The 56673-nt window shown below is 38.9% G+C and carries 63 protein-coding genes (2 of these 63 cut by a window edge); 34 read left to right on the forward strand and 29 right to left on the reverse strand.

All coding sequences use genetic code 11. The features are described 5' to 3' along the window. Positions 1–863, reverse strand: partial view of a UTP--glucose-1-phosphate uridylyltransferase gene (locus EHQ16_RS11970; RefSeq protein ID WP_135631947.1) — the 5' portion only. 550 nt of this gene lie to the left of the window's left edge; only the first 863 of its 1413 coding nucleotides appear in the window; its start codon is at positions 861–863; its stop codon lies off the left edge, out of view. Between the two features lies 1 nt (position 864). Continuing rightward, positions 865–1230, reverse strand: a complete 366-nt coding sequence (locus tag EHQ16_RS11975; RefSeq protein ID WP_135631946.1) for a hypothetical protein — start codon at positions 1228–1230, stop codon at positions 865–867. A gap of 112 nt (positions 1231–1342) precedes the next feature. Here EHQ16_RS11975 and EHQ16_RS11980 point away from each other — a divergent pair, with 112 nt between their 5' ends. After that, positions 1343–2191, forward strand: a complete 849-nt coding sequence (locus EHQ16_RS11980; RefSeq protein WP_135631945.1) for an esterase/lipase family protein — start codon at positions 1343–1345, stop codon at positions 2189–2191. Between the two features lie 105 nt (positions 2192–2296). Here EHQ16_RS11980 and EHQ16_RS11985 read toward each other — a convergent pair whose 3' ends face one another. The 3 genes from EHQ16_RS11985 to EHQ16_RS11995 form a co-directional block, all read right to left on the reverse strand. Further along, positions 2297–2743 carry a four-helix bundle copper-binding protein gene (locus EHQ16_RS11985; protein ID WP_135631944.1) on the reverse strand — a complete coding sequence of 149 codons (447 nt, stop codon included), beginning with the start codon at positions 2741–2743 and terminating at the stop codon, positions 2297–2299. A 78-nt stretch (positions 2744–2821) separates the two neighbouring features. Next, positions 2822–3193 (reverse strand): hypothetical protein, encoded by a 372-nt coding sequence (locus tag EHQ16_RS11990; protein WP_135631943.1) that lies wholly within the window; start codon positions 3191–3193, stop codon positions 2822–2824. Between the two features lie 40 nt (positions 3194–3233). After that, positions 3234–4457 (reverse strand): TraB/GumN family protein, encoded by a 1224-nt coding sequence (locus tag EHQ16_RS11995; protein ID WP_135631942.1) that lies wholly within the window; start codon positions 4455–4457, stop codon positions 3234–3236. A gap of 60 nt (positions 4458–4517) precedes the next feature. Here EHQ16_RS11995 and EHQ16_RS12000 point away from each other — a divergent pair, with 60 nt between their 5' ends. From EHQ16_RS12000 to EHQ16_RS12010, 3 genes are read left to right on the forward strand one after another with little or no spacing between them, the layout of a single operon-like run. Continuing rightward, positions 4518–5021 carry a chemotaxis protein CheD gene (locus EHQ16_RS12000; RefSeq protein ID WP_135631941.1) on the forward strand — a complete coding sequence of 168 codons (504 nt, stop codon included), beginning with the start codon at positions 4518–4520 and terminating at the stop codon, positions 5019–5021. A gap of 6 nt (positions 5022–5027) precedes the next feature. Beyond that, complete coding sequence (locus EHQ16_RS12005; RefSeq protein WP_135631940.1) at positions 5028–5882, forward strand: HDOD domain-containing protein; 855 nt, start codon at positions 5028–5030, stop codon at positions 5880–5882. 37 nt (positions 5883–5919) lie between these two features. Then, positions 5920–6456, forward strand: a complete 537-nt coding sequence (locus EHQ16_RS12010) for a shikimate kinase (protein ID WP_135631939.1) — start codon at positions 5920–5922, stop codon at positions 6454–6456. Between the two features lie 89 nt (positions 6457–6545). Here EHQ16_RS12010 and EHQ16_RS12015 read toward each other — a convergent pair whose 3' ends face one another. After that, positions 6546–7490 (reverse strand): TPM domain-containing protein, encoded by a 945-nt coding sequence (locus tag EHQ16_RS12015; RefSeq protein ID WP_244242060.1) that lies wholly within the window; start codon positions 7488–7490, stop codon positions 6546–6548. Positions 7491–7540: 50 nt separating this feature from the next. Between EHQ16_RS12015 and EHQ16_RS12020 the strand changes: the two genes are divergently transcribed. From EHQ16_RS12020 to EHQ16_RS12080, 13 genes are all read left to right on the forward strand, one after another. After that, positions 7541–8749: a hypothetical protein gene (locus tag EHQ16_RS12020; protein ID WP_135631937.1), complete on the forward strand. Its 1209-nt coding sequence runs from the start codon at positions 7541–7543 to the stop codon at positions 8747–8749. A 196-nt stretch (positions 8750–8945) separates the two neighbouring features. Next, positions 8946–13523, forward strand: a complete 4578-nt coding sequence (gene gltB / locus EHQ16_RS12025; protein ID WP_135631936.1) for a glutamate synthase large subunit — start codon at positions 8946–8948, stop codon at positions 13521–13523. Further along, positions 13516–14958, forward strand: a complete 1443-nt coding sequence (locus tag EHQ16_RS12030; RefSeq protein ID WP_135631935.1) for a glutamate synthase subunit beta — start codon at positions 13516–13518, stop codon at positions 14956–14958. The genes gltB and EHQ16_RS12030 overlap by 8 nt, the downstream gene beginning before the upstream one ends. 208 nt (positions 14959–15166) lie before the next feature. Continuing rightward, positions 15167–16138, forward strand: coding sequence for an LA_0442/LA_0875 N-terminal domain-containing protein (locus EHQ16_RS12035; RefSeq protein ID WP_135631934.1), 972 nt, complete (start codon positions 15167–15169; stop codon positions 16136–16138). Positions 16139–16328: 190 nt separating this feature from the next. Next, complete coding sequence (ccoN, locus tag EHQ16_RS12040) at positions 16329–17759, forward strand: cytochrome-c oxidase, cbb3-type subunit I (protein ID WP_135631933.1); 1431 nt, start codon at positions 16329–16331, stop codon at positions 17757–17759. Continuing rightward, complete coding sequence (ccoO, locus tag EHQ16_RS12045; protein ID WP_135631932.1) at positions 17759–18454, forward strand: cytochrome-c oxidase, cbb3-type subunit II; 696 nt, start codon at positions 17759–17761, stop codon at positions 18452–18454. Before ccoN ends, ccoO begins: the two co-directional genes overlap by 1 nt. A 4-nt stretch (positions 18455–18458) precedes the next feature. Next, positions 18459–18608 carry a cbb3-type cytochrome c oxidase subunit 3 gene (locus EHQ16_RS12050; RefSeq protein ID WP_135631931.1) on the forward strand — a complete coding sequence of 50 codons (150 nt, stop codon included), beginning with the start codon at positions 18459–18461 and terminating at the stop codon, positions 18606–18608. A gap of 5 nt (positions 18609–18613) precedes the next feature. Then, positions 18614–19144, forward strand: a complete 531-nt coding sequence (locus EHQ16_RS12055) for a c-type cytochrome (RefSeq protein ID WP_135631930.1) — start codon at positions 18614–18616, stop codon at positions 19142–19144. Positions 19145–19146: 2 nt separating this feature from the next. Further along, positions 19147–20466 (forward strand): cytochrome c oxidase accessory protein CcoG, encoded by a 1320-nt coding sequence (gene ccoG / locus EHQ16_RS12060; protein WP_135631929.1) that lies wholly within the window; start codon positions 19147–19149, stop codon positions 20464–20466. Then, positions 20466–20957 carry a FixH family protein gene (locus tag EHQ16_RS12065; protein WP_244242061.1) on the forward strand — a complete coding sequence of 164 codons (492 nt, stop codon included), beginning with the start codon at positions 20466–20468 and terminating at the stop codon, positions 20955–20957. The genes ccoG and EHQ16_RS12065 overlap by 1 nt, the downstream gene beginning before the upstream one ends. Next, entirely contained in the window at positions 20954–23416 is a 2463-nt protein-coding gene (locus EHQ16_RS12070) for a heavy metal translocating P-type ATPase (RefSeq protein WP_135631928.1), read from the forward strand. Before EHQ16_RS12065 ends, EHQ16_RS12070 begins: the two co-directional genes overlap by 4 nt. Continuing rightward, a complete protein-coding gene (locus EHQ16_RS12075; protein WP_135631927.1) occupies positions 23398–23598 on the forward strand; it encodes a cbb3-type cytochrome oxidase assembly protein in 201 nt (66 codons plus the stop codon). Before EHQ16_RS12070 ends, EHQ16_RS12075 begins: the two co-directional genes overlap by 19 nt. After that, a complete protein-coding gene (locus EHQ16_RS12080) occupies positions 23576–24262 on the forward strand; it encodes a sulfite exporter TauE/SafE family protein (protein ID WP_135631926.1) in 687 nt (228 codons plus the stop codon). The genes EHQ16_RS12075 and EHQ16_RS12080 overlap by 23 nt, the downstream gene beginning before the upstream one ends. Positions 24263–24310: 48 nt before the next feature. Here the strand turns inward: EHQ16_RS12080 and EHQ16_RS12085 are convergent, their stop codons facing one another. The 7 genes from EHQ16_RS12085 to EHQ16_RS12115 form a co-directional block, all read right to left on the reverse strand. Further along, positions 24311–24598, reverse strand: coding sequence for a hypothetical protein (locus EHQ16_RS12085; RefSeq protein WP_135632062.1), 288 nt, complete (start codon positions 24596–24598; stop codon positions 24311–24313). A 145-nt stretch (positions 24599–24743) separates the two neighbouring features. Further along, positions 24744–25007: a hypothetical protein gene (locus EHQ16_RS12090; protein ID WP_135631925.1), complete on the reverse strand. Its 264-nt coding sequence runs from the start codon at positions 25005–25007 to the stop codon at positions 24744–24746. After that, on the reverse strand, positions 24988–25512 hold the full coding sequence (locus EHQ16_RS12095) for an RNA polymerase sigma factor (protein WP_135631924.1): 525 nt from the start codon (positions 25510–25512) through the stop codon (positions 24988–24990). Before EHQ16_RS12095 ends, EHQ16_RS12090 begins: the two co-directional genes overlap by 20 nt. 3 nt (positions 25513–25515) lie before the next feature. After that, positions 25516–25968 carry a Spy/CpxP family protein refolding chaperone gene (locus tag EHQ16_RS12100; protein WP_135600999.1) on the reverse strand — a complete coding sequence of 151 codons (453 nt, stop codon included), beginning with the start codon at positions 25966–25968 and terminating at the stop codon, positions 25516–25518. 91 nt (positions 25969–26059) lie between these two features. After that, positions 26060–26440: a TIGR04452 family lipoprotein gene (locus tag EHQ16_RS12105; RefSeq protein WP_135631923.1), complete on the reverse strand. Its 381-nt coding sequence runs from the start codon at positions 26438–26440 to the stop codon at positions 26060–26062. 93 nt (positions 26441–26533) lie between these two features. Further along, positions 26534–27214 (reverse strand): SH3 domain-containing protein, encoded by a 681-nt coding sequence (locus EHQ16_RS12110; protein ID WP_135631922.1) that lies wholly within the window; start codon positions 27212–27214, stop codon positions 26534–26536. Positions 27215–27251: 37 nt separating this feature from the next. After that, complete coding sequence (locus EHQ16_RS12115; protein WP_208742293.1) at positions 27252–27608, reverse strand: hypothetical protein; 357 nt, start codon at positions 27606–27608, stop codon at positions 27252–27254. Positions 27609–27673: 65 nt separating this feature from the next. Between EHQ16_RS12115 and EHQ16_RS12120 the strand changes: the two genes are divergently transcribed. From EHQ16_RS12120 to EHQ16_RS12130, 3 genes are all read left to right on the forward strand, one after another. Continuing rightward, the gene (locus EHQ16_RS12120) at positions 27674–29077 is read left to right on the forward strand and encodes an aspartate ammonia-lyase (RefSeq protein WP_135631920.1); all 1404 of its coding nucleotides are present in this window, start codon (positions 27674–27676) and stop codon (positions 29075–29077) included. Between the two features lie 66 nt (positions 29078–29143). Further along, positions 29144–29527 (forward strand): response regulator, encoded by a 384-nt coding sequence (locus EHQ16_RS12125; protein ID WP_135631919.1) that lies wholly within the window; start codon positions 29144–29146, stop codon positions 29525–29527. Between the two features lie 51 nt (positions 29528–29578). Beyond that, a complete protein-coding gene (locus EHQ16_RS12130; RefSeq protein ID WP_135631918.1) occupies positions 29579–30214 on the forward strand; it encodes a lytic transglycosylase domain-containing protein in 636 nt (211 codons plus the stop codon). A 16-nt stretch (positions 30215–30230) separates the two neighbouring features. On the opposite strand, the gene EHQ16_RS12135 is transcribed toward EHQ16_RS12130, so the two are convergent. Continuing rightward, positions 30231–31562 (reverse strand): hypothetical protein, encoded by a 1332-nt coding sequence (locus tag EHQ16_RS12135; RefSeq protein ID WP_135631917.1) that lies wholly within the window; start codon positions 31560–31562, stop codon positions 30231–30233. A 101-nt stretch (positions 31563–31663) separates the two neighbouring features. On the opposite strand from EHQ16_RS12135, the gene EHQ16_RS12140 reads away from it, so the two are divergent. Next, complete coding sequence (locus EHQ16_RS12140) at positions 31664–33682, forward strand: protein meaA (protein WP_135631916.1); 2019 nt, start codon at positions 31664–31666, stop codon at positions 33680–33682. A 110-nt stretch (positions 33683–33792) separates the two neighbouring features. Further along, positions 33793–34782, forward strand: coding sequence for a P-loop NTPase family protein (locus EHQ16_RS12145; RefSeq protein WP_135631915.1), 990 nt, complete (start codon positions 33793–33795; stop codon positions 34780–34782). Here the strand turns inward: EHQ16_RS12145 and EHQ16_RS12150 are convergent. The 7 genes from EHQ16_RS12150 to EHQ16_RS12180 form a co-directional block, all read right to left on the reverse strand. Next, complete coding sequence (locus EHQ16_RS12150) at positions 34775–35197, reverse strand: acyl-CoA thioesterase (RefSeq protein ID WP_135631914.1); 423 nt, start codon at positions 35195–35197, stop codon at positions 34775–34777. The genes EHQ16_RS12145 and EHQ16_RS12150 overlap by 8 nt on opposite strands. Further along, the gene (locus tag EHQ16_RS12155; protein WP_135631913.1) at positions 35197–36837 is read right to left on the reverse strand and encodes a glycerol-3-phosphate dehydrogenase/oxidase; all 1641 of its coding nucleotides are present in this window, start codon (positions 36835–36837) and stop codon (positions 35197–35199) included. Before EHQ16_RS12155 ends, EHQ16_RS12150 begins: the two co-directional genes overlap by 1 nt. Before the next feature lie 4 nt (positions 36838–36841). Beyond that, the gene (locus tag EHQ16_RS12160) at positions 36842–37768 is read right to left on the reverse strand and encodes a diacylglycerol/lipid kinase family protein (RefSeq protein ID WP_135631912.1); all 927 of its coding nucleotides are present in this window, start codon (positions 37766–37768) and stop codon (positions 36842–36844) included. Then, complete coding sequence (locus EHQ16_RS12165; protein ID WP_135631911.1) at positions 37768–38406, reverse strand: TetR/AcrR family transcriptional regulator; 639 nt, start codon at positions 38404–38406, stop codon at positions 37768–37770. The genes EHQ16_RS12160 and EHQ16_RS12165 overlap by 1 nt, the downstream gene beginning before the upstream one ends. Next, positions 38406–40022, reverse strand: a complete 1617-nt coding sequence (locus tag EHQ16_RS12170) for an FAD-binding oxidoreductase (protein WP_135631910.1) — start codon at positions 40020–40022, stop codon at positions 38406–38408. Before EHQ16_RS12170 ends, EHQ16_RS12165 begins: the two co-directional genes overlap by 1 nt. An 87-nt stretch (positions 40023–40109) precedes the next feature. Then, the gene (locus EHQ16_RS12175) at positions 40110–40562 is read right to left on the reverse strand and encodes a VanZ family protein (RefSeq protein ID WP_135631909.1); all 453 of its coding nucleotides are present in this window, start codon (positions 40560–40562) and stop codon (positions 40110–40112) included. Positions 40563–40603: 41 nt separating this feature from the next. Beyond that, positions 40604–40909: an HU family DNA-binding protein gene (locus EHQ16_RS12180; RefSeq protein ID WP_002975595.1), complete on the reverse strand. Its 306-nt coding sequence runs from the start codon at positions 40907–40909 to the stop codon at positions 40604–40606. A gap of 177 nt (positions 40910–41086) precedes the next feature. Between EHQ16_RS12180 and EHQ16_RS12185 the strand changes: the two genes are divergently transcribed. Beyond that, on the forward strand, positions 41087–42364 hold the full coding sequence (locus tag EHQ16_RS12185; protein WP_135631908.1) for an STAS domain-containing protein: 1278 nt from the start codon (positions 41087–41089) through the stop codon (positions 42362–42364). Then, positions 42365–42913: a hypothetical protein gene (locus tag EHQ16_RS12190; RefSeq protein WP_135631907.1), complete on the forward strand. Its 549-nt coding sequence runs from the start codon at positions 42365–42367 to the stop codon at positions 42911–42913. On the opposite strand, the gene EHQ16_RS12195 is transcribed toward EHQ16_RS12190, so the two are convergent. After that, a complete protein-coding gene (locus EHQ16_RS12195; protein WP_135631906.1) occupies positions 42822–43349 on the reverse strand; it encodes a hypothetical protein in 528 nt (175 codons plus the stop codon). The two genes, EHQ16_RS12190 and EHQ16_RS12195, sit on opposite strands and share 92 nt — an antisense overlap. An 87-nt stretch (positions 43350–43436) precedes the next feature. Here EHQ16_RS12195 and EHQ16_RS12200 point away from each other — a divergent pair, with 87 nt between their 5' ends. Then, on the forward strand, positions 43437–44939 hold the full coding sequence (locus EHQ16_RS12200; protein ID WP_135631905.1) for an HDOD domain-containing protein: 1503 nt from the start codon (positions 43437–43439) through the stop codon (positions 44937–44939). Positions 44940–44941: 2 nt separating this feature from the next. After that, a complete protein-coding gene (locus EHQ16_RS12205; RefSeq protein WP_135631904.1) occupies positions 44942–45193 on the forward strand; it encodes a hypothetical protein in 252 nt (83 codons plus the stop codon). Here EHQ16_RS12205 and EHQ16_RS12210 read toward each other — a convergent pair whose 3' ends face one another. Then, positions 45194–45634 (reverse strand): Crp/Fnr family transcriptional regulator, encoded by a 441-nt coding sequence (locus EHQ16_RS12210; protein ID WP_135631903.1) that lies wholly within the window; start codon positions 45632–45634, stop codon positions 45194–45196. A gap of 109 nt (positions 45635–45743) precedes the next feature. Between EHQ16_RS12210 and EHQ16_RS12215 the strand changes: the two genes are divergently transcribed. Further along, complete coding sequence (locus tag EHQ16_RS12215) at positions 45744–46823, forward strand: acyltransferase (protein ID WP_135631902.1); 1080 nt, start codon at positions 45744–45746, stop codon at positions 46821–46823. Here the strand turns inward: EHQ16_RS12215 and EHQ16_RS12220 are convergent. From EHQ16_RS12220 to EHQ16_RS12235, 4 genes are read right to left on the reverse strand one after another with little or no spacing between them, the layout of a single operon-like run. Further along, positions 46765–47367 carry an NADPH-dependent FMN reductase gene (locus EHQ16_RS12220; protein WP_135631901.1) on the reverse strand — a complete coding sequence of 201 codons (603 nt, stop codon included), beginning with the start codon at positions 47365–47367 and terminating at the stop codon, positions 46765–46767. The two genes, EHQ16_RS12215 and EHQ16_RS12220, sit on opposite strands and share 59 nt — an antisense overlap. Beyond that, positions 47364–48008, reverse strand: a complete 645-nt coding sequence (locus EHQ16_RS12225; RefSeq protein WP_135631900.1) for a DUF1569 domain-containing protein — start codon at positions 48006–48008, stop codon at positions 47364–47366. The genes EHQ16_RS12220 and EHQ16_RS12225 overlap by 4 nt, the downstream gene beginning before the upstream one ends. Positions 48009–48015: 7 nt before the next feature. Continuing rightward, complete coding sequence (locus EHQ16_RS12230) at positions 48016–48726, reverse strand: ParB/RepB/Spo0J family partition protein (protein ID WP_135631899.1); 711 nt, start codon at positions 48724–48726, stop codon at positions 48016–48018. Further along, positions 48710–49636, reverse strand: coding sequence for a ParA family protein (locus EHQ16_RS12235; protein ID WP_135631898.1), 927 nt, complete (start codon positions 49634–49636; stop codon positions 48710–48712). Before EHQ16_RS12235 ends, EHQ16_RS12230 begins: the two co-directional genes overlap by 17 nt. 180 nt (positions 49637–49816) lie before the next feature. Between EHQ16_RS12235 and EHQ16_RS12240 the strand changes: the two genes are divergently transcribed. The 4 genes from EHQ16_RS12240 to EHQ16_RS12255 are packed head-to-tail and all read left to right on the forward strand — an operon-like array spanning position 49817 to position 53317. Continuing rightward, entirely contained in the window at positions 49817–50875 is a 1059-nt protein-coding gene (locus EHQ16_RS12240; protein WP_208742294.1) for a putative porin, read from the forward strand. A 16-nt stretch (positions 50876–50891) separates the two neighbouring features. Continuing rightward, positions 50892–51566 carry a M48 family metallopeptidase gene (locus EHQ16_RS12245; protein WP_135631896.1) on the forward strand — a complete coding sequence of 225 codons (675 nt, stop codon included), beginning with the start codon at positions 50892–50894 and terminating at the stop codon, positions 51564–51566. Beyond that, positions 51567–52040, forward strand: a complete 474-nt coding sequence (locus EHQ16_RS12250; protein WP_135631895.1) for a low molecular weight protein-tyrosine-phosphatase — start codon at positions 51567–51569, stop codon at positions 52038–52040. Between the two features lie 5 nt (positions 52041–52045). After that, entirely contained in the window at positions 52046–53317 is a 1272-nt protein-coding gene (locus EHQ16_RS12255) for an NAD(P)/FAD-dependent oxidoreductase (RefSeq protein ID WP_135631894.1), read from the forward strand. Here EHQ16_RS12255 and EHQ16_RS12260 read toward each other — a convergent pair. Beyond that, the gene (locus EHQ16_RS12260; RefSeq protein WP_135631893.1) at positions 53303–53557 is read right to left on the reverse strand and encodes a hypothetical protein; all 255 of its coding nucleotides are present in this window, start codon (positions 53555–53557) and stop codon (positions 53303–53305) included. The two genes, EHQ16_RS12255 and EHQ16_RS12260, sit on opposite strands and share 15 nt — an antisense overlap. Next, positions 53554–53982, reverse strand: coding sequence for a hypothetical protein (locus EHQ16_RS12265; protein ID WP_135631892.1), 429 nt, complete (start codon positions 53980–53982; stop codon positions 53554–53556). The genes EHQ16_RS12260 and EHQ16_RS12265 overlap by 4 nt, the downstream gene beginning before the upstream one ends. Positions 53983–54074: 92 nt before the next feature. On the opposite strand from EHQ16_RS12265, the gene EHQ16_RS12270 reads away from it, so the two are divergent. The 3 genes in view from EHQ16_RS12270 to EHQ16_RS12280 are tightly spaced (at most 16 nt apart) and all read left to right on the forward strand, a layout consistent with a single transcriptional unit that may run on beyond the window. Further along, on the forward strand, positions 54075–54914 hold the full coding sequence (locus tag EHQ16_RS12270; RefSeq protein WP_135631891.1) for an alpha/beta fold hydrolase: 840 nt from the start codon (positions 54075–54077) through the stop codon (positions 54912–54914). A 16-nt stretch (positions 54915–54930) separates the two neighbouring features. Then, positions 54931–55473 carry a PaaI family thioesterase gene (locus tag EHQ16_RS12275; RefSeq protein ID WP_135631890.1) on the forward strand — a complete coding sequence of 181 codons (543 nt, stop codon included), beginning with the start codon at positions 54931–54933 and terminating at the stop codon, positions 55471–55473. Next, positions 55470–56673, forward strand: the 5' portion of a protein-coding gene (locus EHQ16_RS12280) for an LIC20035 family adhesin (RefSeq protein ID WP_135631889.1). It continues 116 nt past the right edge of the window; the window shows 1204 of its 1320 coding nt (coding positions 1–1204); the start codon lies at positions 55470–55472; its stop codon lies beyond the right edge, outside the window. The genes EHQ16_RS12275 and EHQ16_RS12280 overlap by 4 nt, the downstream gene beginning before the upstream one ends.

Here is a 56673-nt window from a genome sequence, read left to right on the forward strand (position 1 = left end):
AATTTTCCGAGGCCGCTGAATTCATTCTCATGTTCTTTAGGAACTTGTGCAGTTTCTAAAAGTTCATACTTGATAAACTTACCACCAACCGTTTTACGATAAATAGCTCCGCCTTTTTTATCTGCGAGAGTTTTTGGAGTCATCTCCATTGCAAAATGAATATCTTCTTTTAAAAGATAACTCACAATATGTGGATCAACGGTGGCCCCTAAATTATCTCCATTCGATAGAAAAGCAATTTCAAATCCCGCAGAAAGTAATTCATCCAAAATCCCTTCTTGCACCATTGTAAAATAGATATCACCATGTCCCGGCGGGCACCAGTTTTCTTTGTCATTTTTATTTTGAATGGGCGCATAGGTTTTTGCATCTAACCTTGGAACCTTATTTTGTAAAAAACTAGTACGTTGTTTTTGTTTGAATCCATTCTTTTCCAATTCTTTTTGTGAATCTTCTTGTGTGTTATAAGAATCCATAAAAAGTAAAGGGACATCGATCCCATATTCGGAACGGATGATTTCTATTTGTTTTGCCATCACTGCGAGAAAGGACATCGAATCTTTGATGGGGATGAGGGACTTTGCTTTGTCGAGTCCCATACTAGTTCCAAGTCCTCCATTCAGTTTGATTACCACGAGTTTGGATAACAAACCCAGGTCAGTAGGATAAGCGGAGTGAATGGCCTCTAATGAAATTTCATCGGCTTTGGGATCTAAATCGCCAACTTCTTCCCAATTGACAATCCCTGTTTCACCATTTCTCACTGCATCTACTTTGGTAATAAAATCGGTGATGAATGCATCCGTAAGACCTGCGGCCTTCATAGTATCTCTGATGAGTTGGTCCGATTTCTGTTTGTCCATATTATTTCCCTTCGTGTGGTTCCCCGAGTTCAATCCGATGTGGTTCTTCCGATACCGCTGGATTCCATAAAAAAAATACGAGAATATTACGGCCGTCTTCCTTAGGAACCGCGACCGTCTCTTTCCTTTCGTATTTTGGCATAAAAACTTCAAAATTGTACATCCAATACTTCCCTTTTTTACGAGTCACTTGGCGAATTCCTTGTTTCAAAGGATCCTTTTTAGTGAGTTTTCCATAAGGAAGGGGGTATTTTGTTTCCCAAATTTGGGGCAAAAGCTTCGCTGCTGCATCATAATTCCCTGGTTCGGCAAAAAGAACCAAGGGAAAGAATCCCAAAAGTATAATGATTAAAAAACTATGACGCATACGATTCTAAAAGGCAATCCTATGTGGGTACGGTAATCGGTCAATTCAGGAATTCTGGCGCTGGAATTGATTTTCATAGACAAGAATCGAGTCAGACAGAATCATTTAATTCATGTTTCGATTCATAGAATATCTGGAACGTTTTTGGGCGTTATTGTCGTTTTATCTTCCAAGCCATTTGTTTGTGGAGAATAATAAGGATAAAAACATATTGATCGTTCCTGGATTTCTCGCCGGACGTTCCTACTATTCTAGACTCAAATCCAATTTGGACAACTTGGGATTCAAAGTGGGGATTCTTTCCACCTTACGTGATCCCGTTTCTTTGGAAGAAGCGGTTCAGTATCTTGCGAACCAAATCCTCACAGCACCTAACGAAGTCACTTTGATTGCTCACAACACCGGTGGCCTTCTCGTTTTGATTTTGCCAGATGAAGCCAGACGAAAGGTAAAAAGACTCATCACTCTTGGCACTCCTTTTCATGGTTCGGACAGGTTTACCAATACAAGGCAATCCTATTGGGGTTACGAATCAGACTGGGTCAAAACAAATTACAAAAATGCACTCTTCTTTCCCCTCTTCCAACCTCTCTCTGCCATTGAGGATTTTTCCTTTCCTCCGCAAGAGAGTACTGAGTTTGGTCAAGGTCGTGACCTATGGTTTGATATACCAGGAAACTATAACTTAGTCAGAAGGAATGAAAACATTCGGACTTTACGAGAATTTTTAGGAACACCAAAAGATAGCATTGCAATTCATTCTTCGCCGAAAGCAAACCCGGAGTTTGCCGTTCCCAAAAAGATTGAAGTGGATTTTTCTAAGTATGAACCTTCCGTTTATAAGAAGAACCAAAAACAATTGGCGGTGAAAAAGAAATCTGCGGTTAAAAAAGCCAAGCCGGCACAAAAATCAAAACCTGTCGCAAAACCAAAAGCCAAAAAAAAGGCGAAAAAACGTTAGATATTTTAACTTTTAACAAACAACTGCCCGCCAAACAGCGGACAGTTGCAAAAGTTTCAATCTTCTCACTTCAACTTATTGAAAGTTTTTAGTGAGATTGGATACTTAAACTTTCTTTAACTCTTTGACACAAGCAAGGCAACTATCGCGACACTCTTTACAGACAGTGTGATGAGCTGCATGTTTATCACATTCCTTAGCACAAGCTTCACAAACCTCAATACAAAGGTTTGCTAACTTTTTAGTATAAACCGAAGACTGACTTGCTAGCTTCACAAAGGATTCACACAAACTGATGACTTCCCGAGTACTTGTCGCACAAGCAGCAAGCGACTTATCTCCCTTTCCTAATTCCGTAAGACAATGGCTGAGGCAAACCTCAGCAGAAAGTTGGCAATGCATCGCTGCCATCATTGCTTTGGAATATTTAGATTTCCCGGCCGATGGCATTGTCATCGTGGAATGGTCATGGTCTTCTGCGGAAAGTGTAGATAAAATTCCGGAAACGGCTACTGCCATCCCTGCTTTTTGTAATAATTCTTTGCGATTCATATCGTATAACCTCTGTTAAAATTTAAAAATTTATTGAAATGGAAATGCGTTCACCTACAACTAATAGGTGTGGCCATCTCAAATCAGAAGTCGGACAGTTTGGGTAGGAAAGTATGGGGGAGAGGGACGAAGTCCTGATACCAACCATTTTGCGGATGGACCAGGAAAGAATTGGGGTTTTAGAACGACAAATCCATTCCAAACGGGAAGTTTAATCTGTTTCCAAATCGGGAAATCAGGGCCACTGGCAGATTGAAGTTCTTCATGTGTGATCGGGCATTCGCAAGAATCGGTCGAATTCTCAGTCGATTCTGAAGTTTGGTGGCAAGGCGGAATCGAAGCCCGTTCCACAAATTTTTCTGCAGAAGTACAAAACCCAAATACAGAGGACTTACATCCTAGATAGGTTAGAAAAATTAGAATGAATCCAATGGCAAACTTTCGTTTCATATTCTTCTGCTAATTAATTAGACGAATCTAATCCTACTTCTTAAAATAAATTCTTCAAGCCTTTTCCTGCAACAATAAAGGTTCCAATGGTTGATCCAAATTGTGGGAGAAAAAAAACGAGGAAAATATGAAGGACACGGTTTTTCCAAAATCCAGCAACTGATTCTGAATCATCGGCAATATGTTCGAAATCTTCTACGAGAGGTTTGCGAAGATATGATTCCGAAAGAGCACTCACCCATCCAGCTTTGAAAATTGGAACAAAAGTTCCAATCGGAGCCGTGATGAATGCAAGTAAAATCGAAATGGGATGAGCCCAAGCAATGAGTGCACCGAGGGCCGCAAGACCACCTTTGATATAAATCAGTTTGGAAAACAAATCCATACCGGCTTCCCCACCTTGGCTCCAAGTAGTATAACCAATCAGACCTGCAAAAAATGTAGGATATAGAATGATACTAATATTGTCCCACCATTTGCGTTTTGGAACTTCATCTAACACTGCTAAGTCGTTTTTTGTTTGGATATTTCTTTCGATTCCTGCCAAGTGACCGGCACCTACGACCGCCAAAACTTTTTTAACAGACTTTCCTTCTGTCGACTGGCGGATTTTTTCTGCAAGGTATACATCTCTTTCATCAATGATGACATGTTTGACAGATTCATATTTTTTAGGGATCTGTGAAAATAGATCTTTTAAAACATCATCCGACTTCATCTCTTCAATTTTATCATCGGATACATCTTCACGAACGAGCAGTGATGCAAGTAAAGCACTGAAGAGATACATTTTAGAAAAAAATCCTACGTTCCCCCAAGACCTTTTGAGGGTGGTTTGGATTTCGCGATCGACGGGCACTACGGGTTTTTTTAAGGATCGACCCATTGTGATTGCCTTACGCATTTCATCCCCAGGTTTGATGTCTTTATTGCCGATTTTTTTCTGAAAAGAAGAAAGGATGAGGCTCGATAATAACAACCACATCTTTCTTTCTTTAAATACTTTGAATATATCTAATTTTTTTAAATAATCGGGATCCTCTACCGACTTCATTCGCGATTCACATAACTCAACACAAATGACATCAGGTTTTAATATTTGGATCATTTTTTCGACTTCATCTACACTTTGTTTGGAAACATGTGCAGTTCCAAGGATGTGGACTTCCGTTTTTCCAATGGTTTGGAAGAGGTAAGGTTCCGTTGTTTTGAAACCTTTTTTGGTAGATTTTCTGGCAGGACTTGTTTTTTTGATTGAACGCATAAGGAAAGGTTACTATCTATAATACCTAAGTAACGGTTCCACTCTCTAGAAACAAGTAGAATGTCTATAAAATCCAAAATCATCAATGTGGGAATTGCCGACATCAAAGTCGGAAAAGATACGGACGTGCTCCGAACTACATTGGGTTCGTGCATAGGAATCGTTTTGTATGATCCGGATCAGAAAGTGGGTGCCATTTCCCACATCATGCTTGCCAAAGATCCTACAGGCAAGGATGCATCCAAGTTCCCACACAAGTATGGGGAAACAGCCCTACCCATCCTCATTGAGATGATGAAACAACAAGGATCCAACATCGGCCAGTATTCTTGCCGGATGTTTGGAGGAGCCTCCATGTTTAAGGGAATCAACTCCCAGTTTTTACAAAACATCGGGGAACAGAACATTGCCATTGTTAAAAAATTCATGGAAGAGAAGAAAATTCCCGTCATAGTAGAAGATGTGGCGGGAAATGAAGGGCGGACCATCAGTCTTTACTGTGACGACGGGCGTGTGTTGTTAAAAAAAGCTGGTATGGAAAAATACCTTTATAAGGTGCGTTAGGCGAATATGCTAAAATCAAAGGTTGATGAAGTATTACAAGACGTAAATAAACTGCCTGCCATTTCGTCGGTTGTGTCCAAGGTATTGGAAAAACTCCAAAAACCAGATGTCAATATTGCTGACCTTGCACAGGAAATTTCGAAAGACCCGGCCATCACGGCAAACGTAATTAAACTTTCTAACTCTGCCTATTACAGAGCCTCCAAACCCATTCGTACGGTGCAAGAAGCTCTGATGACTCTTGGAATCAAAACAGTCAAAGAAATTGTCCTTCTGACAGCGGCCAAAGGAATCCTTTCCCAGGATCTTAACAGTTACCAACTAGAAGCTGCTCAACTTTGGACTTCTTCCTTACTAGTAGCCGAACTTTCTAGTAAAATCGTCCAACATAAAAAACTAAAAATTGATAAGGATCTTGCCTTCACTTCTGGATTACTTTGTAGTGTTGGTAAAATTGTTCTCGCTCAGTTCTTTAGTCCAGTAATGATGCAAATCAAAACGGATCTAAAAGACAACCAAGAGCCCTTTCCCATACTCGAAAAAAAGTATTTCGGATACACGCATATGGAAGTGTCCGAGAATCTTTTGAAACGTTGGAATTTTCCGCAGGAACTCACCGACGTTGTGGCAAATTACCTAACACCAGAAGATTCCAAAAGTAACCCACTCCTTACCTCCGTGGTTCATATTGCGAGCATTCTCATCGTAGTTTCCGGAATTGGCATCGATATTGGGGGTGAATCCGTTCCTATTTCTCCTTTTGCCCTCAACCAAACAGGTGTTACAGAAGCAGATATAGAAACCTATTTTGTTCACATTCCGGACTTACAAGCCGGACTTGCTGATTTATTAAACGTATAAGTTTTATCTTTTAAAGTATTCTAAAGACCCATTTTCTATGAACATTATCTTTATTGGAGCAAGAGGTGCTGGGAAATCCAAAGTCTCTCGTTCCCTATCCAAACAAACAGATTTTCCTGTAGTTTCTACAGACTCCATTGCCGTTTACGAAGCAGGCGGAATTCCAATTCCTAGTTTTGTTGAAAAGTTCGATTGGAAGAAATTTCGTGAATTAGAATATTCCATTCTAGAAAAGCTAAAAGATGCAGATGGAATCATCCTGGATTGTGGGGGTGGAATTTTGTTTGATTTGGACGAGGCCGGGAATGAAGTTCCAAGCCAACGAAAACTGGATCTTCTTCGTAGGATCGGAAGGATCGTTTATTTAGAAAGGGATTTGGAAGAATTGATTGAGAAGGTAAAGGGAGATTCGACTAGACCCGACCTATCCAAAGTAGCTTCCTACCGTTCGATTCTAGAAAAAAGACTTCCCATTTACCAAGAGGCGGCTCATTTCAAGTTAAATCTTTCGAAACTTTCGAAAGAAGAAGCCGCCGAACGAGTCTTAGACTGGCTAGGGATCAAATCCAAATAAATAAGGTTATACCACTGAGATGAAAAATCTAGTTTCACTAGATTTTTGTAAAGGTGCTCCCAAATTTTGTTATAGAATTAATTTTAAATCTACCAACTCCCACTGGAGCCTCCACCTCCAAAACTCCCTCCACCACCGCTGAAGCCACCGGAGGATCCTCCCCCAGAACTCCAACCTCCTCCTGAAGAACTGCCAGAGGAATAAATCACAGAATCTGTAACCTTATCAGAAAGGGATTTTACAAAGGAAACTTTATCTCTTGTAAGCCGAACTAAAATAAACCCAAAGATATAAATGAAATTACAAACCACCCAACCATAGAACCCATAAAAAATTGATGGAACCCATTGGAAGAAAATAAGGAGAAAGAAAAAAATCGATACACTCGAATCTGATTGATGGAAGGCAGAGATAAAAGCGAAGAGAAAGATGATCCCAACAAAAATCAGTCCGATTAAATACAAATGCCAACCTTGTTCGGCCCCAATCCCGCGAAACGATTGGAACTGTTGCCAAAGGCTAGGTTCTTCTGGAGTCACCCCTGTATCCAAAGTGGAAAGAATTTCTCCGAGGCCGGTGCTGATTCCCGCTTCGTATTCTCCCGATTTAAAATGAGGGATCATTGTTTTTTGAATTACACGGTTGCAGTAGGCATCTGTGAGAATTCCTTCGAGGCCGTAACCCACTTCGATTCGAACCTTTCGATCATCCATCGAAAGTAAAATCAACACTCCGTTGTCTTTATTTTTTTGCCCTAATTTCCACTCTTCAGCAACTTTTAAACTATACTCTTCTAAAATCTCTCCCTCTAACGAACGTACAACGAGAATGGCAACTTGATTCGAAGTTTTTCCTTCATGTTCTTCTAAAGCCCTCTCCCAATTATCTGCATCGGTTTGGGAGATTGTCCCCTCCTCCCAAGTGACTCTTCTTTCTAAAATGGGAATCTCTTTGGCGAAGACTTCCAGAGAAACCATTCCTAACAGAAAAAGAAAAAAGAACCCTGGGCGGAGACTAGAAAATATAAATTTCATCGCCACAGGGTAGTTGACAAATGAGAAAAATCAAAGATTTTTTTTAAGCCGTGGAAACAACTTTTTTATCAGATTCGATTTTGGTACAGTCAGGAACAATTAACGATTACCTTTTGCTGTTCGGAATTGTATTTTGGATCATCCTGGCTTTTTCCGGAATTTGGATTTGGAAACAAACCCATGTCAGAAAATTAGGTTTTGTATTTACACTAATCACATTTCTTCCCTTTAGTTATTTGTGTTACCAGTCTTATGAAGAAAAAGACGGTTTTGTGTATCAATTGGAGATTGATAAAACAAAAAATCAAATTCATTTTGGTGATTCAAAAGAACCTGATATTTATTTTCCCATCGACGAATTTGTTTCTTACCAAATCAAATCGGAATCAGAATCGAAAAAGGATGGTACGCGCTTTACCGATACCATTTACTTACATCACAAATCTGGATTGTTACTTCCCGTAGCAGATGTTTCCGTAAAAAGGTATAATGATAACAGAGATGGATTTAGTCGTTATTCAGTACTATCTAGAGAAGTTAAAAAATTTTTTAGAATTTTACCACTCCCGGTAGAAACAGAAACTGGGAAACCATTCAAAGAACTTCTCGTAAAACCAGAATCAATCGTAAAAACAAAAAACAGCACATTATCAAAAACAGAAAATACAAATTTTATATCTAATTCACAAAACAAAACAACACCACCTAACGAAATCTCTGCGCCTCAGTTCCCGATAAAATGGAATCATAAAATCATCAAGGCAAACTGGTATTTTTCATTTTCCCTACTTGCCATTGGACATTTAGGTGTGTTGATGTTTATCGCCAACTTTAAGGAAAACAGGAACAATAATAAATACCTAGGAGTTCTCATCCTACTTTTTGGTTATCTTTCTTTTGGTTCCCAATACTACTTTTGGATTTTGCCAAAATCAAATACCCACTACAAGATTGAATCCTTTGACAAGGGATATAGGTTCTATTCTCTTCAGGGCAAAAACAAAAAACTAGAAGGGGAATGGATTCCAAACTCGGAAAAAATCGTTTTTCTGGAATTGCCGGAAAAGACCTTACACATCCAAACCAAACTCGCTTACGAAAAAACCAAGGCTCTGTTGGATTCCTTAGAAAACCCGTCGGATGGTTTCAGTGATGCCTTAAAACTAACAAAAGAAGTGTACGATGCCTCCGAATGGGTACGCTGGGATTTAAGCGATCTTCCTACGGAAGTTGCAGTTCGCTTGTTTCTTGTACTCTAGGATTTTTTAGACAGAACTCAGCTTTGTTCAAAATATAGCCCAAATGTACATAAAACAGCCTAAATGTACCCAACTTGAACATTTTATGATGTTTGATTTTGCCTAAAAATAAATCATTTTGCTGAAAACAAAATAATTGGACAGTACACCCAAATTCAAAAACAAGGTACAGTAATTGCTTTAGAGTAGGGTACGTATGTCAAAATCTAACCAACCACCCATCCTTCCGCCGCTCGGCCCACAGGCCCAAGGTATGTATGATCCTGCCATGGACAAAGATTCCTGCGGTGTTGGTTTTATCGCAAATTATAAGGGCAAACGTTCCCGTGACATCGTCGACAAAGGGATCCGCCTCATGTGCAATTTAGAGCACAGGGGTGCCGAAGGTGCCGATCCAAAAACCGGTGACGGTGCTGGGATCATGATCAATATCCCTGATGCATTTTTTAGAAAGGTTCTCCCCTTCACTTTGCCAAAAGAAGGCGACTATGCGGTGGGATTTCTTTTCCTTCCTCAAAACACAGAAGCACGAACTGCTGTGGAAAACGTAATCGAAAAAATCATCGTAGATGAAGGGGAAGAGTTTCTCGGATTTCGTGATGTTCCGATTAACAAAGAATATGCGGGTGTTGTTGCCTCCAAAACCATCCCTGTATTCAAACAAGTATTCATTGGTAAAAAATCCAAAAAAAATAAAACCTCTGACGACTTCGAAAGAAAACTATTTCTCATCCGTCGCCTGATCGACAGACGAATCCGTACAGAGATGAAACTAGATCGTTCCCAGTATTACGTACCTAGTTTTTCTTCCCGAACCATTGTATACAAAGGGATGTTACTCGGTGACCAAGTTAAAAAATTCTACGAAGATTTAAAGTCTCCTGACTTAACTTCTGCGTTCTGTTTGACTCACACTCGGTTTTCGACTAACACCTTCCCTACTTGGGATTTGGCTCACCCTTACCGCCAAATTGCTCACAACGGAGAGATCAATACTTTACGCGGGAACATGAACTGGATGGCCGCTCGCCAAATGGTAATGCAGTCTCCACTGTATGGTGATGAACTTCGTCGTATGCTTCCGATTGTCATGGAAGGCCAATCCGATACAGCAACGTTTGATACTGTTCTGGAACTACTTGTGATGGGAGGAAGGTCACTCCCTCACTCTGTGATGATGATGATTCCAGAAGCCTGGTCCAAAAACAAAGCAATGGATGCCGACAGACGTGCGTTCTACGAATACCATGCAACTTTTATGGAACCTTGGGATGGCCCTGCTGCCATTGCTTTTACTGATGGTAGAATCATTGGAGCAACTCTTGACCGTAATGGACTGCGCCCTGCTCGTTATATTGTTACGAAAGATGATGAAGTGATCATGTCTTCCGAAGCTGGTGTTTTAAACTTACCACCAGAAGAAGTTCTTGTACAAGATCGTCTACGTCCAGGCCGTATGCTTCTGATTGATATGGAGAAAGGCCAAATCCTAGATGATGAAGAAATCAAAAAACAAATCGCTACCCAAAAACCTTACCGTAAATGGGTAGAAGACAATATGATTCGTCTCGGATCTTTACCAGATCCTGAGAACGTAAAACAACCGCAACACGAAACCATTTTAGAACGCCAAAGGGCCTTTGGTTACACTCATGAAGATGTATTTACCATCATCAAACCAATGGGAGTTTCTGGAGAAGAACCAATTGGTTCGATGGGTGTGGACTCATCTCTTGCAGTACTCAGTGAAAAACCACAACCCCTATTCCGTTACTTCAAACAAAACTTTGCACAGGTGACCAATCCACCGATTGATCCGATCCGCGAAGAACTTGTGATGGAACTCACAACCTATATTGGACCGGAAGGAAACCTTCTTTCGGAAGAACCAGAACATGCTCATCGTTTGGAGTTGGAACATCCAATCCTTACCAACGAAGATTTTGAAAAAATCAAACAAATCAGTGAAGGTCATTTCAAAGCGAAAACTTTTGAAATCCTTTTTGATCCTTCTAAAAAACATGATATGCGAAACTCTCTCGATCGTGTTTGTGCGGATGCAGCCAAAGCCGTTCGGGAACAAGGTGTAACCCTCATCATCTTAACTGACCACGGTGTCGGTGAAAAAAAAGCAGCCATCCCTTCCCTTCTTGCTGTGGCAGGACTCCACCACTATTTGATTCGTGAGGGACTTCGTACTCGCGCAGGTATCGTTTTAGAATCTGGCGAACCAAGAGAAGTGGCACACTTTGCTTTGTTATGTGGTTATGGTGCCAACGCCATCAACCCATACCTTGCATTTGAAACAATAGCAGACTTATCGCAACAAGGATTACTCCCAGAAGTTCCTAATTACAAGGATGCAAAAAAGAAATACATCAAATCCATTGGGAAAGGACTATTCAAAGTATTTTCAAAAATGGGGATCTCCACATTACAATCGTATTGTGGGGCTCAAATTTTTGAAGCGGTGGGACTTGATTCAGAGCTCGTCAACACTTACTTTGCGGGAACTCAATCTCGAATCGAAGGACTTTCTCTTGAGATGTTGGAAGAAGAAACCGTTCGCCGCCACAAAGCGGCTTACGATTCTACTTTTTTCCCGAACAACCTAGAGCCAGGTGGAGTGCACTATTATCGTAAAAATGGAGATAGCCATCTCTATACTCCGATCACAGTTCACAAATTACAAAAAGCAACACAAGACAACGACTACAAAGTGTTCAAAGAGTTCTCAAGCCTTATCGATAACCAAAATGAAAAGGCAATCACTCTTCGCAGTTTGTTCCAACTTGATTTTGACGGATCCAAAGCAATCCCAATCGAAGAAGTAGAATCGGTTAAGTCCATTCTCAAACGTTTCCAAACAGGAGCGATGAGCCATGGTTCCATTTCTTGGGAAGCACATACGACTCTTGCGATTGCGATGAACCGAATTGGTGCCAAATCGAACACGGGTGAAGGTGGAGAAGATCCAGTACGATTCAAAACCCTTCCAAATGGGGATAGCATGCGTTCTGCGATCAAACAAGTTGCCTCGGCACGTTTTGGTGTGACTATGGAATACCTCACCAATGCTGATGATATCCAAATCAAAATGGCACAGGGCGCCAAACCAGGCGAAGGTGGACAGCTTCCGGGCCACAAGGTAGACAAATACATTGGATGGCTTCGTTATTCCACTCCGGGTGTAACTTTGATTTCCCCTCCTCCGCACCATGACATCTATTCTATTGAAGATCTAAAACAATTGATCTTTGATTTAAAAAACTCGAACCCAAGAGCTCGTGTTTCCGTAAAACTCGTTTCGGAATCTGGAGTGGGAACTGTGGCTGCGGGTGTTGCCAAAGCACATGCGGACCACATCCTCATTGCAGGACATGAGGGAGGAACGGGGGCAAGTCCTATTTCTTCCATCCACCATGCAGGAACCCCTTGGGAACTAGGACTATCTGAAACTCACCAAACTCTTGTCGCCAACGGACTTCGTGACCGAGTGTATCTCGCTGTGGATGGAAAACTCCTCACAGGAAAAGATGTGGTTGTAGGGGCACTACTCGGTGCAGAAGAGTTTGGATTCTCCACATCCGCACTTGTCTCTGTGGGTTGTATCATGATGCGTAAATGCCACTTGAATACATGCCCTGTGGGAGTTGCGACCCAAGATGAATTCTTAAGAAGTAAATTTACCGGCAAACCAGAGTATGTTGTGAACTTCATGACCTTTGTTGCAGAAGAAGTTCGTGAGATCATGGCAAAACTTGGATTTAGAACTTTCGAAGAAATGATTGGCCAAGTGGAAAAAATCAAATTCAAACGACCACACCACCATTGGAAAGCTCGTGGACTTGATTTTACAAAAGTTCTCCATAGACCAACTCCTGTATTCCCTACAGGTCTTTATCGTGCGAAAGAACAAAACCACCATTTGGATGAACAAATTGATAACGAACTGATTCGTAAGTCACTCCCTGCCATTGACCACAAACAACCGGTGAAAATCCAAACATCGATTGTGAACCTAAACCGTTCTGTGGGAACCATGCTTAGTCATGAAGTGACTAAAAAATTTGGAGTGGATGGTCTTACGGAAGACACCATCGATATTGAATTCACAGGAACCGCAGGACAGTCGTTTGGTGCATTTGTTACCAAAGGAATGACACTTCGCCTTGTGGGTGAAGGAAATGACTATGTAGGAAAAGGACTTTGTGGGGGAAAACTCATCTTCCAAACTCCAAAAAATGCTCCTTACAAAGCAGAAGAAAACATTGTCATTGGAAACACATGTTTTATTGGCGCAACAAGCGGAAATGCTTATGTCAATGGAATTGCTGGAGAAAGGTTCTGCGTTCGTAACTCAGGGGCTCACGTCATCGTAGAAGGGACCGGAGACCACGGTTGTGAATACATGACTGGTGGCCGGGTCATCATCCTTGGGGACATTGGACGTAACTTTGCCGCGGGTATGTCCGGCGGGATTGCTTACCTTTGGGATCCAAAGAAAAACAAAGAAGCTCTCATCAACAAAGAGATGGTCGACTTAGATCCGTTAACTGATGCAAGTGAAATTGCAGAAGTAAAAAAGATGGTAGAAGATCATAAAACTTACACTGGTTCCAAACGCGCAGAAGAAGTGCTGAAAGATTGGGATACTGTTGTCAAACAAATGATCAAAGTCATTCCAAGAGATTATAAAAAAGCTCTAGAAAAAATGGCTGAAGAAAATGCTTCAGGAAAAGCAAACAAAGAGGGGGTAACAGCTCGTGGGTAAACCAACAGGATTTTTAGAATTTAAAAAAGAATACCTTCAAAAGATTGAACCGAAAGAAAGAGTTAAGAACTATAAAGAGTTCGAAAAACCTTTTTCCGAGGCTGTTGCCAAAGACCAAGGGGCTCGTTGTATGGACTGCGGGATTCCTTTTTGTCATGGTGATACAGGATGTCCTGTAGATAACCTCATTCCTGAATTCAATGACTTTGTTTTCCGAGGTCGCTGGAAAGAGGCTTGGGAAAACCTTTCCAAAACGAATAACTTCCCTGAATTTACAGGAAGGCTCTGCCCTGCTCCTTGTGAGTCAGCTTGTACATTAGGTATCATTGAACCACCAGTCTCTATCAAATCCATTGAAAGAACCATCATTGATCGTGCTTGGGAAGAAGGATGGGTGATCCCACAACCTCCCACTTCCAAATCAGGAAAAAAAGTTGCCGTTGTTGGGTCGGGACCAGCTGGTCTTGCCGCAGGACAACAGTTAGCTCGAGCAGGACATACGGTTACTATTTTCGAAAAAAATGATCGAATTGGTGGCCTACTCCGTTACGGAATTCCAGACTTCAAAATGGAAAAACGACATATTGACCGCCGCATGAAACAAATGGAAGCAGAAGGTGTTACCTTCAAAACCAATGTGAATGTGGGAGTGGATATCACCGCAAAGCAGTTATTAGCTGATTTTGATTCAGTGGTTCTTGCTTGTGGATCTGAAGTTCCAAGAGACTTACCAGTCGAAGGAAGAAAAAACAAAGGTGTTCACTTCGCTATGGACTTTTTGTCCAAAAACAACAAACATGTTGCTGGTGACGATATCGAAATCATTAACGCAAAAGACAAACACGTCATTGTGATTGGTGGTGGAGATACTGGTTCAGACTGTGTAGGAACTTCCAATAGACACGGTGCCAAATCAGTCACTCAAATTGAACTTTTCCCAGAACCTCCGAAAGAGAGAGACGCATCCACTCCATGGCCACTCTACCCTAAGATGCTCCGCACTTCCACCTCACACGAGGAAGGTGTAAGCCGCAAATGGGCCGTGTCCACGATGGGTTTCAAATCCAACGATAAAGGAGAAGTCACTGCCATTTACGGGTCCGAAGTGAAAGAAGAAAACGGGAAGTTTATTCCAGTTCCTGGAACGGAATTTGAATGGCCTGCGGATTTAGTTTTCTTAGCGATGGGATTTGTAAATCCAGTCAAAGAAGGACTGATAGCTGACCTTCAAAAAGAAGGGATGGAACTAGATGCCAGAGGGAATGTGAAAGCTGATTTTGGAACAAAACCAGGATCCTTCGCAACTTCTGTACCAAAAGTGTACGCTTGTGGTGATGTGAGACGGGGGCAATCCCTGATTGTTTGGGCCATTTCCGAAGGAAGGAAATGTGCGGATCAAGTCCACCAGTACCTAACTTCAGACCAAGAAACTTAAAACCACTTATTCTAAGAACCGCATTTGGAACAAACCTTGTCATAACAGGGATAATTTCTTTCCAAATGCGGATCCACTTTCGAACCCTCTTTGGCAAAAAAATTCTTGCCTAACTTCCAAATTGCGAAAATCATTGGAGAGATCAATTGAAACGTAGCTAGTAGCACTATAGAGATTGTTATATAATATTCCAACATTTGAGAAACCCTTGAAACTAACTATTACACAATATTTTAAAATCGCAACCCTTTTGGTAGTGGTTACCACTAACCTATCAGCAGAGAACATCCTCCTCAAAAAAGGAGGAACTCTCCAAGGTAAGGTGGTAGAACAAGACCAATATAAGCTAAAAATTCGTAAAGAAGACGGAACCGTTGTTGTTCTGAATAAAACAGATATCTTAAAAGTGGTTTACAAAGACCACCTAACAGCCGCAGAAGAAGAGAAACTTCGTAAAGCGGAAGAAGATAAAGAAAGAATCAAAAGAGAAAAAGAAGAAGCAGCAAGACTTAAAAAAGAACAAGAAGATGCTGCAAAATTAGAAAAAGAATTAGCTGCTAAAAATGCAACTGCTGATGCAGAGGCAAAACGCAAACAAGAAGAAGATGCAAAACGTGCAGAGGCAGAACGCAAAAACCTAACAAGGGGGGGTGCAGCGTGGAGATCAGCGGTGCTTCCAGGTTGGGGGCAATGGAAACAAGACAGAAAGGTCCAAGCCATAGTATACCCTTCCATCATTGCCGTTGGTCTTTTTTTCACATACGAAAAACACCGTATGTATTTAAATGCAAAACGTGATTATAACAATCTAGAAAATCCTTATACAACCAATGGTTTGATTCGTGCGGCTGCCACTCCTCAGTCAGCAGCTACTGTTTCTCCTACAGAAGCAATTGTCGCAAGTCAGCTAGGCCCGTTCAAAGGCCAAAGGGAATCAGTGGAACGCCATTACCAAGAGATGCAATACATTGGAGTGGCGACTCTACTCGTTTATTTTTGGAATATTTTTGATGCCTACTACTTCCACCCAACAGGTTCTGGACTCAGTTACGAAGACACTCGCAAAGAAAAAATCTTTCTTCGTTCTTCGGTAGACCGAGTTGGTTACCACCCCACTGCCATCGCAGGAGATCGTGGGATCGAACACCGTACTCAATTAGGATATGAATTCATCTTCTAATCGCCATTAGAAGGTCTACCCTTCCTCCTCATATTTTAGATTAATTCTAACTCTCAAATACCCCCTTGACAAATATCAAGGGGTCTGAATCAGAACCCCATTCTGTTTTTCTTTCTTTTCTTCGTCCCTTTCATACAAAGGAATTAGTTCTATATACATACAGAACTGATAAAGATTAAGGAGAGAAACATTGGCTACGGAAAAAACTCAATATGATGATTTTATCGTAAAAGGGTTTATCATTTCAGCGTTAGTCTGGGGCGTCGCATCAATGACATTTGGTGTCATTATTGCCTTCCAACTTGTGTATCCACAGCTGAATTTTGAATTACCTTGGACGAGCTTCGGAAGGTTAAGACCTCTACATACCAATGCTGCCATATTTGGATTTGCATTAAGTGTTATCTTCGCCACAGCCTACCATACGGTACAAAGATTGTGTCGAACTAGAATGTGGAACGATACTCTTTCCAAAATACACCTGGCACTGTATAACCTAACAATTGTCCTTGCAGCAATTACATTACCACTTGGATACAGCCAATCAAAAGAATATGCCGAATTAGAATGGCCTATCGACTTATTGATTGTTGTATGGTATGTAATTTTCTTTGCAAACTACTTGATGACGGTGATCAAAAGAAAAGAAGAACAAATGTATGTAGCCATTTGGTTTTACATTGCTTCTTTTGTTACGGTTCCACTTCTTTTTATCGTAAACAACATTGTAATCCCAGCAGGATTTTTGAAGTCCTACTCGGTATACGCAGGTGTGTTTGATGCCAACATCCAATGGTGGTATGGACACAACGCAGTAGCCTTTGTTCTTACGACTCCGTTTTTGGGACTTATGTATTACTACCTCCCAAAACACATCAAACAACCCATTTACTCACACAGACTTTCGATCATCCATTTCTGGTCGTTAATCTTTATCTATATTTGGGCCGGCCCTCACCATTTACTTTACTCTCCGATTCCAGAATGGTTACAAACAACAGGGATGGTTTTCTCCATCATGTTATGGATGCCTTCTTGGGGTGGTATGTTAAACGGATTCCTTACACTGACCCAAGCTAAGGATAAAATTAAAGTAGATGCTACCCTCAAAATGATGTTAGCTGCTGTCACTTTTTATGGTATGTCAACATTTGAAGGTCCACTACTTTCCATTCGTGCGGTTTCCGCTCTTGGGCACAACACTGACTGGATCATCGGTCACGTTCACTCAGGAACACTCGGTTGGGTGGGATTTATGTCGGCCGCAGCACTCTACTACTTAGTTCCAAGACTTTGGAATGCTAACCTCTATAGCGAAAAACTTGCCAATGCACACTTCTGGCTCGGAACTCTCGGTATCCTACTCTACATCATCTCCATGTGGGTATCTGGTATTACTGAAGGATCTATGTGGCGAGCAGTTGGCGAAAACGGCGAACTCGTTTATAAAGACTGGGTAGAAATTGTTGAGTTCTTAAAACCATTCAGACTATTCCGTGCGATCGGGGGAACACTCTATCTAACAGGGATTGTGCTTATGGTGTATAACTTTATCAAAACCATCCAAAACAAAGATAGTGGTTTTGTAGAACAAGACTTACGTATAGGAGTGAAATCATAATGTTAGGATTTAACAAATTCTTAGATTGGTTTTCTGAAATTGCAGACCATTGGGACACAAAAGGTGTTAAATTTACACTTTATACAACCATTGCCGTTGTGATTGGAGGACTTTTTGAACTCATCCCGCCGTTCTTTTTAACAAAAACGGTAACTCCCATTTCTACTGTAAAACCTTACTCTGCATTGGAACTTGCAGGTCGAGACACTTACCAAAAAGAAGGATGTATCGGATGCCATACACAAATGGTTCGACCATTCAAATGGGAAGTAGATCGATTTGATCCAACCAAAGCTTACGGAAGAACTGGATATTCAAAAGGTGGAGAGTATGTGTATGACCATCCATTCCTTTGGGGATCAAAAAGAACAGGTCCGGACTTAGCTCATGAATCTCAAATGCTTCGTTCTGACGAATGGCATAAAAACCATTTGATCAACCCAAGAACTGTAGGTGGTGTACCAAACTCCATCATGCCAGCTTACCCATGGTTGTTTGAAGAATCACATAAAGTTGATGTAGAACAAGTTGTATCCAACATGAAAGCCCTAAAAGCCATTGGAGTACCTTACACAGAAGAAGACTTTGCAAATGCACCATCACTCCTCAAAGACAAAACCGAAGGAGAGGCGCTGGTTGCATACCTACAAAAGTTAGGAAAGGATTCAGCAGAGTTACAAAAAGGGATGAAGTAAAATCATGAACGAAGCAGACATTCTACTCGTTTATAAAAGTCTGAGATTGCCGGTTCTAGTAATCGCAATCTCATATATCACCTACTACGTTTATAAAAAACGTACGAAAGACGAAATGGAGAAACCCAAGTATAGAATGCTTGAGGAGGATTAATACGAATGAAAGAACCAAAAGAAGTAGACGGAATCTTCCAAGCCGATAACCCCATGCCCACTTGGTGGAAATTGGTTTGGCTGATCAGTATCATCGTTTCCATCGGTTACGTTGCATACTTTCACTGGTATTCTGAATGGCCGCAAGAAGTAGCTTTTGAAAAAGAAGTTGCAGAACATGAAGCACAATTCCCTGCAAAACAAGCAGTTGTTGTGAATACAGAAGATGGATCAAACCCTTACCGTGATGATGCAGTGGCAATTAAAGAAGGCGAAGGAACTTACAAACAAATTTGTTCCGCTTGCCATGGCCCAACTGCAGAAGGTGCTGTAGGACCAAGTCTTGTGGATAAAGATTGGATTCATGGGAACACTGACAAGGAAGTGTTTAACAACATCATGAAAGGAATTGGACCAGAAAGACAAAAACTGAACCGAGGGGGAATGCCTGCTTGGGAAGGTTTAGGTGCTGAAAAAGTTTATGCTGTGATGGCATGGCTTGCAACTAAAAACAGTAGTTTGGTAAAGGCTAAGTAAAGATGATCATTTCAAGACCACAAACAGGTAAAGTAAGAACACGAAGAAACTTTGTAATGAGTTTTCTCGTAGGTTTATTTTTAGTAGCTCCTTGGGTAGTGTTACCAGATGGTAGCCCTCTCATTCGGCTAGACATCCCACGCAGGGTGTTTCACTTATTTGGTGGTCTTTTTATTCCACAGGAAGGACTGATCTTATGGTTTTTCCTTCTCACGATGGGTCTTTCACTTTTCTTTTTTACCTCCGTCATTGGCCGTGTTTGGTGCGGATGGGGGTGTCCTCAAACAATCTACACCGATCTTTTCGACAGAATTGGTCGGTTTGTTTTAGATTCTAAATATGGGAAAAAGGATGCCTCAATCGTAGGTAAATATACCGTTTATTTTCTCTGGATCGTTGTTTCTTTTATCGCTTCCTTTCATTGGATTGGTTACTTTGTAAGCCCTTATGAAATGTTAGCCGACTATGTTAATCTCTCTTTTGTAAACCAAACATACTTTTACTTTATATTATTTTTTACTGCGGCAATGTTTATCGATATTGGATTCATTCGTGAACAGTTTTGTCGTTACGCTTGTCCTTATGCTAGGTTCCAAACTCTCCTTATGGATGAACATTCCTGGAACGTAACCTATGATTTCAAACGAGGAGAACCTCGTAGAGACGGAAAAACCAAAATTGGAGACTGTATTGCATGTAATATGTGTGTGGTAGTCTGCCCTACTGGGATCGATATCCGCGATGGACTTCAAGTGGGTTGCGTGGCCTGTGGGAAATGTGTGGATGCCTGCACTTCCATCATGGCAAGGGAAAATAAAAAAACTCTGATTGGATATTTTTCACTCAAACAAATTGAAACTGGTGATAAAATCAAATGGATCAGACCAAGAACGGTTATCTATGCAATCCTACTCACTGTTGTCATCACAGGAGCAATTTTCCAACTTCTCACAAGAACTCCTATGTCGATGATTGCTGCTTCTAACAAATCTATGCCTCCCATTTTAATTCCAGATAATAAAATTAGAGCTTTTGTTGCTCTACGCATTCAAAACATTGCGCCGGTCGAAAAAGAATTCCAACTTTCGGCCTTTGATACAAGACATGGAAAAGAAATCCTAATTCGTTCCGGTGAAGAAAATAACAAGTTCAAATTGGGATCAGGCGAAATCAAAAGTATTTCTGTGGTTTTGGAAACTCAATCTCTTACAGAGAAGGAGTTAAATGAAGGTTACCTACCCGGTTCCATTGTGTTAAATAATGCAGAGGATCCAGGCGAACGATTGGAGAAAAAACTCTCCTTAACATTACCAAGGAGGTAATGATGTTTAAAGAATTACACCCCAGTTTAAGAACGGCCATGTATGTGGTTCTATTTAGTTTTACAGCTTTAGTGGCAGCCACTTTTTACACCATTCGCCTAACCTACAAACATTTTGAGCCAGTAATGGACAAAAACTATTACGAAGTTGGTCTCAACTATGAAAAGGCCATCGAAAACCAAAGAGAACTTTTGAAACAAGGTTACTCAATCAAATCCAATTGGGATAAATTCAACATTCTTCCGTTAGGTGAATCAGAAATTTTAGTCCAACTCGAAAAAAATGGAACCCTTACCAATGCAAATTCGATGACAGTGTATTTAGAAAGGAATGCAACCACCAAGAATACAACAAGTTACGGATTAAAACCCACAGCCAGTGGATTTATTGGCAAAATTTCCCTTTTGGAAAAAGGAACTTGGAACTTACGACTTGTTTCAAACATTGATGGGAAATCCTTTGAAAGAGAAGGAAAAATCTTAGTTCAATGAACGAAGGTATATCTCTAACAACAAAAACAGAATGTGACCATTGTGGGAATCCAATCCGTTTGGTCGCAATTGAAGCAAAACTCGGAAACGATACAAAGGTTTTTTGTTGTGAAGGATGTGAAACTGTTTACTCTATCATCAACTCACTCGGTGGAAGTTATTATTACAACTTAAAAGGAAATACAAAACTCGATCCAGTTAGTATCGAAGATTCGGATACTGATATTGAAAACGAACTTGTATATGAGAAGTTTGTTCGTAAATCAGGAGATTTTTCTGAAGTATCAATCCAAATCACAAATATCCATTGTTCCGCTTGTGTTTGGATCAATGAAAAAGTTTTAAACGAAGAAGAAGGAATCCAATCCGCACAAATCAATTTTGCATCTGGTCGGGCTCGGATTCGTTTTGACCGTTCCAAAATCAAAATCTCAAAGATTCTTTCTCTCATCCGTAGCATTGGTTACAAACCTTTACTTTTTTCACCCACGGAAGGCACTCTAGAAAAAACCAAACAATTAAAGACCCTACTCCTTCGTATTGGTGTAGCTGGATTCTGTTTTGGGAATATTATGATCCTAAGTGTTGCTTTATATTCTGGATACTTCTCCGGAATTGATTTAGATATCAAACGTCTATTCCATTATGCTTCTTGGGTATTTGCAACACCTGCTTATCTTTATTCCGGATATCCTTTTATGTCCGGATTCTTAACAAGCATCAGACGAAGGACTCTTTCTATGGACTTCCTATTGTTTTTAGGAATATCCATGGCATATTTTTATTCTGTTTATGTAACACTCACCGACATTGGAGAAGTATATTTTGATTCGGTGGCTATGATTTACTTCTTTATTTTGATTGGGAAGTACTTCGAAGAAAAAGCCAGGGTGTTTGCTTCTGACAAATTAGAATCCATCCTTTGTAAACTTCCCGAAACCTCAGTGCGTGTCAATGGTGCTGGCGAAGATACCATCCCTAGTTCCGAAATCAAAATCGGAGATACCATTCGCGTGGCACCGGGAAAACGTATCCCCGTGGATGCGATACTTTTGTCCGAACAAACTTATGTAGATGAGTCTTTTTTAACGGGTGAGTCTTTACCAATTCGAAAGAGAAAAGGAGACTCGATCCTTGCAGGTTCCCTTGCTATGGACAATCCTGCTTTGATTGTAGCTGGTTCCGACTACCATGCCTCTACTCTTTCTTCTCTCAAACTGAGGTTAGAGGAAGCCCTACACCTCAAACCAAAATTACAAATTCTCACAGAACGCATTGCTTCTTACTTTATCTCTGTTGTTTTTGGTCTGGCCTTTCTTTGTTTTTTTGTTTGGTATTATGTATCCGGTGGGAACTTAGAACAAAGTCTTGTCACTACTATTTCTGTTTTGATTGTGGCATGCCCTTGTGCTCTAGGAATTTCTGTTCCAACAGCACTTGTAACCAATCATATACTCAATGCGGACAAAGGTGTCCTTTTAAAAAATCCTTCTGTAGTTGAGGCGCTCGCAAAAGCAAATACCATCTTTTTAGACAAAACTGGAACTTTGACTGAGGGTAAGTTTTTAGTGCGACAAGTTTCCGTAGCGGATGACCACCTACCACTTGTTTATCGAATTGAAAAAGAAGTGAACCACCCTTTAGCAAAATCACTCGTAAAATATTTAGAACCATTGAGTTCCGTAAAGGAAAGAGCAAAACAAATCCAATTGATCAATTTGGAAAACATACCCGGCCGAGGGGTCAAAGCCGAATTAGAAATCGATACAAATAAACTTTCTGTTCTTATCGGGAACCAATCTTTGTTTGAATCGGAAAATGTTCCTTTGGGAAAATTTCCCGAAGGAGAAGGGTCTTTGATATTTTTTGCGGTGGGCGGAACTTACTTAGGGAGTTTTTTACTCGCAGATGAAATCAGAACTGGGGCTCGGTCTTTTGTTTCCCTTCTCAAACATTTTGTCCCCAACATTTCTATTCTTTCAGGAGACCGGTACAGATCAGTAAAATACATAGCAGAATCTTTAGGAATTGAAAGGTATTCTTCTGACCTCTCTCCAGAAGACAAACGAAACCTGATTTGTACCGCACAAGGCAAAGGGAATGTTGTCATCATGGTGGGTGATGGAATCAATGATAGTTTGTCTTTGGCACAGGCCAATGTCTCTATTTCTCACACAGAAGCGGAAGACCTCTCACTCGAAAAATCAGATGTAGTTTTGACATCTGGAAATTTGAACGGACTCGTACATTCTTTGCTTTCTGCTAAAAAAACAAGAGAGGTGATTTTACAAAATATCATCATCTCCTTTTGTTATAATTCAATCATGTTACCACTTGCCATGTTTGGCCTTATGTTGCCTGTGATCTGTGCCGTGTTTATGGCATGTTCTAGCTTGACAGTGCTATTGAATTCTCTTTCTATTAGATATAGGATCCCCCAATGGAAGCCCTCTACTTAACCATCCCCATGGCAATGTGTATTGCCGCCTTTTTTCTCTATGTTTTTATCACAGCCTTTCGCAAAGGACAGTTTGAAGACATAGAATCTCCCAAATATAGAATGTTCTTTGAAGAAGAATATCCTACTGAAAGTAAACAAACCAAAACAAATTCACCTGATGGACCAACTAGCAAATCTTAGTTTTTTTGGCTCCATTTTTGTTTATGGATTTATTAGTAGTTTCCATTGTTTAGTGATGTGTGGTCCCTTTGTTTCCCTATTACAAACCGACAAAGGAAAAAATACTGCCATCTATCTCTATCACTTAGGAAGGGTGATTTCCTATACCTTTCTCGGTATGATACTTGGATTTCTTGGAAAAGGTGCCAATGCTTTAGGGGAATTAAGTGCCCTTAGAGGTGTGGCCGGAGTACTCACCTTTTTGTTTCTTATAGTCTTTGTGATCCGCACCTATTCTGCCAAATCAACTTCCTCCTTTGGTTCTTTACCACAAGGAATCCGAAAGTTTTTGGAAACCATACGTTCTCGGTTTAGTAAAAATGGCCTTGGGTTTGGAATTGGAATGGTGAGTGCCCTACTCCCTTGTGGAGTTCTGTATCCGGCTTATGCGGCTTCTTTTGCAACAGGTACACTGTTAAACGGTGGACTAGTGATGTTTTTCTTTTATTTAGGAACGGTTCCGGCCTTAACAGGTCTTGGTTGGGTTGTTTCCAAATGGAGACACCATATCCCTACAAAATGGATTCCGGCCTTTGGAACCATTGTGATTTTGACTTCTCTTGGTTTTTTACTTTATCGATTGTTTTTCCATTCTCATGGAGAGTCTTGCGACCATCTACTTTGATTTGTAAATGAATTTAGTTTGAATCAAACGAAATTGATACTTAGTATTTTAAAATCCTCTTCCCCGAAAGTATTTTTCTTTGAAATGACTTACTAGGTCTCGGTTGATTTTGGTTTCTGTATTATTTCCAATCACAGCAATGAGTTTTTTTGCTAAGTTTCTATCGTGGTCCATCAACCATTTTCTATATTGTGTATTTAAATCAGATTCTCCCACCAATATAAATTCGTTAGGTGACTGTAATGTATTTGTGATATCTTCAAAATCCCAGACATCAGATTCAATTGGTTTTTCCCAAGTTTTAGATCTCATTTGGTCTGATTCAAATTTGATCATTTCAATTCGTTTTTTGTTTAAATAGAGAATGCAGGCGTTCATACTTTCACTTCCCGTCTTTAGTATGACTACAAGAAAAGTAAAATCACTAGTTTTTTATAAAATTTCCAATTCAGGAACTCTTGACATTTATCATTGATAAATGTCAATCCATACTCAAACTCACAATTAATTCTGAATTCAGTTCATCAACCAAGTAATGAACATTAGTTGTAAGTTCCCTTGGTTCGATGACAAACTCATTTACAAAAAGTAAAGAAAACACCAAAGCGGACGCGACCACACCGGCATAAACTCTTCGTTTTGTTTTTTCGGTCTGAATTCTTCTTTTGGTAGTTCGCACCAAACGTAATTCAAAATCAGAATCATTCAAAAGTTGTTCCCATTTTTTAGGATTCTTGGAATTCATTTTTTCCTCCTGGTATATGTTTGCGGATCCACTCTTTGGTTCGGAACAAACGTGACTTTACCGTACCTTCCTTAACAGAAAGTTCCTTTGCTATTTCTTCCATGGTGTTACCAGACAAATACAAACGTAAAGTTTGGCGGTAAACTTCAGGGATCTGAGAAAGCATGGACTCAATCCATTCTTCTTTTTCGAAAGAAGCTTCATCTCGTACACCCAAAAGTTGAACCTTGTTTTTTACTAAATATCTTTTTGCTTTTTCTTCTTCTCGCAATCGTTTTTCATTCATACGAAGGGCTTCGTTACGAGCAATGGTATAAATCCAAGTGGATATTTTGGACCTTCCATCAAAACCACCCTTCTCTAAAGATTTAAAAGCCCGGAAATAAACTTCCTGGACCACATCTTCTGTTGCATCATCAAAACGGTCGATGAGTGTATCACCGACCGTTTTTAAAACCAAGTATTTGGTTTCTTTGACTACTGATTCGAAGTCAAACTCAGGCATTGTTTACTCTTCCGGTGGTTGGTGGCGGCTTGCGAAACGTTCCACTAGATCAGCAAATTTTTCCCTTTGTTCCGGTTTTAATACCGCATGGAATTCAACGAGTTTGGATTGGAAAAACTTGCGCATTTCTAAGTGGCGAGCTTCTCTTTCGTTACTCATTTTATCCAATTGTTTGGTATCAATTTTTTCTGCGCGGATTTGGGTCGCCATTTCTTTTGCCCAGGATTCATGTTTTGGTTTTGATTCCTTATGTTTGGCGATGAGTTCGGCTTTGATGGTTTCCAATTTAGCTTTTTGGGCATCATCTAAATCTAGTTTAGATGTGAGTTTAGAAGCCACCCATTCAATCCGTTTTTCGAAATCTTTATGTCCTCGGCAATTTCCAAAAGCAAATGCCATTACCGATACGAGACCGACGGTTGTTGTAATTTTTAAAACTTGTTTGAGAGAGATCATAAAACCTTCCTTGTTTGTTTGGTGAATATGACCCAGAAGATGGAAGGAGAGTTCCCTACCTCAGAAAAAAAGAGGCAGGGAAATAAAAAATTTAGATACTTGGAAGCGGATCCCCACTGATGTAACCATCTGTTTTCAAATCTTGGCAAGAGATGATATTTGCGACTGTTGGACCAAGAACCACACCTTTAAAACCTTGGATGTCAGAAACACACTGATCTACATCGGATTTAACATAGTATTTATCAGATTCAATTTTTGCAATGTCTGCTGCCACTAAACTTAACAAAGTAATATCAGGTCGACCCACAAGAACGATAGCTCTCACTAAATCCGCTTGGATGGCAGCATCTGTAATTCGTGAAGCAGCTTCCGAACCTTTTTCACGATCGATTGTTGCACCGAGTGGATTTAGAATTACGCAGTTGGTTAGCGAAATCGCTAAAGCAACAAAAAGTATTTTTTTTAACATAAATGTTTCCTTGGATGATGGTTTCACCAAATCTAAAGCATCCTGATTTGTGATTCAAGAAAAAACTAAATCAAATTACCTATTTAACTAGGATCAATCACCTACGATAAAGATAGTGAGATACCAATTGTTTTTCTTTTTTTCAAAAAATGCCCTGTAGTCAAGAGGACTACGCAAGAATCGATCACATACATATCCAGGTTTTCCTTGGGGCGTACAAATCTTTTTCCAATTACAATTACTTTCTTTTTCGAGCCTTCTTCCATCCAAATCATCTGCCTCTGCCCTAACAATTTGGTAACTGAGTTGTGTGATGGACTTAGATTCTTTAGAGGCATCTTCTCTCACATTTACATTTTTTCCGATCACGAGGTAATGTGTGAAAGGATCATAATCACCAGGGAAGGTTTCAAAAAAATAAGGGGCTACCATTTGGCCTTCTTTGTTTTGACGAAATCCCAACTTCACAACCTCATCCATCAATTCCCAAAAATTAGAAGTGGAAGGTTTTTCTGTTAGTTGGAACGATTTTAAAAAATCCTTTTTACCTTCTCCACCACCAATGGAAAAATAAATATCTTTGTCGATCACCTCTTCTAAGGCTTTTCGATCTTTGGTTTTCAGAATTTTTAGAAACTTGGTTTTAAATTCGTTAAAACTTTTGTCTTTCGCCGAATGGTCGATAGGTGCTAAGGTCTTTGGTGGGAAAGGATCACAAGGCAAAAGAACTGCGGGCAAAAGAAAGGAAACCAGAACGATTGTGTATTTCAGCATAAAACTTGCCAAAATCTTAATCCAAACAAATTAGGAATCAATTCTTTTTCGATACATTTACCGCAATCACACACTGTTTTGTAATCCCAAGATTCTCTCGAATTTCTTCTAAGGAAAGTTTTTTCCGTTTGAGTTCACAAACTCTTAAAAACAGGTCGGCATACTCTTTGTCCAATTTTTCGCCATCTTCGTCTTCTTCTGTCAAAACCAGTTTGGCAATGTCAACACAAGACCTTTCCGATTCTGGTAATAACTGGAAGATGGTTTTTACGGTTTCTTCCTTTTGTTTGCAAGAAACACCATTTGGCTGTTTTTCCTTTCCCAAAATTGGGAAAAGGCAAAGGAGGGAAATAGAAACAAAAACTGAAAATCTAATTTTAGACATCGGCAACATAAATCTTCTTCCCATTTGGATTTGGTCGAGTATCTTTCGTCCTATCCAAGAGAAATTAAAAACTTATGAACCAAACCACGCGCCGAGAACACGACCTTTTGGGGGAACGAGATCTCCCCGCGGATGTTTATTGGGGGATCCATACTCTCAGAGCCTTGGAAAATTATCCCATTACCGGAAAAACCATTGGAACCTACCCCGACCTAGTGCGAGCCCTCGCCTATATCAAACGGGCTTCCGCCAAAGCCAATTTACAATTGGGATTACTTTCTAAAGAAAAAACAAAGATGATTTCGGATGCCTGTGATCGGATCCTCGCAGGTGAGTTTCATTCCGAATTTGTGGTGGATGTGATCCAAGGTGGGGCAGGAACTTCCACCAATATGAATGCCAATGAAGTGATCACAAATATTGCTTTAGAAATGTCAGGTTTCCCAAAGGGGGACTATAGTCACTTACATCCGTTAAACGATGTAAACATGTCTCAAAGTACAAATGATGTTTATCCAACATCACTCAAAGTTGCAGCAGTATTCGCTATTAAGGGACTACTATCAGCTATGGATGAACTCCAATTTGCTTTTCGCAAAAAATCGGATGAATTTCAAAGTATTTTAAAAATTGGTCGAACCCAATTACAAGATGCAGTTCCTATGACCTTGGGACAGGAGTTTTCTACTTATGATGTAATGTTGGGTGAAGATATCAGCAGACTGAAAGAAGCAACATCTCTGATTGGTGAAATCAATTTGGGAGCTACTGCCATAGGTACCGGTATCAATACAGACATTCGTTATTCACAAATTGTAACTAACATTTTAGCAAATGACACTGGTCTCAGTCTCGAAGCAGCACCAAACTTAATAGAGGCGACCCAAGACACTGGAGCCTTTGTCCAATTATCTGGTGTTCTCAAACGAATTGCCACAAAACTTTCTAAAATTTGTAATGATTTGCGACTTCTATCGAGTGGACCACAAGGTGGGTTTAACGAAATCAATCTTCCTGCTAAGGCCGCTGGTTCTTCCATTATGCCTGGAAAAGTAAATCCTATCATTCCCGAAGTTGTGAACCAAATCGCTTATGAAGTAATCGGAAACGATATCACCATCACCATGGCATCGGAAGCGGGACAATTACAACTCAATGCATTTGAACCCATCATTGCTCATAGCCTTTTCAAAAGTATTGAACACCTAACAGCAGGTTGTAAAACACTAAGAATGAATTGTATTGAAGGAATTACTGCCAACAGGGAACTTTTGGAGACACGAGTCAAAACATCAGCGGGTCTTGCCACAGCGCTCAATCCTTATATTGGATATGAAAATGCAACCCTTGTTGCAAAGAAGGCACTTTCGGAAAACCGGTCTGTAGAATCCATTGTTTTGGAACTTGGGTTATTAGAAGAAAAAAAATTAAAGGAAATCCTAAGTCCTGAAATTCTTACATCCCCTCATACACTTTGAGGTTGGATTATTTCTTGATTTCTTTTCTCTCTTCAGAGAAAATACGCTCGGATCAATTCGCAAATTATGAAACAATTAAGTATGGTATACCTAGTTGAAGATGACATGATCACAACATTTCTCATCAAAACATTGATGGAAAAATTTTCATTTGCAGATGAAATTCATGGATTCCACAACGGAGAAGAGGCCTGGAATGCACTCCTAGCTGGTTCTGCCGATCCCGATATGGTCTTTTTGGACTTAAATATGCCTGTTATGGACGGTTGGGAATTTTTAGAAATTGTCAGCAAACACCCCAAATATGCAAAACTCCCGATCTACATCCTGACCTCTTCCATTGACCCGACGGACAAAGCCCGGTCAGAAGAATTCAAAAATGTAAAGGGGTACCTAGTAAAACCGCTTTCCCTCAAAGATTTACAGTCCATCAACCCTTCCTTGGGCTAATGAGACATATTTTTTTCTTTAGTTTTTCCCATCCTGGTCGATCCTAAAGATGTGAGACTAACGGACATCCCTTCTGTAACTTCTGTTTTGAACCGGATGGAATCCCTTTCCAAACTTTCAGAAAACCCCAAATCTCTCGTTTCCTTTCCTGATGTTTTAGAGAAGGAATGGAACCGGTCGAGAACACAAGAAGTCCTTCCTACAAATATTACAAATGCCAAACCAGGGGAAATCTCCCTCCCCTTCCCAGAAACAACGGGATCTCAATCTCCTACTTCCAAACAAACAAATGCAATGCCCAAATCCAACGATATTTTGGAAACCATTGAGTCCATTGCAAAATCCCAAGGGATGGATCCTAACCTAGTGAAGGCGATGGTCAAAGCAGAATCGGGATTCAAACCAAAAGCAGTTTCCCCGAAAGGTGCTATGGGTCTCATGCAACTGATGCCGGAAACTGCAGAATCTTTAGGAGTGAATGATCCCTTCAATCCGGAAGAGAATATCGGTGGTGGGGTAAAATTTCTAAAGGGGCTTATGAAAGAATTCAAAGATCCGGAAAAGGCAATTGCTGCTTACAATGCAGGACCCGGTGCAGTAAAACGTTACAAAGGCATCCCTCCTTACGAAGAAACACAAAAGTACGTAAACAAAGTGAAACGATACTATAAAGACTTTAGTTCATAAAAGTTTTTAACAGTTCTTAATAGAAAGTTAAGTAACCAAATTTTTTCTGTAAACTAGCTGTATAAAGATCAAATGGGCGTTTGGTGGGAATCTCAAGCCATGCCTCGTCTACTTTTTTTACAATAAAATTTAAACTCTTCTCATTTCGAATCTTTTCTGCTGTGGTTCTTTGGATGAGAACATCATCTTCACTGATGGGAACAATTGCAAAAGCTCTCGAATTCCTTCGAAAAAGACCAGATTTTTGGACTAATTGGATGTCTTGGTTCCAAATTCCATCCACATACAAAAACGATTTATCAGAAACAGTTTCTTCTCGCATGTATTTGGTTTTGGTTCCCGTTTGGAAATAAAAGGCAAAAGAAAACTCTTTTGGTAAATAGATAGGATCTGATTTTAAAATAAGAGCTTGGCCAAAAGCTTTGGTTAGATTTTTGGATTGGAGTTCCCAAGGTTCTTTGTCCGAAGCATTTAGATTTTTGAATATAAAATAAATGGAAACCGCGATGGAAAGAACCACCACAACTGATGCGGTGATGGTGTTTAGTTCTTTTTCAGTTTTTAATAAGATATGCCCGATCCCTAATACAACTAGTGGCAAAAGAATCAGAAGTGCTGATGAGTACCACGTTTTGAATAAAAACCCAATGGAGTTTTGTCCAAAAAAATCTGAATAGGAAAAGTAAATGAGAGAAAGGATAAAAAATCCAAGATACCCTAATAAAAATAAAAAAGGTACATTTTTCTTTTTATAAAACACAGATGTTTTTTGAGCAGCTTTCCTAGATCCACGGATTCCCGTAAAAATCACAAAGAATGTAAATCCCAAATAAAACATGATGAAACTAGAAAAGAAAGCAAGAGCCGTAAACGTAGGAAAAATCAGAAGGTCAGTCATCTTTTCTAACCGGAAGGTCAAAAAAACTAAAAGTAAAAATACAAGGCAAAGTGTTTCCGTAAAATAGGAAGTAGGAAATCCATAAGAAAAAGGTAAAAAAGCGGCCAGATAAACCAAAAGATAATGGTTTCGTTTCCACTCTGTGGAGCGAAGGAGTAACATAAACAAATGTAGGAAAAGGCTGTAAAAAAGTCCGGCTAACACAAGAAAGGATGGAATATAATTCATCCCAAAGAGTTTTTTCCATGCCACCACAAACCAGATGGCAAGAGGTTCCCGGGTGGAAACAAGTCCCCCCTCTTCCGTGGCTGACTTAATATTGGCCAAAAATTCCCATTCCGTTTCTGTTGTAGGGAAAGGTCTAAAATAAGAGAACAGAGCAAAGCCCAAACTTAAGAGTAAGATGCTAAAAAAGAAAGGAAGTGGTGAAAAAGGTTTTGGGTCTCGCATCTTGGAAAAGGCTCAAATTGCCTAGTCCTGTATAAATTTTTAGGTGAAAATATTCCAGAAGATTTTCAATTATACATAGAATTTATAAAACGAGGCAAATAATGTCCGCCGAAAAAAAAGAATACCTTCTCGTGGACGAGAATGGACAGGGAAAACCTGACAAACCATGGATTTTTAGGACCTATGCTGGGCATACGAATGCAAAAGCCTCCAATGAGTTGTACAGAAAGAACCTTTCTAAAGGCCAAACAGGGCTTTCCATTGCCTTTGATCTCCCAACCCAGTGTGGTTATAGTTCCGACCACGAAGTATCACGTCCAGAAATCGGAAAGGTGGGAGTTCCTATCAATTCACTGGAAGACTTTCGCATTTTATTCGACCAAATCCCGATTGAAGAGATGAACACTTCCATGACCATCAATGGAACTTCCATGTGGTTACTTTCGCTATATGTTGCCCTTGCAGAAGAACGTGGTGTTCCTCTAGAAAAACTAAACGGAACCACTCAAAACGATCTCATCAAAGAATATTTAGCAAGAGGGACTTACATTTATCCTCCGAAAGACTCCATGAAAATCATCGTGGATATGTATGAGTATTCTTTACACAATATCCCAAAATGGAACCCATCTAACATTTGTTCTTACCATTTACAAGAAGCTGGGGCAACTCCTGTTCAAGAACTTTCCTTTGCACTTGCCACAGCCATTGCTGTGTTAGATGCCATCAAAGAAAGAAATTGTTTTTCTGATGACGAATTTGAGCAGTGTGTGGGTCGAATTTCCTTCTTTGTAAACGCTGGAATTCGTTTTGTAGAAGAGATGTGCAAAATGCGCGCCTTCACCGAGATGTGGCAAGAGATCACGACAGAACGTTACAAAGTAAAAACTGCTAAGTACCGAGTGTTCCGATATGGAGTGCAGGTAAACTCTCTTGGACTTACGGAAGAACAACCAGAAAACAATGCATGGAGAATTCTCATCGAGTCTCTTGGTGTGACACTTTCTAGAAATGCAAGATGCCGTGCCCTCCAACTTCCTGCTTGGAACGAAGCATTGTCCTTACCAAGACCTTGGGACCAACAATGGTCACTTCGTTTGCAACAAGTTCTTGCTTATGAAACAGACCTTTTGGAATACCCAGACATCTTCGAAGGATCCAAAGTCATTGAATCCAAAGTTAAGGCTCTCAAAGAAGAAGCAAAACTTGAAATTCAAAAAATCGTAGATATGGGTGGAGCCCTCGTTGCCATTGAAAATGGTTATATGAAATCTCAACTTGTGAAATCACAGACAGAGAGACTTTCTAAAATCAATTCCAATGAACTTGTGATCGTTGGTAAAAACAAATGGACTGACGGAATCAAATCTCCACTGATGACTGACTCTGATGGTGGAATTTTCAAAGTAGATCCGAAATCCGCAGAACAAACATTAAATGTTCTTGGAGAAGCAAAATCTCGCCGTAATGCCGATCTTGCTAAAAAGTCATTAGAAGACTTAAAACAAGCTGCCAAAGACGGAAAAAACCTAATGCCATTCTCCATTGCTTGTGCCAAAGCACTCGTCACCACAGGGGAATGGGCAGACGCACTTCGCGAAGTGTATGGGGAATACAACCCACCAACCGGTGTCGATGGACAAAAACTCTTTTTGTCGGACGATAAAGTTTCTACAGTTCGTGGAAAAGTAGAAGCCTTTACCAAGGCAAATGGACATAGACCAAAAATCGTTGTGGGAAAACCAGGACTTGATGGTCACTCCAATGGTGCGGAAATGATTGCTGTTTCTGCAAAACACAGTGGTTTTGATGTGATTTATTCAGGGATTCGACTCTCTCCTGAAGAAATCGTACAATCTGCAGTGGAAGAAAATGCCAATGTGATTGGACTCTCTATTCTTTCTGGTTCTCACAAAGAAATCGTAAAACAGTTGTTTGATGAACTAACACACTACAAGGCAAAAATCCCTGTTGTGATAGGCGGAATCATTCCTGAATCCGATTTTGATGAACTGAAAAAAATGGGAATTCGAGAAATCTTCACTCCAAAAGACTATGATCTTATGTCGATTATGGAAAAAATCATCGACATTGTATCTGTCGAACCTGCCCTCGTTTAAGAACGAAAAGCAGTTTCTACTTTTATCCTTCTTCCATTGTGGATTTTTACGAATCTACAGTGGAAGATCCACTACCCTAATTTATTTTATGTTTTTAATGGCAACCACCCTTGATTGATACCCAAGAATCATTATCCCAACTGGTTTCTGAGGCACTACTCGGCGAAAAGTATCCAATTGCAAAAATCATTTCAAAAATTGAGACGGAAAAAAATTTAGAATTTCGTGAATCCTTATTCCATGAACTTTCAATTCAGAATCCGGATTCCAAAGAAGGACTTACAATTGGGATCACAGGAACACCAGGTGCCGGCAAATCCTCGTTACTCGGCGAGCTTTGTAAACTTTTTTTAGATTTTGCACCCAATAAAAAAATGGCTATTGTTGCCATTGACCCTTCTTCCAACGTCAGTGGAGGGTCCATTCTCGGTGATCGAACAAGAGTCACTCTTCCGAGAAGAGACACTCGTATTTATTTTAGGTCCCAACCGTCCCAATTGGAACTGGGAGGACTCAATCCTTACACCTTTCATGTCATCCGTTTCTTAAGAAGAATTTTCGATTACGTATTTGTGGAAACAGTAGGAATAGGCCAAAACGAAATTTCAGTTTCTCTTATTTCCGATTTATCCTTTCTTGTGATGCAACCTCTAGGTGGTGATCAAGTTCAATTTATGAAGTCAGGGATTATGGAAGTTCCAGAGGCATTTATCATCAACAAATGTGATGAAGAGTCTTTGGCAAATTCTAGTTATTATATGTTAGAATCCACTTTGGAATTCATCAAAGATATCCTTCCTGACCAGTCCCTTCCGCCTATCTTCAAAACTTCGGTTACCAAACGAAAAGGAATCGAGGAACTATTAAACTACATTTTAAATTACCAAAAACGAAAGGATAAAAATACAGAAACTCTCACCCAACTTATGCAGTGGATTCGGAATGAATATGGCAGATGGGGAATCTCCATTTGGGAAGAATTGGAATCTTCCAAATGGAACCAGGCTGTGAAACGAAATCCACTGGGTGGGATTCAGAAATTAAAGTATGAAGAAGAAGAACGTAAAATCGTTTCACTCATCCAAACAAAAATCAAATAAGGACTTTTAAAAAAACCTCTGGGATGGGGCAGGGTTTTCTTTCCGCATAATCAAAAAATACAATGGCTGTTTTGGCTCTCGCAATTTCTTTTCCCCCATTTTTATGGGTAATCACATAAACCATTTCCAAAGATTTTTTGGACACATTGTCCACAAAAAGTTGCATCATTAAATCATCTGGGAAAAAGGCCTCTGATTTATAAACAATGGCCACATCCGATACCACAATCCCCTTCCCTTCTACATTGATTTCTGTCCATCCATGCGAATGGAAAAACCGGGCTCGGCATTCATGGGTTAAGGTCAATATGGCATCATGAGCAAGATGGCCTGCGAAATTAATATCCGAGATTCGAACACTTAAGTCCGTAGAATAAATTTGTTTTTCTGGAATATCGATAGAAATTCTAGCCACTAGTCAACATACCATTTGTATCTTTCATCAACTAACTTAGATTCTTCTTTCAAACGATCTGCATTCCAACCTAATGTTTTTGCGATTTTTTTGTCTAACCTAGTTCGTTCTAAAGGATCAAGCGTCCCTACAGTACCAACTCCAGACCTTCTAAAATAAAAATCTGTTAAATGAAAGATATCTTCATGGATTACCATAGATTCAACTTCTTCTTCATAATAGATCTCTCCATTAGGGATCCGGTAAGAATCCTTACCTTCCAAGGATAAAATCTTCCAAGAGCCGCTACCATAACGACGTGCCAATGTTTCTAACTTCACACCTGAAACTTTTGGATACTTAAATTGTAATTCATTTACTAGTTCTTTTAAACTTTGGTATCGTCCACCTAGTAGTGGCGTAAATTTGGTGGCACAAGGAGATTCAGTCCCTTTGGAATAAATATCTATTGCATTCACTAAACTTTCTGCAACGGCTCGACTGGTAGTATATTTTCCACCTAACGCCGAGAAGAATCCAGGGAATCCTTCTTTTTCATAATGAAAGATTTCGGATTTTCTCGAAGCAGAATAAGTCCCTTCCGTACTTCCTGGATCTTCCACTAGTGGACGGAGGCCACCGTAATAATAATCCACATCTTTTAAAGTGAGTTTTGCAAAACCAAAACTATAATTCACTTCATCTAATAGATCTACAAGTTCGGATTGTTTGACTTTGAACGCATCTGGATCATCGTCGTAAGCAGTATCCGTGGTTCCTACAATGGTTTTACCACGCCATGGAATGACAAAAAGATGAGACCCATCTCTTTTGGATAACACGACACATTCATTTCCACAAATGTTTCTGACTACCGCATGGATCCCCTTGGAACGAACGAGTTTTTTCTCTGCTGTGACACCCGTCATGGATTCGATCACATCTGCCCAAGGACCTGCTGAATTCACAACAACCTTAGTAGAAACTAAAACCTTTTTTCCTGTAAGGGAATCTGTTAACCCAACCGTATAACCACCGCTATTTTGCTTTTTTAAGGTAGTGACTGCCAGGTAGTTGAATGCATGAGCACCCTTTTCCTTTGCGGATAAAATAAATTCCGTTGTATGTTTTTCTGGATTGGGATTGGCATAGTCGTAGTATTGAAAACTCCCTTTCAAGGATTTTCTATCGAGTCCTAAAACTTTGTAAATGGTTTCTCCCAAAGAGTTCCATCGGTACCTGGGCAATCGAACATCGGCATCGATCTCCTCATTACGATCAAAGGAAAGGGCATTGTATAGTTCCATTCCCAAAAATAATTGGATCCGTTGGAACCAGGAACGAATTGGGATGATAAATCCCATAGGTCTTACTGCATGAGGAGAAATTTTTGCAAGGTATCGTCTTTCAGAAAGTGATTCACGAACTAATCCAAATTCTAAATTCTTTAAGTACCTAAGTCCACCATGAATGAGTTTAGAAGTGGCTTGGCTCGTTCCAGATGCATAATCATTTTTTTCTACAAGTAAACAATTGTATCCGCGGAGAGTTGCATCCCAAAGAACATTCGCTCCCGTGATCCCACCGCCGATGATAATGATATCATATTCTTCTTTTAAATTTTTTAGACGTGAACTTTCATTTTTTGTAATTTGTTTCATGGTATTAACATTTGATAGGCAACACTTTTGGTAAAACTTTGAAATGGGCAGGAAGTTGGCCCATATTTTCACCATCCACATCGATAAAAACGTCTTCCTCAGACTCAGCAGTTAACTCAGTGATTTGTTTAGAGATGACTTTTGAATCATCAGACAATTTTCCCCGATACAAATATCCAAACTTCCTAAGGGTTTCCATCACTGTTACATCTTGAATTGCAAGAAAATCCATTTTCCCATCATCCAACTTTGCTTTGGGCGCAAACCACATCCCTCCACCAGCATACTCGCCATTTGCACAAACAATAAGGCGACATTTATTAGTGATTTTTTCGAATTTAGAAAGTGTAAGAGAAATCTTTTTGTTCGTGTAAGTAAATAAACAGAGAAAGGAGTACAATAAAAAAACACCTTTCCCACCTATGATGGAAGCAAGCCTTGATCTATTGACTTTATAAACGACTTCACCACCCATTCCAACATCTGCCAAATTTAAACATAGATAATTACCCTTTGTTTTGTCAGCTTTGGTGTAAGTGACTGCAATCAAATCAATGATTCTTTCTTTGCCTTCCAGAATTTGTTCCAGTGCTTTGATTGGATTTTTCGGGACTTTAACAGTTTTAATAAAATCGTTTCCTCTTCCTGCAGGAATCGGACTAAAGATAACATTTTTATTGATTAATTTCCCGTTTTCGAAAAGTCCATTGATGATATTAGAAAATGTTCCATCACCACCAATCCCAACAATCCAATGAAACCCTTGTTTTACGGATTCATTGGCAATGTCACGAGCGGCTTTCTCTTTGGTTGTGGCTTCAAATTCATAAGGGATTCCTTTTTTTTGTAACTCCGGTTCCACCCGTTTCCAAACTTTTGCAGAAAGACCTCCGCCGGATACAGGATTTAGAATCACTTTCATCTTTTTCATCAGGTCTCTCCTTTATTTCCAGAAAACAGCCCATAAAATAATACATGTTCAATTGTTTCTAAATAGGCTTTTTCACTTTTAATTTCATTTTGAAAATGCCCTTCCAGAATCACTTCCACAGCACCGCGAATCATACCCCAAGCCACTGCGACGTTGGGATAAGTTCCTCGGGAATTAATTAAGTTTTCTTGTTTTGCCTGTTTATAGATTTTTTCTAAAAGTGTTAGGCGGTTGGTTCTTTCATCCGTTAAAAGTTTACGCATGTCTTCAGAAACGTTATTAATGTTTAAGTTCACTCCGCATTGCCTAGCAACAACATACATATGGCGATCACCCAAACAATGATCGATGTAAGCCCTGATTGCTTTTCTAGACATTTCAATCGCAGACGGTTCATCAAAAGATTTTTCCAAACGTGTACGAAGACGTACATAATCTTCATACTGGATTCTTGCCATCAAATCATCTTTACTTTTGAAGTGGAGATAGATCGTTCCCCTCCCTATCTCCAATTGTTTTGCAATATCATCCATCTTAACAAGAGATGGATGTTTGGTTCTAAATAGTTCAATTGCACAGTTGAGAATATCTGATTCTCTTTGTGCAAACTCACGTTTTTTCCTTTCAGAAACACCCATTATTTAAGTCCTAAGAGTCCACCTGGATTCATAATTCCTTTTGGATCGAAAGTTTTTTTCAATGAGGACAAAATTCTAAGACCTTCTTTCCCCACTTCCCCTTCCATCCATGGAGATAACATACGCCCAATCCCATGATGATGAGACAATGAACCTCCATGTTTATGGATACTGTCTATGATTCCTTTGTGAAATTTAACAAAATCTGTGATTTCATTTTTTCCATTGATTGGGCTTAAGAAAATAAAATACAAATTGGCTCCGTTTTCATAAGCATGGGATATATGAACCATACAAGAAGTATTCTCATGACTTTTAATATATGCTCTTGTTTTTTCCCATAACTCATGCAGGTTTGACCAACTAACAGCAGTCTCTAAAGTATCTATTCGAATCCCTTCATCCATTAAATAATCTCTAAGATAAGCACTCGAATATCTTTGGTGTAACCATTTGTTTACAGGAGACTCACCTGTTGAGAACCCACCGTTTCGTTTTGCAATTTTTTTGATCTTCTTCAAAACTTGTTTTGCGTAAGCCGGATCACCATCAACGATGATATGCATAAGAGATCTTTCCATTGGTTTGTAACCAATGAATCGAAGGAAATAATCTTCTTTTCCACCGTGAAGCCCACTCATATGAAAAGAAATGTCTGTTTCTTCTGGGTCTTGGATACGGAAGAAATGTGGTTTCCCAAAACCGGCTTGCATCACATCTCTCATTGTTTCCACAGCCTTTTCAAAGTTTTTAAATATAAAAGATCCTTTGGCAGAATTTTCAGGATGAAATTTCCGAATCTTTAAAGTGGCTTTGGTAATGACCCCAAAACTTCCCTCTGTTCCTAGAAACAAACGAAATAAATCGGGACCGATGGATGCAGCAGGATAGGCTTTTGATTCAAACTTACCGGAAGGTGTAATCGCTGTTAGACTAAGGAGGATATCTTCCATTTTCCCATAACCGGTGGAAGCTTGCCCGGCTCCTTTGGCAGCGATCCAACCACCAACTGTGGAAAACTCAAATGATTGAGGGAAGTGACCACAAGTATATCCACGTTCGTTCAAGTGTTTTTCTAAAACAGGGCCATACACTCCTGCTTCCACAGTAACAGTAGAATCAATTGCGTTGAATTCAAGGATCCGATTCAAACGAGATAAATCTAAAGAGATTCCGCCTTTTGGAGCTTGTAATGCTTTTGTGACCGAGGATCCAGCTCCAAAAGGAATCACAGGGATTTTACCTGCATTGGCAAGTGCAATGATAGCAGTTACTTCTTGTTCCGACTTTGGTGATACAACTACATCAACAACATCTGTAACTTCACCGAATCTAGCTTTGTATATTTCTGTATAAAATTTACCGATGGAATGTTTTGCTCGAGAGGCATCATCTAACGAAACATTGTCTTTACCAACAATTTGTTTTAATTTAGCCAGAGTCGCTGTTGTAATTTTTGATTTTTTTAAAGTGGAAAGAGGGAGTTCTCCTTTGGGGAACGAAGCTTTAAACTCTTTATCTACAGGGAACTGCCCTTCCAAAAATTTCAATGTATGTTCTGGTAGTTTTTCTTCTACATCGGGAGATCCCCATTTATAAATATTCCGAGTTTGCATATTCGTATCCAAAAATTCTTATTTGTTCCAAAATTTGAACCAAGTTCAATATTTGACAACCAAAATACCTAAGGCAATCAAAAATCTTTAACCGCGAAATTCCTTAATGTACTCCGCTCTCACCTGATCCACAAAGTCATTTGTTAGATTGGTTCCAAATAATACAGATAAAGTTTCAACAAGCACATCGTCCAAATCAAACCCAATAAGAATCCATTCCATTAGTTCAAATGTAATGTCTAGTGCTGGTGTTGGATTTAACTCTGATTTACCTTTTGCAATCTCTAACAAGAGGTTGGTGATGCTGCCAAATTCTCCCTTTTCGATGAGGGAACGAATCTCTGTTGGATAAGATACCATTAACTTTTGTTTCATGGCATTGGGTGTGAAAATGATCTGGTCTTCAGTGAGATCCAGAGCTTTTAATAGATGGTCTTTTAGATTTTTTTCTGAATGATGGCTTTCTTGCCAAACAAGTAGAATTTTCTCTCCTACGAGAGAATCTTCAAACGGTAAAAAGGGATAAGGTTTTTTATCCATAAAATGCCCAGGGGGACACCCTCCTGGGGTCACAAACTAAATTATTTTTTTGGAGGCACAACTGCATCTTTACAAGTTTTAGAAAGTGTGAATTTAACAACAGTTTTAGCAGGAATTACGATCGCTTCACCAGTTGCAGGGTTTCTTCCTTTACGTTTTGGACGATTGCGTTTAACAAGTTTTCCTAAACCAGGAATGATGAATGCACCGTTTTTCTTAGTTTCTTTATACGCGAGATCAACAAAGGAGTCGAGGAACGCAGCTACGTTCTTTTTGGTCATACCAGTTATTTCAGCTAGTTCACTGAGCATTTCGGACTTCTTCATTGGGGTAGGAGTTGTTGCCATACTTTGATTTTCCTCTAAACCATTTAACGGTTACACATTATTTATAAAACTACATGATTTGGTACAAGACTAAATTGATTTTGGATACAATTTTTCTGCAAATTTCCTAAGAAAAACGAAGTTTTTGCAAAAAAACCTTTATTTCCCTAAGGAAAATGGGAATTTCTTCCAAAACTCATGACTTCACCCAAGTATAAAAAGGTCGTAGTGGTATTCAAACGTACCAAATACGAATTGGATTTGGAAACTTATGGCTCCATTCAAGCCTATAAAGAAGTCGCACGCCAAAATCCAGAAGTCTTTGAAAGGACTTTTGAATCACACGAAAGGCAATTACAATCTCGAGAATTTCTAAAATCCCAAGTATTTCCAAGCGCAGACTTTGTATTTCGAGAAAACTTTGACCCCGAGGATGGAACCAAATACGATTTGATCGTGGCTCATGGCGGTGATAACCACTTCACTTATGTGGCTCATTTAGCAGGCAAAACTCATTTAATCGGCTGTAATTCCGATCCTGATTCTTCAGTTGGAGCCCTCCTCGGTTTTACCGCAGAAGAATTAAAAGAGGCAACAAAAAACAATTTCAAACAAACGAAATTAGAGTCATGGTCACTTCTTGATACTGAAATTCAATATCCTAATGGAACCAAACTCAAAACAGTTCCTGCCATTTGCGAACTTTCTGTCCGAAACAATAGTCCTGATCTCACTTCAAGGTTTTGGATTTCTTACCAAGGGAAAAAAGAAGAACAAAAATGTTCAGGCCTCCTTGTTTATACAGGAGCCGGTTCCACAGGTTGGATCACCTCCTGTTTTCCCAAAAAATTCGCAGCTTTTTCCAAACATGAGCCGTTTTTCCATGTTTATTCTCGAGAAATTCGAGTGAAGTCCCGAGAAACAGAGTTTTCCTTGGCAGATTTCAGGGCTTTGGATCAAGTGGAAGTTATTTCTGAAATGAACGGTGGATTGGCCGTCGATTCCCTTACGGAAAGACATTATCCTTTTCCACCTTATGCCAAAGCGACAATTCGTTTATCGCCTGAGAAATTATTTGTAATTGTTCCGCTAAAGAGAGGGGAATCCATGCAAGACTTACCATACGAAATAGAACAAAAACGCATCAATGGAACCGTCATCGTCCAAATCAAAGGTCGTATGGAGTCGGGTCCACTCGATCGAATCACTCAAACGATCTTAGATGAAATGGTCGGAACCGATAGAAAACATCTGATTCTGGATTTTTCAGAGCTCAGATACATATCGAGTCTTGGAATTCGAATGATTTTAGATGTAAAAATGAACTTACAAAAAAGAAATAAAGAGATGGCACTCGTAGGAGTGACTAGTTCCATCCTCCAAGTATTTCATTTGTTAGGACTTTCCAATGCTTTTCAATTTTATAATGACCGTGAGGATGCATTGAAGTCATTTGAGGAGCCATCTAAGTCCTAGATGTCTCCAAAAATCTCGGTTTGGATCTCCAATTCGGTTTTTATATCTTTTATAGTTATTTCTCTACTCTATTCTATTGTTCATTTTGAAAATAGTTACTTAAAATCTGAAACTCTGACTCTATCAACTGAGAAAAACAGAAGTTTTGCGATTGTCCAAGAACTTTCACGTGTCAAAAACCAATTCCCCATTGCCTACCAATGTCACTATAGTTTTGGACTGAGTAACGGTTCGTTATACGAAATTACGGAACGGATTCCCTATTCTATCTACAAAAGACTTCGGTTAGGTGATACGATTGAGGTTTATAAAAAAGAAATTAGGATTTTTGGGAAACAAACGGCAATTTCGCAAATCAGAGGGAATGATGAATCACTCCCTCTTTTGGAAAACTTAGAAAAGTATTTTTTATACGGGTTTATCTATTTACTCGTATTAGTTGGTGTTACCCTGTTTACTAGGGTTTTGGGATTACTATCTCGAATTTATCCTTCGAAGCAAAAACCAACTGAGACTGACGAGATTGTTGCAAATAAAGTTCAGGATTAACATCAAAACTCACAAAACACATATATTTATCATGTTTTACGATGTACATATATTCTAAATAGTTTAAATGCGTGTTTTGTGTCATAAAACCACGGAGCCATTTACTTTCTCGATACACTCTTTCATATTGAACATTCGTAGCATCGATTTTTTTAATCGCTTCCACTGATTCTTTAGAATAATCGCGGCTCATGATTTCTTTTTTTAGCGTCTTAATCAAGTTATATTCTAGTTTTGCTTTATTAGGTGGCAAATTTTCAGGGCGGGTTTTATAGTAGTATTCGAATAACTCTTTATCCTGTCCCTCTTTTGCATCGTGATTCTCTTGGTTCACATCGGTAGAAGTAACTTGTGGTTTGGTATCCTGTGCAGAAATAGAGGCAACTGCTACAAATAACACAAGGGCAATAGGAAGGGATTTTTTTAAGAGTTCCATAGTCTTTATTATCGGAATCCCAATAGAAATTTCAAAATAAAATTTTCTGTTTTCAAAAAGAGAAACAAGGTTCAAAACAGGTTTATCATGTCGATTCCCCCACTCATTACCTTCCAGGAGGACTTCCTTTCCGGAAAACTAATTTCCAAAGAATATGTCCACTTTTCGGAAATCGACTGCCCGGAACTCGATGTGTGGATAGGAAGGATAGTTCGGAGTATCTCTTTAGAATTCCTCCATGAGATTCTATTTACAATCCTAAGTGAACTACTAGTAAACGGATGTAAGGCTAACGGGAAACGTGTTTTTTTCGAGGAACAGGGTTTGAATCTTTGGGATCAAAACGACTACAGCCGAGGAATCCCTCTTTACAAAGATGAATTTGGCCACAATCGCAAACGAGTCTTTTTGGCCCTAGACAACTCACCATACAAAATAACCCTAAGCACAATTTTCAAAGAAGATTATATTGAATTCAGAGTTCGCAATAATGCGAAAATCCTCCCAGAAGAAAAAAACAGAATCCTAAAACGAGTACAGGCATCTGCAAAATACAAAAATATAAATGATGCTTATCGTGAATCCATTGACAACGAAGAAAGTTCAGGACTTGGGATCGTTCTCATTCATATCTTACTCAGAAATTCTGGGATTTCTAATCAATTCTTTCAACTGATGACAACAGAAGATTATACTGAAGTCATCATCAGAATTCCGAAACAACTCATCCCAAAAGAAAACCAAGTCAATATCAAAAACCTTTTGGTTCGGGAAGTGAACAACCTACCTCCCCTACCCCCACAAATTCAAAAGCTCATAGTGATTGCGAAAAAAAAGGATGTAGATTGGCACGAAATATCTGCACAGGTAGAAAAAGATCCAGCCATTACAGCCGAGATACTCAAAATTGCAAATTCACCTTTATTCGGAGCTCATACACCGATCATCTCTGTTTTGGAAGGTGTAAAACGGATCGGACTTAAAAATCTTGAATCAATTTTTTTGACTTTAGGAGCCAAAAAAATACTTAACTCTCGTTATGCGAAACAAGTATTAGTTTGGACACATTCCTTTAAAACCTCGATGTATGCGAGATTTCTCATTGAAGATAGTAAAAAACACCTAAAATTATTAGAACCAGCAATCATTTGTGGGTTACTTCATGATCTAGGTAGAATGGTTCTCCTCTCCCTTGACCTAAGTCAGGTCAACCAAATTCGGGTTCTAAGGAGTGATGACAGTAACGAAATTTCAGAATGGGTGGAAGAATATACGTTAGGGACAACACATTCTGAAATAGGATATTTGATGTCAGAAAAATGGAAGTTCCCTGAAGAAATTCTAGATGTCATCCGTTACCATCACAAACCTTGGCAATGTAAAACCAGGAACAATATCCTTTGCCAAATCATTTATTTAGCGGATATTTTGGCAAATATTGGCCGAGGTAAAGGTAACTATTTCACTGTAGAACCCGAAGTATTGGAATATTTCGAAATTAAATCTGAAAAAGAATTTCGCGATATGCAAGATAGGTTTAAACTACAATTTGAGGAACATAGAGAAGAATACCAAAATCTCTTAATTTAGATATGAACTGGAAAGATTTACTCAATTTGGAAGATGTACAACTCGAAGATCCAAAACTTGCAGACGAATTCAATTTAGTTGGGCACCCAGAATATCCGAGTATTTCTTCACTCCCACCAGAAGAAACTTTAGAAATCCTAAAAGAGTTTTTGATGGCAGAAGGACAAATTGTAAATATCAAAAATCTTTTAAGTTATGCTCCCATTTTAGAAATCACATTAATCAAAAAAAACTTACCTACTATTTACGGATAATCACTCCACCTCTTGGACATCACTAATCCCAATTTGGTGTTCTTTCCCAACGTCATTACTAAACTCAATTTTCTTAGCCACTGATTTTTCCATACTACTAATGAGTAACTCATTGGTGCGAGCAAGTCTATCAGCCATAATCGAAACCATCTTTGCGGCAAACTTTGGATTTTTCACAAGAAAGTTTTCTAACTGTTGTTTACTCTCAATGACCGCAACTTCGCAATTTGTAATCGTTCGTGCAGTGGCACTTCTTGGATTAGAACTAAACAAAGCCATCTCACCAAAAAAATCACCCGGTTTCATCAGAGCCAGTCGGGTTTGGCTATTATTCACTGTAAAAAATATCTCAACGTTTCCTTGGAGGATGATGTACATCGCATTATTCAGTTCCCCTTCTTTGAAGATCCTCTGATTCGGCGGAATGTTGAGTTTGCTCATTGGTTCGTGGCTCCTGTATCTATTTTTGGCTATTTTGCCTAAAATCTGAATTCATTTTCCTTTCCCCCAGGAAATCTGAAAAGAAAATGCCTTAAAGGAGAAGACAATTATGGAATGGGAATTACTAGGGATCATACTAGCAGGTGTCGGGGCTTTGTATCTTTGGGTCTTTCGCATCCCCTACTCATTTCCGCACCCTCTCGCCAATCCTGTTGGGAGGGAAAATCGATTCGATATTCTTCGTGGATTTGCAATGATTGGAATTGTAATCATCCACATTCATTCTTACTTCCAATTTTTTCATCCCGCGGACACATCAGTGATCCGAACCACTTTGTTTCTTTCCAATTTATCCAGATTCTCTGTCCCATTATTTATACTAACATCTGCTATCTTTTTACGGAAAAAAGAAGGATATTGGATTTCAAAATTTAAGAACCTTCTGGTTCCGTATACATTCGCTTCTGTTTTTGGATATTTGGTAAAATATAATCATTATACAGTTTTGGAGTTTTTACAATTTTACCTATTAGGAAAGGTATTCGCTCCCTTTTATTTTGTCCCACTCCTGATTCAGTTTTATATTTTCTTCTATATTTTTGAAAAAATCCTAATGAACTCTAAGTATTCAAATTTATTACTTTTTGTCTCATTTTTTATCAATCTAAGTTCGAACTTAGGTTTTTTTGACTCTTTACTTCCAAAGGACTATCATTCTATATCTATTTTTAATTACATTTTTTTCTTTCTGTTGGGAATCCGAATTGGCCTTTCAAAAGAAGAAAAAAATAAACCCACCGCGAATGTATTTGTACTTTTCGGAACTTTTAGTTTAATTATTTTATTTTTCCTAACTTGTTTCAGTGGAGTCTACGTTATAGATTTTAAAAACCACCACTTAATTTATCCTATTTTTTTCTTTTTGGCTATTTGGGAAATCCTACCAAAGTTGAACCATAAAGTATCCAATTGGATTTGTTTTATTGGGACAAATAGCCTTTTTATTTTTCTTCTGCATCCTTTTGTGATTCATATGATGCATAGTTTTGACCCGTATTCCTTTGGTGGCCCATTTTTCGGTTACATTCTAACTTTGATTTTGAATGTAGGAATCCCTACTGCGATCGCAGTTATAGTCCAAAAGGGTAAGTCTTTATATCAATCACACCACTCTCTCGAACGGCAGTGAAAGCTTTTGCGTATTCAACTAAAACTTTCATTACATAACCAAGTCTAGCTCGAATATACTCGTCATCTTTCCCTTCTGGTGTTTCTGAATTTAATACGGATTCTACATGGCGAACAATCACATGATCTGGAAGGTAAACTATCCTAGTATTTTTGTAACTAGACATACGGAGTTCTGCATTTGGGTAACTTCCACCCATTCCACTCGAAACAGTAACAATCACCCCTGGTTTGTGAGAAATATCTCCGCCGGATAAATAAAGAAAAAAGTTTTTTAATGCGGGACTTGCCATTCCTGCATACTCTGGGGAAAGAAAGATATAAGCGTCCGCGCTTGCAAACCCCGCACTATACTCTATCCAAAACTTTTTGATTTCAGAATCTTTTTCCCACATTGCTGGCTCCCAAAGTGGAAGTGGGTTTCCACCCAAATCAAAAACTAAAACTTCGATCCCTTTTGTTTCTAATATTTTTGCTAAAAATTTTGCGACTTTCAACGATTGGGAATTTTTTCGGTGACTACCTGCGACTAAACATATTTTCATTTAGGCCCTCCACCTTGATTTTTGTTTCCCTTATGGTGAGTTTTCTTTTTATTCTTCCACTTTCTGTTGTTGTGACCGCTTGGTTTTGTATCACGATCGTCTTTTTTCTTTTGTGGATGGTGGTGATGTTTTTTATCCGTAAAAGCTTTTTCTTTTTTTTGTTCTCTTTCTTTTGCAAACCTTAACTTTTCATCACCATACAATTGGATATATCCAAACAAAAACATCGAAAGTATTCCGTGGATTCTTTCCCATTGTTTTTTATCTAATTCACCAAATACTGAATGTTCGGCAAAAGGACCTGAATGTAACTTAAATGCCGTTAAGGAAGTTTTTAGCCGAAGAAGAGCGGAATCGGAATCTCCCAAATCCTTTGGAGGGAACCCAGGTATTTGATTCGCTTTCGTATAACTGCCTTTGGATATAAGTTTCGCAAACTTGTATTTACCCAATAATTTATTGATTGTATTACGTTTATTCGTAGATCCAATTCTTTGTATCGATAACTCTATCGATTCTGCCAAAAAATCATAAACTTGGGTTAAACTAATGTCACCCTTTTGTTTTTTTTCACAAGCGATGATAATGGATAACTCTCTTTCGATATCTTCTATCGTTTTAAGTTTTAAATTTGATTTCATTTTTCCTCTATTCGTTGATCCCGTATTTCTTTTTAAGTAAACCCAATTCTTTTAAAAAGTTATCTCTAACTTTTCCACTAAGTTTACCGAAATTAATACTAATACGGTTTGTTCCAGACCCAACTCGGGGTGAAATGGTTTCACCCCCCCTATTCTCTTTTCGTTTTAGTAATTCTTCAAGGTTCTTAACTGATAGTGGTTTCCCACTAATCATAAGCTCCATAACCGACTTTTGATCCAATCTTGCGATACTACTAAGTTGTTTTACATATCTTCCACTGTAACCCAACAATTCGGAGACTTCTTCAGCAGTTTTTCTTTTTTCTTTTCTAAGGAATTGAATCGCCTTACCCACTTCCCATGGATTTAAGTTTTTCCTTTTTTCGTTTTCCGCAAGTGACATCTCATAACAAACATCTTCATTTGCATCCGTTATGATTGCCGGGATTTCTTTCCAACCCAATTTGATTGCCGCTCGGTAACGACGTTCCCCTGCAACAATTAGAAATTTACCCTTATCTTTTCTAACAAGGATCGGTTCAATCAAACCTAACCTTTCCATTGAAGGCAATAAGTCTGTAGTATCCTCACGTCCAATTAAACGAGGTTGGGTAGGATTTGGGAAAATCTGACTGAGCTCTAAATGAGAAGGATTCTTTTTCTTTTCAGAGTATGCAGAGATTAAATCTAAGGCTTGGAATTCAGTTTTTTTGGACATCGATTTTGTTTTTAACCTCGGAAGCAAGATCTCTAAAATTCTTCATAGTTGTTAGATCAATTTTGGCAAGGAAGGACATCTTTGCTTGCGCTTGTGGGATAGCCTCACGCCTTTGGATGACAGTTTCGAAAACTGGAAAATATCTTTTTACCCCTTCCGCCAAACCAGCAAGTGCCTTTTGTCCTTCGTATTGATTCAATACAGCTCCGAGAAGTTTCAATCGTTGGTTTGCTTTTTTCTGAATTTTTTGGAAGGTCTCATATAAATCTCTGATCCCTTGTAAACTAAATGCTCTTGTTTGGATAGGTACTAAAATGTAGTCAGCACAAATCAGTGCATTCTCCAAAATTAGACCGAGAGATGGAGGACAATCGATAATTATATATTCATACCTAGAACGAAGGGGAAGAATTGCTTCATTTAATAGTTCAAAATCATCTCTTTCATATGGCGTCGTGAGATTCGCAAGTTCCAAAGTCGACGGAAGTAAATCAAAATTTTCAGCAATGGTTCTAACTGCCGGTGTTATGTCCTTGGATTTTTTCCCACGATAACCTAAATAATCCATCACTGAAGGAACATCTTCTTTCAAGAACAGTTGGGTTGCATTTGCTTGGGGATCCCAATCGATTAACAATACTTTATGATTTTCGGAGAGGGCCTCAGCAAGGTATAGACTGATTGTTGTTTTCCCCTCCCCTCCCTTTTGGTTTGATACCGCAATCACATGACTATCTAACCCATCATCTTCAGTTGGCTCAAAATATTTCACCAAAACAGACTGTTTAAACTCACCCGTCTTCCAACCTGGAATCTTCAGACTAGTAGCCTTCGCAGAGAACTCACCCGTTTTCAAACCAACGAATTTAGCAGCTTCTTCTTCAGTTAGTGTAGTTTCTGTTTTGCCCATAACTTTCCCAAATGGTGCGCAAATCCGCCCAGACTGTCAATTTAATTATGTCTCCTAGGGGTGAAATCATTTCACCCCGAAACAAGACGGAGTTTGAAGAAATATACCAAGAAACATCACTTCACCTTTCCTTCATTTTAATTTAGGAATTTACAACTTAGAGGTAAAGTAGAACCTACGCTGGTGCCCAAAATATCTAAGATTCCATTTTTATTTTTAATTCTAAGCCTAAACGCAGCCTCCGCAGAAGTAATCTGGGGACCAACGTTAGAAAGATCAGGTGGTGAGTACATTTTTGAGACTGGAAATAAGTATCCAAATCTATCAGGAATTCGAGGCGGATCCAGAATTTCTTTTCCGAGAACTTTTTCGTTATTTGGAATCCAAGGAATTTACACGAAAGATAAAATTGAAATTAGCGGAGCACTAAAAACTACAGGTTGGTACCAAAAATCGGGGGAAGCTCGTGATGAAGATTTTTTTCTCGGATCAGTATCTACTGAGAACACAACCAATATTGCAACACGTGAATGGAGTTACCGTGACTCAGCTACTATCTATTCCGGTAGTCGTAATTTTGCTGATGGTAAAGGGAAATCGACTGTCTTTGAAAACCGAGCCGAACTCTATGGAAGATACTATTTCCAGACAGGAAACCCTAACTATTGGATAGATGGTTCTGGTTTTTTCCTTTCCGTCGGAGCCAGATATTCTTACTTTAAATACATTTTCTATGACGTAAATCAATACATCGAATCTACTCCAGTGTTCTACGGTCCTATTGGAATGGGACTTACCTTTTCAAATGACTTGTGGGAGTTTTTTGGAGGTGGCGGATACAGATATTCCTCCGGTAATTTTTATGCGGATTTTAGTTTTATGCCATCTTTCGGAAGGATTAAAACCAGAGACTTTCATGTGCAAAGATCCATTAACTTTTTTTCGGAAAACTATGGATTGGGTTGGGCATCAAAAGCAGAAGTTGGTTACAAAATGGGACCAAGTTGGCTTAGTTATATCAGAATTAATCACAGAAGGTTTTTTTCCGAAGGAAGATTCACTTCCCAAGGTGGATTGACAAGGGATGACTTAACTTCTAATTTAGTGAGTGGATTCAAATCACATATCAACATCAAAGATTATTCCATCGAAATAGGAGCTCTAAATAAATTGGATTGGTCCCCTGGCTCCAACAGGTCAGAAAATTCTGAAAAAGTAGTACCTAATACAGAGGAATAAAACTATCTAATACATAATGGTAGAATTTGAAATAGAAAGGAGAACTACGAAAGGAAGGAACATTTCTCTTGTAGTTTACCAAAATGGGAAAGTAGTTTTAAAACACCCAGCGAGAGTTCCCAAAAAACAATTAGATGATTTTTTAGCTGAAAAAAAGGATTGGATTCTTTCAAAACTGAAGGGACTTCCAAAGGATATACCCCAAAAATTAAAGTTCCAAACCGGAGAAAAAACCCATATATTCGGAGAACTAAAAACTATTTACGTAACTCCGAATCAAAAATTTGATTTGGTAAGTGATACCTTTCAGATTCCCAAAACAAAAAGTGAAAAAGCCAGCATCCGAAAAGGAAAACTCATCTTAAAAGAAGTTCTTTTAGAAAAAATAATACCTTTAATCGAATCTACATCCATCGCCTTAAATACAAAAGTTACAAAGTTATCGATCAAACCAATGCGTTCTTTATGGGGAAGTTGTAATTCCAAAAATCAAATATCTTTGAACTTAAGTTTAGTCCATTGCCCAGAAACAATCATTGAATATATTGTCCTACATGAAATTGCACATACCATTGAACACAATCATTCACTTAGGTTCTGGAAAATTGTTGAATCACAAAATCCCAACTACAAATTAGCAGAGAAGTGGCTAAAAGAAGTCGGGAAAAAATATATCTATTACCTTAATTAAATGAAAGAAAAAACAAAAGTTCTATTTATCTGCCTAGGAAACATTTGCCGTTCACCCGCTGCGGAGGGCGCATTTGAAAATCTAGTAAAACAAAGGAACATAGAGAAATCATTTGAAATCGACTCTTGTGGGACTTCAGGATATCATGATGGTGATTTACCCGACCCGAGAACTAGAAAGGCAGCAGAAAAAAGAGGAATCTATTTAACCCATAAATCCAGGAAACTTACTACAAACGATCTAAAGTATTTTGACTATTTATTAGTTATGGATGAGAACAATTTCAAAGATGTAATCAGTCTAACAAGAGAAACAAAAATTCAGGAAAAAATATTTCTCTTTGGCCAATTTAGGAGCGATAAAGGAGAACCAATTGTCCCAGATCCGTATTACAAAACCGAAGTGGCATTTGATAAGGTTCAGGATCTAGTTGAGGATTGTTCCCGTGGTTTTCTAAATTTTTTAGGAGTGTAAGTCAAATGACCCAAATAAAGAAAAAAGTATTAGTTGTAGGAGCCGGTTTCGGTGGATTACAAGTAATCAAAACTCTGGCAAACCATAAGTCCTTTGACATTACAGTTGTTGACAAAAAAAATCACCACCTTTTCCAACCGCTCTTATACCAAGTAGCAACTGCAGTGTTGTCACCAGCGGACATTGCGATTCCCTCAAGATCCATCACAACCAAATACAAAAACGTAAAAATTTTACTAGGAGATGTCACTGAAATCGATTTCAAGAATCGACAGGTAAAGTTTCAAAATAATTCAGAAACTTATGATTACCTAGTTCTCGCAACAGGAGCACGTACTAGTTTTTTTGGGAATCACTCTTGGAAAGAAAAAACCTTAGGTTTAAAAAATCTAAAGGATGCACTAGCAATCAGGAGGAGGATCCTTCTTTCCTTCGAACAAGCAGAACTAATCGGTAACTACGAAAAAGCAAAAAGTTTTATGCACTATGTAATCATTGGAGGAGGGCCTACAGGGGTTGAACTCGCAGGCTCAATTGCTGAACTTTCACATAACATCATCAGAAAGGATTTCCGAAATATTGATTCTGGAATGACAAAAGTGACTCTTATCGAAGCTGGGCCAAGATTACTCACGGCATTTAGCGAGAAATCAAGTGCATTTACCAAAGAAAAATTAGAGAGTAGGGGCGTTGAAGTTTTGACAAACTCTCCCGTTTTAGATATTACCGACTCCGGTGTCGTATTAAAGGACAGAACCATAGAATCAAAAACAGTAATATGGGCTGCTGGAGTGGAAGGATCCGAATTAGCAAAAAATATTCCGATTAACAAAGATAAGGCGAACAGAATTATAGTAGATGAATTTTGCCGAACAATTGAATATCCGGAAGTATTTGTGATAGGCGATGCGGCCAACTATAGCAAAGGTCTCAGTAGGCCATTGCCAGGGGTCTCTCCCGTGGCGATGCAACAAGGCAGGTATGTTGCTAAAATCATTGATTCCATCGAAAAGAAAAAACCACTCTCACCGTTCCACTATTTTGATAAAGGGAATATGGCAACCATTGGGAGAACTGACGCTGTTGCAGAATTTGGGAAATTTAGATTAAAAGGAATTTTGGGATGGCTCGGATGGCTATTTGTACATCTTGTGTATCAAGTTGGATTTAAAAATAAAGTAAGTACCCTACTCAGTTGGGTATGGAGTTATTTGACTTTCCGAGCAGGGTCTAGGCTTATCCAAGAAGAGATGGATGAACTTTCAGTTCGATCTTAGGTTGTAACGATTTTTCTCTGACTCCGAAATGCATTTTTTATAAGACAATTCGGTATTTGTGATCCAAACTGTAGAGTTAAGTTCGGTGTTACCATTTGTTGTATGTCTTTCTAAGATTGGTAACATAAAAATATAACTATTGTTTCTTGTTTTTTCACATTCTTCTCGAATTTGACCCTCACGAGAAAATTCTGAACAATGAATCAAAAACAAAACTAAAATTAAAAAAATACGAATCATTTGGATTGTTCTAAAAGAGTTTTTAATTTTAAAAGTTCTGAATAGTTTTCTTTCGAAAGAGAACTTTGATTTGTATCTAAAAACTGTATATCTTCTTCCGCTTTAAGCAGTTGAGATTGTTTATATTCAGGTTTATGAGTCACCTTTAAAACCACTTCACCTTTATAGCCTGTATCGCCGTTTGCTTCCAAAATCGTGGACTTAACTCGTTTCAAATACACAGGAAGTAGATTTTGTATCGGAACATCTTTCCCATATTCAGTAATTCCGAAGGTAAGTAAGGTAATTTTTTTTCTATGAATTTCTGTTGAATCCGCTTTTTTTTCACAGTCTTCTAAACTTGCACATATAACCTTTGGTTTAGAATCCGAGAAAAGTGGAATTCCTTGGAGAATCAGCAATACAATCAAAAGAAAATGTTTCATGGAGAAATTACATAAAAAATACAAAAAAGAATCAAGCCTAAATCCAAAAGATAAATGTTTACAATGAGGAGGAATTGAAAAGGCTTAGGTATATGTTACCGATTTCTATTCGCACAAAATTCCACTCTATCGAGGGAGTAGAGTGGGGGAATCCACAGGGGATACCGATCCTTGCCTTTCACGGTTGGCTGGACAATGCGAATAGTTTTGCACCTCTCGCAAAATATTTTCCCGAATATCGTTTTATATCCATCGACTTCCCAGGTCATGGGAAATCCAGCCACAAACCAGAAAATACCGTTTATTATTTTGCAGAATACGCATTGGAAGTTGTTTCTATAGCCCAAGCCTTAGGACTCGAAAATTTTATCCTTATGGCACATTCAATGGGTGCCGCCGTTTCAACGTTAGTTGCCGGGACAAATCTTTTAAAAATCAAAAAACTTATCCTTATCGAATCACTAGGACCTCTCACCAATTTATCTGAGTCGGCACCAGATATACTGGCAGAAGCGATGAAACAAATCCTTCATCCAAGAGGGAAAAAAGAAACATTTTTTCCAGATATGGAGTCCGCTGTAGGTGTTAGAATGCGTGCAGGTGATATGAAATTAGAATCTGCAGAAATTCTTATGGAACGCGGGATAGAAAAAACGCCAAAAGGATTAAAACCCAGACGGGATCTAAGACTCCACTACAATTCATTTTTTCGATACACCGAAGAACAAATTGAATCTTTTTGTAATCGTATCGAATGTCCAACATTACTAATATTAGGTGATAAATCAGGATTCCCTATTGCAGAAAAATACAAAAACAGAAAAAATGCTGTAAAAAACCTAAAAGAAGTAATCCTACCTGGAGGACACCACTTACATATGGATTCTCCAAAGGAAGTGTCCTCTGCCATTTTAGAATTTTTAGAAAATTAAATATTAAGGAGAAAGAATGAATCAACCTATAGAAAATCCTTCTAAACATGGTTACGAAATCCATCACGATACTTGTTTTGGCTGTGGGAAAGAAAACCCATTGGGCCTTATCGCAGATTTCACCTTTCATGATGAAACGGGAGAGGTGAACTTTACTTATAGTTTTAAAAAAATGTACAATGGTGCTCCGGGATTTGTCCACGGGGGTATCCTTTCCACAATGTTAGATGAGGCAATGGGTGGACTATGTTTTCACTTAGGATATATCGTTATGACAGACACAATGAGTTTCAAATTCCATAAGGCAACACCTGTTGAAAAAGAATTACTCATCCGAGCCTGGCCAATCAAAAAAGCAAAACGTAAAGTATTATTAGAATGTGAACTCACATCTCTCGATGGAGAAATTTTATACGTAAAGGGAGAGGGTGCCTTCCATATCCTTCCTCCTCGTTTTTTCTCCGAGAAATTGACCGGAGGAAAAATAGCGATTGCGAATGAATTGCTATCAGTAAATAAATTGAAACGCGCACATCTCTTCGATAGGATAGAAACATGAAAAACAAACTTCTTTACTTAATCATCATCACACTGACTTTACAATGTTCAGGTGGCTCCATAAAAGACGGGTCAGGTGACCAAGAATTTGAGCTGAAGTTTTCTAAAGGCAAATGGATACGCACAGAACGTTTCAAAAACTCTGGCGGAATTCGTGCAGTGGGAGAAGTAAAGGCAGAATGTGGTGGAGCCAAATGTACAGAAGACCAGGTAGCAAAGTTTGCTGCACCTAAGATAAAATCTCTACCGAAACATGGCTCTTGGGAAGAATACATTCAATTCGAACAACCAGGATCAACAGCTGAAAATCCAAAATATAAATCCACACTTGACCAAGTAGGGGAATATAATGATGGCAAAAAAATTGGAATCTGGAAAAAACCCGACCCAGAAAATCCACAAAAATACATTGCAGAAACACCATGGGTGGACGGCAAAAAAGAAGGTGTAGCAAAAACCTTTGATAAACAAGGTACTGTTACTTCTGAAACAAGTTATGCGGATGATAAAAAAAATGGCCCTTATTATAGAAAGAATAACAAAGGTGAGTGGGTAGAAAAAGGATCTTTCAAAGATAACGAAGAAGACGGAGAGTGGATTTATTATTTCGTAGGTGCCGATGGAAATGGAATCAAAACCAAAGTTTCATTCAGTAATGGTTTAAAAAACGGACAAGAGATTAACTATTACAAAGATGGGGCAGTCGAATCACAAGGTTCGTATTCATCTGATATTCGTAATGGATTATGGAAAATGTTTGGAGCGAAAGGAAATTTACTCGCAGAAGGAACTTATTCCAAAAAAGAAAATTCCGAAAACTTAGACATTAAATATGAAAGAACCGGAACCTGGAAAGAATACTATGCTGATGGAAAAATATTTGGAACAGGTTCAAGAAAACATACTAGAACTGGCGAATGGAAGTTTTATTATAAAAACGGACAAATCGCTTACCAAGGGAATATGGCAAACGAAAGTATGTTAGAATCTGCTAAAGTTTATGACAACACTGGCAAAATTCTAGGTGAAGGAAAATTGTTCTTTTCGCTAGTAAAAATTGATGAAGAAACACAAGATTTAAAACTAAATTATAAACCAAGCATACCTTATACTTACTTTTATCCTTCTGGAAAAAAAAGAATGGTGATTCGTTCCACAGAAGATGCTACTGAATATTCAGAAGATGGTAGAGAACTAGGAA

The sequence above is a fragment of the Leptospira kanakyensis genome, from assembly GCF_004769235.1.
GTDB lineage: Bacteria > Spirochaetota > Leptospiria > Leptospirales > Leptospiraceae > Leptospira_A > Leptospira_A kanakyensis.

Coding starts and splice junctions, on each gene's coding strand:
- EHQ16_RS11975 (WP_135631946.1), bottom strand. CDS start 1,230: ATGCGTCATAGTTTTTTAATCATTATACTTTTGGGATTCTTTCCCTTG.
- EHQ16_RS11980 (WP_135631945.1), top strand. CDS start 1,343: ATGTTTCGATTCATAGAATATCTGGAACGTTTTTGGGCGTTATTGTCG.
- EHQ16_RS11985 (WP_135631944.1), bottom strand. CDS start 2,743: ATGAATCGCAAAGAATTATTACAAAAAGCAGGGATGGCAGTAGCCGTT.
- EHQ16_RS11990 (WP_135631943.1), bottom strand. CDS start 3,193: ATGAAACGAAAGTTTGCCATTGGATTCATTCTAATTTTTCTAACCTAT.
- EHQ16_RS11995 (WP_135631942.1), bottom strand. CDS start 4,457: ATGCGTTCAATCAAAAAAACAAGTCCTGCCAGAAAATCTACCAAAAAA.
- EHQ16_RS12000 (WP_135631941.1), top strand. CDS start 4,518: ATGTCTATAAAATCCAAAATCATCAATGTGGGAATTGCCGACATCAAA.
- EHQ16_RS12005 (WP_135631940.1), top strand. CDS start 5,028: ATGCTAAAATCAAAGGTTGATGAAGTATTACAAGACGTAAATAAACTG.
- EHQ16_RS12010 (WP_135631939.1), top strand. CDS start 5,920: ATGAACATTATCTTTATTGGAGCAAGAGGTGCTGGGAAATCCAAAGTC.
- EHQ16_RS12015 (WP_244242060.1), bottom strand. CDS start 7,490: ATGAAATTTATATTTTCTAGTCTCCGCCCAGGGTTCTTTTTTCTTTTT.
- gltB (WP_135631936.1), top strand. CDS start 8,946: ATGTCAAAATCTAACCAACCACCCATCCTTCCGCCGCTCGGCCCACAG.
- ccoO (WP_135631932.1), top strand. CDS start 17,759: ATGTTAGGATTTAACAAATTCTTAGATTGGTTTTCTGAAATTGCAGAC.
- EHQ16_RS12050 (WP_135631931.1), top strand. CDS start 18,459: ATGAACGAAGCAGACATTCTACTCGTTTATAAAAGTCTGAGATTGCCG.
- EHQ16_RS12055 (WP_135631930.1), top strand. CDS start 18,614: ATGAAAGAACCAAAAGAAGTAGACGGAATCTTCCAAGCCGATAACCCC.
- ccoG (WP_135631929.1), top strand. CDS start 19,147: ATGATCATTTCAAGACCACAAACAGGTAAAGTAAGAACACGAAGAAAC.
- EHQ16_RS12065 (WP_244242061.1), top strand. CDS start 20,466: ATGATGTTTAAAGAATTACACCCCAGTTTAAGAACGGCCATGTATGTG.
- EHQ16_RS12070 (WP_135631928.1), top strand. CDS start 20,954: ATGAACGAAGGTATATCTCTAACAACAAAAACAGAATGTGACCATTGT.
- EHQ16_RS12075 (WP_135631927.1), top strand. CDS start 23,398: ATGGAAGCCCTCTACTTAACCATCCCCATGGCAATGTGTATTGCCGCC.
- EHQ16_RS12080 (WP_135631926.1), top strand. CDS start 23,576: ATGGACCAACTAGCAAATCTTAGTTTTTTTGGCTCCATTTTTGTTTAT.
- EHQ16_RS12085 (WP_135632062.1), bottom strand. CDS start 24,598: ATGATCAAATTTGAATCAGACCAAATGAGATCTAAAACTTGGGAAAAA.
- EHQ16_RS12090 (WP_135631925.1), bottom strand. CDS start 25,007: ATGAATTCCAAGAATCCTAAAAAATGGGAACAACTTTTGAATGATTCT.
- EHQ16_RS12095 (WP_135631924.1), bottom strand. CDS start 25,512: ATGCCTGAGTTTGACTTCGAATCAGTAGTCAAAGAAACCAAATACTTG.
- EHQ16_RS12100 (WP_135600999.1), bottom strand. CDS start 25,968: ATGATCTCTCTCAAACAAGTTTTAAAAATTACAACAACCGTCGGTCTC.
- EHQ16_RS12105 (WP_135631923.1), bottom strand. CDS start 26,440: ATGTTAAAAAAAATACTTTTTGTTGCTTTAGCGATTTCGCTAACCAAC.
- EHQ16_RS12110 (WP_135631922.1), bottom strand. CDS start 27,214: ATGCTGAAATACACAATCGTTCTGGTTTCCTTTCTTTTGCCCGCAGTT.
- EHQ16_RS12115 (WP_208742293.1), bottom strand. CDS start 27,608: ATGTTGCCGATGTCTAAAATTAGATTTTCAGTTTTTGTTTCTATTTCC.
- EHQ16_RS12120 (WP_135631920.1), top strand. CDS start 27,674: ATGAACCAAACCACGCGCCGAGAACACGACCTTTTGGGGGAACGAGAT.
- EHQ16_RS12125 (WP_135631919.1), top strand. CDS start 29,144: ATGAAACAATTAAGTATGGTATACCTAGTTGAAGATGACATGATCACA.
- EHQ16_RS12135 (WP_135631917.1), bottom strand. CDS start 31,562: ATGCGAGACCCAAAACCTTTTTCACCACTTCCTTTCTTTTTTAGCATC.
- EHQ16_RS12140 (WP_135631916.1), top strand. CDS start 31,664: ATGTCCGCCGAAAAAAAAGAATACCTTCTCGTGGACGAGAATGGACAG.
- EHQ16_RS12155 (WP_135631913.1), bottom strand. CDS start 36,837: ATGAAACAAATTACAAAAAATGAAAGTTCACGTCTAAAAAATTTAAAA.
- EHQ16_RS12160 (WP_135631912.1), bottom strand. CDS start 37,768: ATGAAAAAGATGAAAGTGATTCTAAATCCTGTATCCGGCGGAGGTCTT.
- EHQ16_RS12165 (WP_135631911.1), bottom strand. CDS start 38,406: ATGGGTGTTTCTGAAAGGAAAAAACGTGAGTTTGCACAAAGAGAATCA.
- EHQ16_RS12170 (WP_135631910.1), bottom strand. CDS start 40,022: ATGCAAACTCGGAATATTTATAAATGGGGATCTCCCGATGTAGAAGAA.
- EHQ16_RS12175 (WP_135631909.1), bottom strand. CDS start 40,562: ATGGATAAAAAACCTTATCCCTTTTTACCGTTTGAAGATTCTCTCGTA.
- EHQ16_RS12180 (WP_002975595.1), bottom strand. CDS start 40,909: ATGGCAACAACTCCTACCCCAATGAAGAAGTCCGAAATGCTCAGTGAA.
- EHQ16_RS12185 (WP_135631908.1), top strand. CDS start 41,087: ATGACTTCACCCAAGTATAAAAAGGTCGTAGTGGTATTCAAACGTACC.
- EHQ16_RS12190 (WP_135631907.1), top strand. CDS start 42,365: ATGTCTCCAAAAATCTCGGTTTGGATCTCCAATTCGGTTTTTATATCT.
- EHQ16_RS12195 (WP_135631906.1), bottom strand. CDS start 43,349: ATGGAACTCTTAAAAAAATCCCTTCCTATTGCCCTTGTGTTATTTGTA.
- EHQ16_RS12200 (WP_135631905.1), top strand. CDS start 43,437: ATGTCGATTCCCCCACTCATTACCTTCCAGGAGGACTTCCTTTCCGGA.
- EHQ16_RS12205 (WP_135631904.1), top strand. CDS start 44,942: ATGAACTGGAAAGATTTACTCAATTTGGAAGATGTACAACTCGAAGAT.
- EHQ16_RS12210 (WP_135631903.1), bottom strand. CDS start 45,634: ATGAGCAAACTCAACATTCCGCCGAATCAGAGGATCTTCAAAGAAGGG.
- EHQ16_RS12215 (WP_135631902.1), top strand. CDS start 45,744: ATGGAATGGGAATTACTAGGGATCATACTAGCAGGTGTCGGGGCTTTG.
- EHQ16_RS12220 (WP_135631901.1), bottom strand. CDS start 47,367: ATGAAAATATGTTTAGTCGCAGGTAGTCACCGAAAAAATTCCCAATCG.
- EHQ16_RS12225 (WP_135631900.1), bottom strand. CDS start 48,008: ATGAAATCAAATTTAAAACTTAAAACGATAGAAGATATCGAAAGAGAG.
- EHQ16_RS12230 (WP_135631899.1), bottom strand. CDS start 48,726: ATGTCCAAAAAAACTGAATTCCAAGCCTTAGATTTAATCTCTGCATAC.
- EHQ16_RS12235 (WP_135631898.1), bottom strand. CDS start 49,636: ATGGGCAAAACAGAAACTACACTAACTGAAGAAGAAGCTGCTAAATTC.
- EHQ16_RS12245 (WP_135631896.1), top strand. CDS start 50,892: ATGGTAGAATTTGAAATAGAAAGGAGAACTACGAAAGGAAGGAACATT.
- EHQ16_RS12250 (WP_135631895.1), top strand. CDS start 51,567: ATGAAAGAAAAAACAAAAGTTCTATTTATCTGCCTAGGAAACATTTGC.
- EHQ16_RS12255 (WP_135631894.1), top strand. CDS start 52,046: ATGACCCAAATAAAGAAAAAAGTATTAGTTGTAGGAGCCGGTTTCGGT.
- EHQ16_RS12260 (WP_135631893.1), bottom strand. CDS start 53,557: ATGATTCGTATTTTTTTAATTTTAGTTTTGTTTTTGATTCATTGTTCA.
- EHQ16_RS12265 (WP_135631892.1), bottom strand. CDS start 53,982: ATGAAACATTTTCTTTTGATTGTATTGCTGATTCTCCAAGGAATTCCA.
- EHQ16_RS12270 (WP_135631891.1), top strand. CDS start 54,075: ATGTTACCGATTTCTATTCGCACAAAATTCCACTCTATCGAGGGAGTA.
- EHQ16_RS12275 (WP_135631890.1), top strand. CDS start 54,931: ATGAATCAACCTATAGAAAATCCTTCTAAACATGGTTACGAAATCCAT.